The 57,671-nt window shown below is 45.0% G+C and carries 51 protein-coding genes and 3 pseudogenes (1 of these 54 running past the window's edge); 22 read left to right on the forward strand and 32 right to left on the reverse strand.

Annotated features, from left to right (window positions below):
• Window positions 1-435, reverse strand: the 5' portion of a protein-coding gene (locus tag ACE1CD_RS26225) for a Uma2 family endonuclease (RefSeq protein ID WP_374793009.1). 126 nt of this gene lie to the left of the window's left edge; 435 of the gene's 561 nt are visible here — the first part of the coding sequence; its start codon is at window positions 433-435; the stop codon falls past the left edge of the window.
• Window positions 436-661: 226 nt separating this feature from the next.
• On the opposite strand from ACE1CD_RS26225, the gene ACE1CD_RS26230 reads away from it, so the two are divergent.
• Window positions 662-1,228: a zinc ribbon domain-containing protein gene (locus ACE1CD_RS26230; RefSeq protein ID WP_374826729.1), complete on the forward strand. Its 567-nt coding sequence runs from the start codon at window positions 662-664 to the stop codon at window positions 1,226-1,228.
• On the opposite strand, the gene ACE1CD_RS26235 is transcribed toward ACE1CD_RS26230, so the two are convergent.
• The 5 genes from ACE1CD_RS26235 to ACE1CD_RS26255 all read right to left on the reverse strand — a co-directional run bounded on the left by ACE1CD_RS26235 (window position 1,215) and on the right by ACE1CD_RS26255 (window position 3,961).
• A complete protein-coding gene (locus ACE1CD_RS26235) occupies window positions 1,215-1,883 on the reverse strand; it encodes an SOS response-associated peptidase (protein ID WP_374826730.1) in 669 nt (222 codons plus the stop codon). The two genes, ACE1CD_RS26230 and ACE1CD_RS26235, sit on opposite strands and share 14 nt — an antisense overlap.
• A gap of 41 nt (window positions 1,884-1,924) precedes the next feature.
• Entirely contained in the window at window positions 1,925-2,470 is a 546-nt protein-coding gene (locus ACE1CD_RS26240; protein ID WP_374826731.1) for a pentapeptide repeat-containing protein, read from the reverse strand.
• Window positions 2,471-2,523: 53 nt separating this feature from the next.
• Complete coding sequence (locus ACE1CD_RS26245; RefSeq protein WP_374793016.1) at window positions 2,524-2,751, reverse strand: DUF167 domain-containing protein; 228 nt, start codon at window positions 2,749-2,751, stop codon at window positions 2,524-2,526.
• Window positions 2,735-3,163, reverse strand: a complete 429-nt coding sequence (locus ACE1CD_RS26250; RefSeq protein ID WP_374826732.1) for a DUF2809 domain-containing protein — start codon at window positions 3,161-3,163, stop codon at window positions 2,735-2,737. The genes ACE1CD_RS26245 and ACE1CD_RS26250 overlap by 17 nt, the downstream gene beginning before the upstream one ends.
• Before the next feature lie 279 nt (window positions 3,164-3,442).
• On the reverse strand, window positions 3,443-3,961 hold the full coding sequence (locus ACE1CD_RS26255) for a DUF2231 domain-containing protein (protein WP_374793020.1): 519 nt from the start codon (window positions 3,959-3,961) through the stop codon (window positions 3,443-3,445).
• A 484-nt stretch (window positions 3,962-4,445) separates the two neighbouring features.
• On the opposite strand from ACE1CD_RS26255, the gene ACE1CD_RS26260 reads away from it, so the two are divergent.
• Both ACE1CD_RS26260 and ACE1CD_RS26265 read left to right on the forward strand, forming a co-directional pair.
• Window positions 4,446-5,477 (forward strand): hemerythrin domain-containing protein, encoded by a 1,032-nt coding sequence (locus tag ACE1CD_RS26260; RefSeq protein ID WP_374793022.1) that lies wholly within the window; start codon window positions 4,446-4,448, stop codon window positions 5,475-5,477.
• A gap of 436 nt (window positions 5,478-5,913) precedes the next feature.
• On the forward strand, window positions 5,914-6,372 hold the full coding sequence (locus ACE1CD_RS26265) for a hemerythrin domain-containing protein (RefSeq protein ID WP_374793024.1): 459 nt from the start codon (window positions 5,914-5,916) through the stop codon (window positions 6,370-6,372).
• Here the strand turns inward: ACE1CD_RS26265 and ACE1CD_RS26270 are convergent.
• Entirely contained in the window at window positions 6,352-6,564 is a 213-nt protein-coding gene (locus tag ACE1CD_RS26270) for a hypothetical protein (protein WP_374793026.1), read from the reverse strand. The genes ACE1CD_RS26265 and ACE1CD_RS26270 overlap by 21 nt on opposite strands.
• 550 nt (window positions 6,565-7,114) lie before the next feature.
• On the opposite strand from ACE1CD_RS26270, the gene ACE1CD_RS26275 reads away from it, so the two are divergent.
• The 3 genes from ACE1CD_RS26275 to ACE1CD_RS26285 are packed head-to-tail and all read left to right on the forward strand — an operon-like array spanning window position 7,115 to window position 9,499.
• Window positions 7,115-8,335 carry a hypothetical protein gene (locus tag ACE1CD_RS26275; RefSeq protein WP_374826733.1) on the forward strand — a complete coding sequence of 407 codons (1,221 nt, stop codon included), beginning with the start codon at window positions 7,115-7,117 and terminating at the stop codon, window positions 8,333-8,335.
• A gap of 18 nt (window positions 8,336-8,353) precedes the next feature.
• On the forward strand, window positions 8,354-8,767 hold the full coding sequence (locus tag ACE1CD_RS26280; RefSeq protein WP_374793029.1) for a hypothetical protein: 414 nt from the start codon (window positions 8,354-8,356) through the stop codon (window positions 8,765-8,767).
• A gap of 60 nt (window positions 8,768-8,827) precedes the next feature.
• On the forward strand, window positions 8,828-9,499 hold the full coding sequence (locus ACE1CD_RS26285; protein WP_374793031.1) for a hypothetical protein: 672 nt from the start codon (window positions 8,828-8,830) through the stop codon (window positions 9,497-9,499).
• A gap of 58 nt (window positions 9,500-9,557) precedes the next feature.
• Here the strand turns inward: ACE1CD_RS26285 and ACE1CD_RS26290 are convergent, their stop codons facing one another.
• The gene (locus tag ACE1CD_RS26290) at window positions 9,558-10,157 is read right to left on the reverse strand and encodes a DJ-1/PfpI family protein (protein WP_374793033.1); all 600 of its coding nucleotides are present in this window, start codon (window positions 10,155-10,157) and stop codon (window positions 9,558-9,560) included.
• 375 nt (window positions 10,158-10,532) lie between these two features.
• Here ACE1CD_RS26290 and ACE1CD_RS26295 point away from each other — a divergent pair, with 375 nt between their 5' ends.
• Complete coding sequence (locus tag ACE1CD_RS26295; RefSeq protein ID WP_374826734.1) at window positions 10,533-13,289, forward strand: PAS domain S-box protein; 2,757 nt, start codon at window positions 10,533-10,535, stop codon at window positions 13,287-13,289.
• Window positions 13,290-13,398: 109 nt separating this feature from the next.
• On the opposite strand, the gene ACE1CD_RS26300 is transcribed toward ACE1CD_RS26295, so the two are convergent.
• The 16 genes and pseudogenes from ACE1CD_RS26300 to ACE1CD_RS26375 form a co-directional block, all read right to left on the reverse strand.
• The gene (locus ACE1CD_RS26300) at window positions 13,399-14,472 is read right to left on the reverse strand and encodes an N-acetylmuramoyl-L-alanine amidase (RefSeq protein WP_374826735.1); all 1,074 of its coding nucleotides are present in this window, start codon (window positions 14,470-14,472) and stop codon (window positions 13,399-13,401) included.
• A 187-nt stretch (window positions 14,473-14,659) separates the two neighbouring features.
• Window positions 14,660-14,875, reverse strand: coding sequence for a hypothetical protein (locus ACE1CD_RS26305; RefSeq protein ID WP_374793040.1), 216 nt, complete (start codon window positions 14,873-14,875; stop codon window positions 14,660-14,662).
• A 256-nt stretch (window positions 14,876-15,131) separates the two neighbouring features.
• Complete coding sequence (locus tag ACE1CD_RS26310) at window positions 15,132-16,151, reverse strand: DNA-methyltransferase (protein ID WP_374793042.1); 1,020 nt, start codon at window positions 16,149-16,151, stop codon at window positions 15,132-15,134.
• Between the two features lie 232 nt (window positions 16,152-16,383).
• The gene (locus ACE1CD_RS26315; RefSeq protein ID WP_374826736.1) at window positions 16,384-16,665 is read right to left on the reverse strand and encodes a hypothetical protein; all 282 of its coding nucleotides are present in this window, start codon (window positions 16,663-16,665) and stop codon (window positions 16,384-16,386) included.
• A complete protein-coding gene (locus tag ACE1CD_RS26320; protein ID WP_374793045.1) occupies window positions 16,662-17,570 on the reverse strand; it encodes a TIGR02587 family membrane protein in 909 nt (302 codons plus the stop codon). The genes ACE1CD_RS26315 and ACE1CD_RS26320 overlap by 4 nt, the downstream gene beginning before the upstream one ends.
• Before the next feature lie 263 nt (window positions 17,571-17,833).
• Complete coding sequence (locus tag ACE1CD_RS26325) at window positions 17,834-18,349, reverse strand: phosphate-starvation-inducible PsiE family protein (RefSeq protein ID WP_374793047.1); 516 nt, start codon at window positions 18,347-18,349, stop codon at window positions 17,834-17,836.
• A gap of 13 nt (window positions 18,350-18,362) precedes the next feature.
• The gene (locus ACE1CD_RS26330; protein WP_374826737.1) at window positions 18,363-20,582 is read right to left on the reverse strand and encodes a molybdopterin oxidoreductase family protein; all 2,220 of its coding nucleotides are present in this window, start codon (window positions 20,580-20,582) and stop codon (window positions 18,363-18,365) included.
• Window positions 20,583-20,682: 100 nt separating this feature from the next.
• Window positions 20,683-22,188, reverse strand: a complete 1,506-nt coding sequence (locus ACE1CD_RS26335; RefSeq protein ID WP_374793051.1) for a NarK family nitrate/nitrite MFS transporter — start codon at window positions 22,186-22,188, stop codon at window positions 20,683-20,685.
• A 171-nt stretch (window positions 22,189-22,359) separates the two neighbouring features.
• On the reverse strand, window positions 22,360-22,842 hold the full coding sequence (locus ACE1CD_RS26340) for a 2Fe-2S iron-sulfur cluster-binding protein (RefSeq protein ID WP_374793450.1): 483 nt from the start codon (window positions 22,840-22,842) through the stop codon (window positions 22,360-22,362).
• Window positions 22,816-24,363 (reverse strand): annotated as a pseudogene (locus ACE1CD_RS26345) (ferredoxin--nitrite reductase); the annotation flags it as partial. The gene ACE1CD_RS26340 and the pseudogene ACE1CD_RS26345, both read right to left, overlap by 27 nt.
• Before the next feature lie 222 nt (window positions 24,364-24,585).
• Window positions 24,586-24,756, reverse strand: coding sequence for a hypothetical protein (locus ACE1CD_RS26350; protein WP_374826738.1), 171 nt, complete (start codon window positions 24,754-24,756; stop codon window positions 24,586-24,588).
• A gap of 329 nt (window positions 24,757-25,085) precedes the next feature.
• Window positions 25,086-25,913: an ABC transporter ATP-binding protein gene (locus ACE1CD_RS26355; RefSeq protein WP_374826739.1), complete on the reverse strand. Its 828-nt coding sequence runs from the start codon at window positions 25,911-25,913 to the stop codon at window positions 25,086-25,088.
• 138 nt (window positions 25,914-26,051) lie between these two features.
• Window positions 26,052-28,082 carry a nitrate ABC transporter ATP-binding protein gene (locus tag ACE1CD_RS26360; protein ID WP_374826740.1) on the reverse strand — a complete coding sequence of 677 codons (2,031 nt, stop codon included), beginning with the start codon at window positions 28,080-28,082 and terminating at the stop codon, window positions 26,052-26,054.
• Between the two features lie 198 nt (window positions 28,083-28,280).
• Window positions 28,281-29,060, reverse strand: coding sequence for a nitrate ABC transporter permease (ntrB, locus tag ACE1CD_RS26365; protein ID WP_374826741.1), 780 nt, complete (start codon window positions 29,058-29,060; stop codon window positions 28,281-28,283).
• A gap of 155 nt (window positions 29,061-29,215) precedes the next feature.
• Entirely contained in the window at window positions 29,216-30,565 is a 1,350-nt protein-coding gene (locus tag ACE1CD_RS26370; RefSeq protein WP_374826743.1) for a CmpA/NrtA family ABC transporter substrate-binding protein, read from the reverse strand.
• Window positions 30,566-30,923: 358 nt separating this feature from the next.
• The gene (locus ACE1CD_RS26375) at window positions 30,924-32,477 is read right to left on the reverse strand and encodes a ferredoxin--nitrite reductase (protein ID WP_374826744.1); all 1,554 of its coding nucleotides are present in this window, start codon (window positions 32,475-32,477) and stop codon (window positions 30,924-30,926) included.
• Window positions 32,478-32,857: 380 nt separating this feature from the next.
• On the opposite strand from ACE1CD_RS26375, the gene ACE1CD_RS26380 reads away from it, so the two are divergent.
• The 5 genes from ACE1CD_RS26380 to ACE1CD_RS26400 all read left to right on the forward strand — a co-directional run bounded on the left by ACE1CD_RS26380 (window position 32,858) and on the right by ACE1CD_RS26400 (window position 37,390).
• Complete coding sequence (locus tag ACE1CD_RS26380) at window positions 32,858-33,091, forward strand: hypothetical protein (RefSeq protein WP_374793064.1); 234 nt, start codon at window positions 32,858-32,860, stop codon at window positions 33,089-33,091.
• A gap of 4 nt (window positions 33,092-33,095) precedes the next feature.
• Entirely contained in the window at window positions 33,096-34,394 is a 1,299-nt protein-coding gene (locus tag ACE1CD_RS26385) for a HEAT repeat domain-containing protein (RefSeq protein ID WP_374793066.1), read from the forward strand.
• A gap of 134 nt (window positions 34,395-34,528) precedes the next feature.
• Window positions 34,529-35,494 (forward strand): LysR family transcriptional regulator, encoded by a 966-nt coding sequence (locus ACE1CD_RS26390; protein WP_374793068.1) that lies wholly within the window; start codon window positions 34,529-34,531, stop codon window positions 35,492-35,494.
• Window positions 35,495-35,662: 168 nt separating this feature from the next.
• The gene (locus ACE1CD_RS26395; protein ID WP_374826745.1) at window positions 35,663-36,742 is read left to right on the forward strand and encodes an anthranilate phosphoribosyltransferase family protein; all 1,080 of its coding nucleotides are present in this window, start codon (window positions 35,663-35,665) and stop codon (window positions 36,740-36,742) included.
• Window positions 36,743-36,766: 24 nt separating this feature from the next.
• Window positions 36,767-37,390 carry a molybdenum cofactor guanylyltransferase gene (locus tag ACE1CD_RS26400; protein ID WP_374793072.1) on the forward strand — a complete coding sequence of 208 codons (624 nt, stop codon included), beginning with the start codon at window positions 36,767-36,769 and terminating at the stop codon, window positions 37,388-37,390.
• A gap of 158 nt (window positions 37,391-37,548) precedes the next feature.
• On the opposite strand, the gene panD is transcribed toward ACE1CD_RS26400, so the two are convergent.
• The 4 genes and pseudogenes from panD to ACE1CD_RS26420 form a co-directional block, all read right to left on the reverse strand.
• Window positions 37,549-37,947 carry an aspartate 1-decarboxylase gene (gene panD, locus ACE1CD_RS26405; protein WP_374793074.1) on the reverse strand — a complete coding sequence of 133 codons (399 nt, stop codon included), beginning with the start codon at window positions 37,945-37,947 and terminating at the stop codon, window positions 37,549-37,551.
• 104 nt (window positions 37,948-38,051) lie between these two features.
• A pseudogene (locus ACE1CD_RS26410) lies at window positions 38,052-38,468 on the reverse strand (inorganic diphosphatase); the annotation flags it as partial.
• An 87-nt stretch (window positions 38,469-38,555) separates the two neighbouring features.
• On the reverse strand, window positions 38,556-40,064 hold the full coding sequence (locus ACE1CD_RS26415) for a reverse transcriptase domain-containing protein (protein ID WP_374826746.1): 1,509 nt from the start codon (window positions 40,062-40,064) through the stop codon (window positions 38,556-38,558).
• Window positions 40,065-40,621: 557 nt separating this feature from the next.
• A pseudogene (locus tag ACE1CD_RS26420) lies at window positions 40,622-40,711 on the reverse strand (inorganic pyrophosphatase); the annotation flags it as partial.
• A gap of 427 nt (window positions 40,712-41,138) precedes the next feature.
• Here ACE1CD_RS26420 and ACE1CD_RS26425 point away from each other — a divergent pair.
• Entirely contained in the window at window positions 41,139-41,282 is a 144-nt protein-coding gene (locus ACE1CD_RS26425) for a hypothetical protein (RefSeq protein WP_374826747.1), read from the forward strand.
• Window positions 41,283-41,438: 156 nt separating this feature from the next.
• Here the strand turns inward: ACE1CD_RS26425 and ACE1CD_RS26430 are convergent, their stop codons facing one another.
• The 3 genes from ACE1CD_RS26430 to ACE1CD_RS26440 all read right to left on the reverse strand — a co-directional run bounded on the left by ACE1CD_RS26430 (window position 41,439) and on the right by ACE1CD_RS26440 (window position 43,918).
• Window positions 41,439-42,401: a DUF362 domain-containing protein gene (locus ACE1CD_RS26430; protein WP_374793078.1), complete on the reverse strand. Its 963-nt coding sequence runs from the start codon at window positions 42,399-42,401 to the stop codon at window positions 41,439-41,441.
• 40 nt (window positions 42,402-42,441) lie between these two features.
• A complete protein-coding gene (locus tag ACE1CD_RS26435; RefSeq protein ID WP_374793080.1) occupies window positions 42,442-42,720 on the reverse strand; it encodes a hypothetical protein in 279 nt (92 codons plus the stop codon).
• 151 nt (window positions 42,721-42,871) lie between these two features.
• Window positions 42,872-43,918: an Npun_R2479 family HD domain-containing metalloprotein gene (locus ACE1CD_RS26440; protein WP_374826748.1), complete on the reverse strand. Its 1,047-nt coding sequence runs from the start codon at window positions 43,916-43,918 to the stop codon at window positions 42,872-42,874.
• A gap of 400 nt (window positions 43,919-44,318) precedes the next feature.
• Here ACE1CD_RS26440 and ACE1CD_RS26445 point away from each other — a divergent pair, with 400 nt between their 5' ends.
• From ACE1CD_RS26445 to ACE1CD_RS26475, 7 genes are all read left to right on the forward strand, one after another.
• Window positions 44,319-46,265 (forward strand): AAA-like domain-containing protein, encoded by a 1,947-nt coding sequence (locus tag ACE1CD_RS26445; RefSeq protein WP_374826749.1) that lies wholly within the window; start codon window positions 44,319-44,321, stop codon window positions 46,263-46,265.
• 62 nt (window positions 46,266-46,327) lie between these two features.
• On the forward strand, window positions 46,328-46,996 hold the full coding sequence (locus ACE1CD_RS26450) for a hypothetical protein (protein ID WP_374793083.1): 669 nt from the start codon (window positions 46,328-46,330) through the stop codon (window positions 46,994-46,996).
• Window positions 46,997-47,035: 39 nt separating this feature from the next.
• Window positions 47,036-47,395, forward strand: a complete 360-nt coding sequence (locus tag ACE1CD_RS26455; protein ID WP_374793085.1) for a hypothetical protein — start codon at window positions 47,036-47,038, stop codon at window positions 47,393-47,395.
• Window positions 47,396-47,591: 196 nt separating this feature from the next.
• Window positions 47,592-48,371, forward strand: a complete 780-nt coding sequence (locus ACE1CD_RS26460) for a DUF4058 family protein (RefSeq protein ID WP_374793087.1) — start codon at window positions 47,592-47,594, stop codon at window positions 48,369-48,371.
• Window positions 48,372-48,631: 260 nt separating this feature from the next.
• On the forward strand, window positions 48,632-52,117 hold the full coding sequence (locus ACE1CD_RS26465; RefSeq protein WP_374793089.1) for a GAF domain-containing protein: 3,486 nt from the start codon (window positions 48,632-48,634) through the stop codon (window positions 52,115-52,117).
• Window positions 52,118-52,228: 111 nt separating this feature from the next.
• Entirely contained in the window at window positions 52,229-52,852 is a 624-nt protein-coding gene (locus ACE1CD_RS26470; protein ID WP_374826750.1) for a hypothetical protein, read from the forward strand.
• Window positions 52,853-52,972: 120 nt separating this feature from the next.
• The gene (locus ACE1CD_RS26475; RefSeq protein ID WP_374793093.1) at window positions 52,973-53,266 is read left to right on the forward strand and encodes a hypothetical protein; all 294 of its coding nucleotides are present in this window, start codon (window positions 52,973-52,975) and stop codon (window positions 53,264-53,266) included.
• Between the two features lie 45 nt (window positions 53,267-53,311).
• Here ACE1CD_RS26475 and ACE1CD_RS26480 read toward each other — a convergent pair whose 3' ends face one another.
• A complete protein-coding gene (locus ACE1CD_RS26480; protein ID WP_374793095.1) occupies window positions 53,312-54,727 on the reverse strand; it encodes an aspartate ammonia-lyase in 1,416 nt (471 codons plus the stop codon).
• A gap of 463 nt (window positions 54,728-55,190) precedes the next feature.
• On the opposite strand from ACE1CD_RS26480, the gene ACE1CD_RS26485 reads away from it, so the two are divergent.
• Together ACE1CD_RS26485 and ACE1CD_RS26490 are read left to right on the forward strand one after the other, a co-directional pair.
• Window positions 55,191-56,222, forward strand: a complete 1,032-nt coding sequence (locus ACE1CD_RS26485; RefSeq protein WP_374793097.1) for a tetratricopeptide repeat protein — start codon at window positions 55,191-55,193, stop codon at window positions 56,220-56,222.
• Window positions 56,223-56,635: 413 nt separating this feature from the next.
• Window positions 56,636-57,499 (forward strand): tetratricopeptide repeat protein, encoded by an 864-nt coding sequence (locus tag ACE1CD_RS26490; protein ID WP_374793099.1) that lies wholly within the window; start codon window positions 56,636-56,638, stop codon window positions 57,497-57,499.
• Window positions 57,500-57,671 lie beyond the last annotated feature (172 nt).

The following is a 57,671-nucleotide window of genomic DNA, read 5'->3' on the forward strand; positions in this document are numbered from 1 at the left end:
ACATTCTGCCGGAATATTGACTAGCCAAACTTCGACAATACCGCTAGCTGCGTAAAGGGGTATTTTTACTTCGCGATCGGATTCAACTGTGGTATCTGCCACTTCTATAATTAATAGTATATCCTGCGGATGCGGATGCCCGGATTCGTAAAAATCTGCTCTCGGTTGCAGCAATGTTATGTCAGGCTGAGGTTCGGAGAGGTCGTCTAATTCTACTGGATCTTGGGCACCAACTATAGCCAGTTCACCTAGCGATTGAGAAAAAAGTCTAATTAATCGCTTGACACAAGCAGCATGAAATCTTCCAATCGGTGACATCTGAATAATTTCTCCTTTGATAAGTTCCACGCGATCGTCTTCTTTGAGAATACCAGCATCAACCATTAGATGATATTCTTTGACGGTGAATAGTCGTTTTAGTAATTGCTGTGGCATAACTAAACCTCTGTTTTTATCCTATTATACTGCCTATATATTTTTACTTAGTTAAAATTGATAGTTATGCTTAGGTACGTAGTTGCGCTTTAGCGCTATAGGGCTGAAGCCCAACTACGTACAAATTCAGGGCTGAAGCCCAACTACTTACAATGCCAAAAAATTAATACCAGAGCTAGCAAAAAAGTTATACAATGATAATTAATTAATATTTCTCTTCAAAATCATGGTAGTTTACTTAGCTAACTTGAGTAGCGGTCAACAAGTTTACATCGAAAATCACGGTACGCAAACAGCTATTACCCTCATTAGCAGTAGTCCGGGACAGCAGCAAAGCCAAAGCACTAGCTTTTCAACGGGTACTTGGACGAAGCCGCCAGTTTTATTCCGCAACCCCGCCGGTTTTATTCTGCAAATTGAGGCGACGGAAGGTTCCCGTTTTGTGCGTTTGCAAGTGAATGGTATCAGTACTATCAATGAAATTCCCTCTCTCAAAAATGCGGAGGTTGTACCGCTTCAGGAAGTAGAAAAAAGTCCTCAGTCGTCGATGCCGCCGATGCAACCGATGAAGCCAATGGAACCGATGAAACCTATGGAACCAATGCGAATGGGTGACATGGAAATGCGAATGTCACCCAATATGGAAATGCGAATGGGAAATATGCAGTTGCGGATGGGTTCTATAGGGGAAGAAAAATTCTCAACTCGGCGTTTTTGTTCGCAATGCGGTAATGCGGTGAGTGAAAGCGATCGCTTTTGCACTCACTGCGGTCATCGCCTCACGCCTGCTTGATACAATCGGGACTATCAGTTCTGGCGTTATTCACTTTTGTGCTAACCGGATATACGGTCATATCCTCTGACTGATAAGGTTGCAAAAGCGATTCTAGTGTTTCGCGTTTTTGCACTTCCGGATCTAGCCATGTTTCGTAGTCTTTGGGGTCGAGGATGACAGGCATTCGATCGTGTATCGGACGCATGAGGTCATTTGCCTCTGTCGTCAGGATCGTACAAGATGCGATCGCATCACCTTCCCCTTTTTCCCAGCGTTCCCACAATCCAGCGAACGCAAAAGGTTTGCCATCTTCCAAGCGGAAATAAAAGGGTTGCTTTTTTCCGTCTTGTTCTTGCCATTCGTAAAACCCATCTGCCAAAACCAGACAGCGCCGATGCTTAAAAGCAGAACGAAAAGCTGGCTTCTCGGCCACAGTTTCTGCCCGCGCATTAATCAGCTTAGCACCCATTTTAATATCTTTAGCCCAGGATGGAATTAAACCCCAACGCAACATTTTCAATTCCGTTTCTTTATCCTCAGAATTTACCAGAAGTGTCGGTACTGATTGCGTTGGTGCAATGTTATATCGTGGCGATAAGTTCGGAACAGAGGATAGGTGGAATAGCTGGGCTACTATCTCATCTGGCTGAGTAAAGCTAAATCTTCCGCACATATCTTTAGGGAAAGTTTGTCTATTTATTTTAACAAATTTCTCTACTTATTGCCACATTTATTACCTTTATTACCTATTTTTTCTAAAGGTGCATTTACTCGTTCGATCGGATATTCTCTTTCTTCAATTCCCATCGCGCCTTCCAGACTGGCACCTTTCAGATTAGCCCCTTCCAAGTTAGCACCCGTTAAATTAGCGCCTCTTAAATCCGCGTTTTCCAAGTTGGCATTTTTGAGGTTAGCATTCTCCAAATTCGCACCGCTGAGGTTAGCACCTCTTAAATTTGAGGGTACTAATTCGGGGCCATTTCCACACCTAAACTGAACTAATTCCCCGCTCAAATTAGCATTGCTCAAATCGACGTTACTGAGATTAGCATCTTCCAGGTTTGCACCTGTTAAGCTAGCACCTCTCAGGTTAGCATTTTGTAAATTGCAACTTGGGCAATATTTAGATTGCAACAACTGTGTTACTGTTGCGTTACTATTACTGTAGTTGACTTGGCTCTTAGCTTGTTGTGAATCAATCCCAGTAGATAGAATGGTTAAAGTTATTAAAGATATAAATAATTTAAAAGATTTCATCATAGTGGAGTGGTGTGTAATTATTAATTAACTTGAGATGGTGGGCAGTGCCCACCCTACTGTTCTGTATCTATTTCGACTAGCTTGGTTTTTGAGGATAAACCTGACTTGATGGTGATTTTGGATTTGGGTACATCAAACTTTTCTGCCAGGAGTTTAATCAATTCTTCATTAGCTTTGCCATCTACGGGCGGCGATTTCAAATGTACCGATAAACTTCCATCTGCCGCTTCTTCAATTTTTTGCTGTTTTGAATTAGGTTTTACTTTAATTTGTTTCTTCATTTAGTATCTTTTTTGCTACGTGCAATCTCCAAAGTTGTCGCAACCATAACCAACCGATCGAGCAGCCGATCGCATAATGGGGAAAATCCCACCAGACAAAGGTTGTTCCCAGCAGCCATTTCCCCCAAAGCTGGGCGCGGATGGCTTGTAAAAACGGCGGATGCCAAAGTTGTAGAATTTCGAGTATACAAGTAACTATGAATACCCATATTGGTATTTTAACCACCCCTTGGCGGTTTGGGATGAGTAAAAATACGAATAAACACCAGAAGATTTCATAAAGAACGCCGCCGCCATAGTCATTGAACCACCAATCGCCTGGGCCTTTGTAGTATTTAGATAAAAAGCCCAGCGGCGTGACGATGATGAGTGAGAGGATTGTTAGCTGGCGAAGAGTTGCTTTTTGAAGCATTTAGCTAAAAACGAAAACCTGTCCGATCTCAATTATCGCTCAGACAGGTATAGCTAGGGGCATAGTCAAAAGTCTTTTTTTTGTAGGTTGGGTTGAGTGAAGCGAAACCCAACTAAAGCGTTGGGTTTTCGTACCTCAACCCAACCTACGAATTTTTTTCTCCTCTGCTGCTAGAGCGGTTTCACAGCAAAAGTTGGGTTTCGTACCTCAACCCAACCTACGAATTTTTTTCTCTTCTGCTGTAGATGGGGAGCGGAGATTTTATCGGGAAAACAGTAATTATCTGCGTGCGTCGCCGTAGCCAATTACAGCAACTTTATGGCGATAGACTAATTCCGCACCGTACCAACCGGAAAAACCGAGAAGGGTAGCTACGAATATGGAAATAATCAGTCCTGTAGGTAAAATTGCGCCTGCGTAGTTACCCCAACGCAGAATGAGGTTGACAGTTGTCAGGACAATAGCTGCAACGTTGAGTAGCATATGCGCCCAACCTGCGCTGCGCTTGCGGACTCGCTCAATTTTTAGGAAATCCATTAAGCCTGTGATTGCTGCTAGGATGCCAATACCTAAACCAGCGACGATTAGCCAAAAAGAACCCCGCGCCCAGAAGAGATCCTTTGTCCACCAATATACTAAGTCAGTTGCCGCTACTCCCACTAGAAAAGCTATTGGTAAGGTAACGATAAGTGGGTGTAGGGGATGACCTGCGATCGCTACTGTACTTGTTACCCCGCTATCGCGATAATCCGTCTCATCGCTTTCAATTAACGGGGGGAGATTTGGAGTTTGTGTCATGTCGGTTTCTCTCGTTTTTTAATGTTGCTAATGTAGATAATTTCTCAGGAGATTTTCTTTATCTCGGCTTAATTAACTTGTTCGGACTGGGTAATTTTATTTCGGACGAATTGCATCAACACCACCCCAGTTCAGACTGTTATGGCCTCACTCCTTTATCTCCTTTTTCCCTTTCATTGAGTCAATTTAGTCTATAGGGATCGATAGTGTATCTGTCTGGCGATGGAGAAAATACATGATGTTTATCTATCTATAAGTAGAGACTTAAACTAAAGGTACTCTCTGGCTGAAATATAGCACTTTACGAACTTGCTTAAATAGTGCGATTTGAACTAAATTATCACTAAATGTTTATATGGATTAAGACTTATGGTAGTTGAATGATAATGTCAGTCAAAAGAGAGATGGCTTACATTCAATATTGTGTGATTCTCGTATAAGATTCCGATCGAACAATCACACGATAAAAAGAGGAGAACAAACGATGGTATCGACTCTTGACGACACCAAGCGTACAGCTATTGCAGTTAAATTAGCAGACATAAAAGCGCTGCAAAACTTGCTGATTAGTAACGAGCAATTGCTGCTAAACCAATGTGGGGATCAAGAAATTTGCGATCGCCTGCGAGATATGCTCAATGATGACCAGAAAAACCTCGGCGTTTTGGACACTGTAATTGTTCAGTACGGTGTCAAGGGAGAGCCGAAAGAAACCACCCAGGAAATGATCGACAAGACTCAGAAATTGATGCAAGGTTCTGAGTTAACTTTGTATGAAAAGTTCGCCCATCACGAACTGCTCAAGCACGGTCAAGTGATGAAAGGTTTGCTGGTTCACAAAGCCGCCCAAGTTGTTGGTGCTGATGTGGAAGCTGCTATCACTCCTTTGAACACGATCAACTTTGAGAACCGCGCTCATCAAGAGCAACTCAAAGGTATTCTGGAAATTCTGGGTACTCGCGAACTGACCGGTAAAGATCCGGATCAAGGCATTTGGGCTCGCGTTCAAGATGCGATCGCTGCGTTCACAGGCGTTGCGGGTAGCGTTGTCACTCGCACCAAGAGCGATATGAATATTCAAGAGCTAATCAGAATGGATCACACCAAGGTGAATACTCTGTTCGCTCAAGTTCAATCCACCGACGATCCTCAAAAGCTCCAAGAATATTTCGGCCAAATCTACAAGGATTTGAGCGCTCACTCGGAAGCTGAAGAGCAAATTGTTTACCCAGCAGTACGTTCTTACTACGAAAAGACAGACGATCTGTATAAAGAACAAGCTGAAATGAAGCAGCTGCTGGAACGAATTAAGTCTATCAGCCCCTCTTCATCGAACTTTAAAGACGAAGTTAAACAGCTGATGAATGCTGTGATGCACCACGTCCAGCAAGAAGAGAGCGAAATGTTCCGGAAAATCAACGACAATTTCAGCGAACAGCAACAGGAACAAATGGCTACTGAGTTCAAAACAGCCAAGAGCAAGATTCAAGATAAAATGGCTGCTTCCATGAAGTAGTAGTCTGTTGAAACTCTATTAAATCTAGGAATGCTAAAAAGTCAGCTTCCTGGATTTAATAAACCAAAGATTGTTAGTTTTGGCAATGGTTGTGGTAGTCTGTCTAGGAGGGCTTAAAACGTAACCTCCTAGATTTTTTAATATGATAAAATGGCTCTTCCGTTATTGTGGCGATCGTCAAAACTTATTTAATGGTAGGGTGGGTTAAGCACGGGCGATAATTTCAGTATTTTAACCCAATAATTTAGTTTCCGTGCCGTCACCCACCATCCCACTCAATTCTAACAGTAACGAACATTTTTCCCATCAACGCGAAACAGCCACAAATATTTAGTAGAAACTAGCGTTTACGCTCAGTCGATGGACGGATGAATTGACTAATTTTTATATGCGATGCTCAAAAGAGTTACACTTACTTTTTCAGTAGGCAATCAAAATGGACGCTGTTGAATTAATCAAAGCAGATCATCGCCAAGTCGAAAAACTTTTCTCAAAAATTGAGAAAACGGAAGACCCCGATAAACTCTACGAATACTTCAACGAACTTTACGCAGAGTTAAACGTACACGCCCAAGCGGAAGAGTTAACCTTGTATCCGGCAATGCGCGACCATCAGGAAATTGAAGACTTGGTTGAAGAAGCAGAAGAAGAACACGATGAAGCTAAGATATTGCTGGAGGAAATTAAATCGCTCAGTCCCTCTTCTCCTGAATTCAAGAAAAAGATTAGACAATTAAAACAAGCAGTTCTGCATCATGTAGAGGAAGAAGAAAGCGAAGTATTGCCGCAAGTCAGCGAGTACATGAGCGAAGCAGAATTGAACCAAGTTGCTAAGGAGTTTCAAGATACTAAAAGCAGGTTACAGGATGATATTTCAGAAGCTGCCAGCCGTTGAATTTCCGTAGTTTTGTAGGGTGGGCAATGCCCACCCTACTTTATCCCAACTGTTTAACCGTTGTGGAGTCAGCGCCAAAAACTCCACATCGTCTGCTTTATTAACATTTTTTGGCACCCTTCGCACTTTGTCGGCGCGACAATGGGCTACAGCGATATAATTCCCATCCGGTGCATTATTTAACCTTCTCAACCTATAAAACAGAGTAACAATCGCTCATTTTTAGTTTATCGACCTGTGGGTTGATCAACTAAAAAGTAAATGCTCAACCTCCAGATGTACAACTTTTGAAAAGTTGTTTTTGATGGGAATTACTCATAAACAACTGATTTACTACATCACCCCAGAGGCTGAATTTATAGTGAGGTTGGGAAATTAGCATAAGGGTTATTAACATTTTTTGGGGCTACTGACTTTCTCGATCGCCCGACGCCCTAATTTACTTGTAAATATACGACACCGCAACTTTATATCCGAAAGGAACTAAATCTCTGTTGGAATCGTCCGTTGATTCCGGATTCCCTTAATTTTTTCTATTGACAGTTGCTTTACGAGCTGTCGCAAGAGATACTAAGATAGTTAGCAATAGAGCGAGATAGCTTGGCAGCAATTGGGCATATCGCTCAATAATACACAAAGGATCGGGGTAGCTGACCTTGACATTCTCAAGGCGCTAAACCTTGGGAATATAGGGTGGCATTACCGGGATTGCTGTTGGTGTGAGTTTTGTGAGACTACTTATATGCGTTTATCCACTCTTGCTGTATGTACGTTAGCTGCTCTGGCAGCTGGGGCTTTGAGTGCAGAAGCCAATCCCAGTCAGAGTACGCACGCTCCTCCATCTGGTGCTTATGCCGCACCGGAAACTGTCACAGCGCCATCTCTGGCGCAGCTAGTTGCCCAAATTGAAAACGGGAGCAACTCTCAGATAGAGGTGACAAAGCAACTCGAAGCAGAATTAAGTTCGATCGCACAACCTACAAATAACATCATCGCTCAGTCATCTGCCGCAAGCGCTAAGCAGTCCGAACCAATGGAATTGCTTGTGACAGAAAATCCAGGCGCTCAAGCCCTTCGAGCCAATAACTTCGTTTCCCAGTCATCCATAAATGTGGATGTCAACCAACTGCTGAGCGATCGGCAAAGCCAAAATCAAACCAATTATTGCAGTTCGCAAACAACACAGAACTCTACAGCCGAAAACTCTACAACCCAAGTGGCTCAAGGGTCGAGGAACTGCCCTCGACCGCGACGAATTGCGCCGCTCTCGGTACCGGAAGTAGAAGATGAATTTGAATCTTCCCCAGGCTTGAGTATCTACATTCCCGTTGGCTTTGGTGCGGATCGAAACACCTTCTTTCTCGGCGGCACTTATCAAAACACCACGAGATCCGATAACGATGATAATAACGGCAATGTTGGTGTTGGTATCGGTTTAGGCGATGCCGATCGATTGGTCGGGGTGGAAATATCCTATGCCTTTGAAAATTTCAACGATGAAGATGATTTTGGCGAAGGTGGCTTTAACTTAAAAGTGCATCGTCGGTTGAGTCAAAGTCTATCGGTAGCAGCTGGCTATAACGGCTTGATCAATATCGGTAGCAATGACTTTGAACATTCTCGCTACGGCGTAATTACGAAAATCTTTCGGACGCGAGAATCTGTTCGCGATCCTTTCAGTCGCCTTGCAGTTACGGTGGGAGTAGGCGACGGACAGTTTCGATCGAACGGCGCGATCGATGCTGGCGATAACGACCCCAACTTTTTTGGTAACGTAGCCTTCCGGCTTATCCGACCGATCAGCTTTATCACGGAATGGACAGGAACAGACCTAGCAATGGGCTTTTCGATCGCACCTTTTAAAGGCATACCTTGGGTAATTACTCCCGCCGTGCGCGACCTCGCCGGTAGAGGTGATGACCCGCGATTTGTGGTAGGCTCTGGAATTTCATTTCACTTTTAAGTAGGAGGTGCTTTGATTATGCGGACAATTAAATCTTTTGTTTGGGTCGTCGGTCTGTCTCTGATTGCCGGGTCTCTAACAGCTACTCCTGCTAAGGCAGATCACGTTCCGGACATCACCGGAACGAATTACTGGAACAACACCTCACCCCAATTCGGTCGTCGCGGCGTTCGCTTAGATCCCGATTTAGTCGATCGAGTCAGAAGGTTCAACGATGAAGCCGAACAAGCCTATAACGGTTGTTTGGCAGCAGTAGAAGCCGCACCGCCAAATCCCGGTGGCCCCCGACAGTATTTGCGAACCCCCCAAAATGTTGCAGGCGAATACCCGGCTGCGTGTCAGCGGCTCAATGCGTTGCGAAATGAACGAGATAACTTGCAGGGTCGATTGGAGGGAGTAGGACAGGCGAGTCCATCTCGGAAAATTTGGTAGATCTCTGCTTAAGCTTGCAGCTTCTAGGTTTCAAGGTGAGTGAGGAGGAGTAAGAAAACTATGATGCAAAAAAAGGGTAAAAGCGATCGCGCCGCTGGGGTACAGTTGCTGATGGGAGCGATCGCCGCCGGACTGATCGGCATTTTCTCAATGCCGGTGAAAGCTCAGAGCATCCCATCGCAAGGTGTCCAATTTAACGAAGATACCCTGATCGAATTTGAATTCAGAGAATCCCACGGCTACTACAAGTCTACTTTTGGCGTCATCAATTTAAGAACTCGCCAAATGACAGACCTGATCGCTGAAGTCAAACCTTTTGATGACTTCAGCGATACCTCGGATCTGAACAATCCCTCAAGACGCACAGATGACACCGGCACGCCAAGGGACTTTTTGGGAACGCCCGGTAACTCGGTACCAGATCCCATCAGGCGGTTTACGTTTCAGGCAAATACCCCTTACGCTTTCTACCTGAAGGTTTTTCGACCCAACAACACGCTTGTCACCACATTGTACTCGACCAGATTCGAGCAACTGGGCAGCACAGATGCAGATTCCGCCCAGTCTGAAGGTGGTCTATCCGATGGGAAGGTGGGCGATCGCACAGGTGTCCGCGTCAGCTGGGACGATACCGGACTACCCAAACCGGGAAGAGACAGGGACTACGATGACTTTATTGTCGAAGCTGGCGGTTTTCTCGTACCCCCCGCCCCCTGTCCCAGAGTAGAGTAACAGGCTGACCTCAACCCAGAAACCCGGTTTCTTGAAGAAACCGGGTTTCTTTTCGAGCCTAAACCACTACCATATCTTTATGCTCAATCTTGGTTCCCAAAACTTTGAGGAATTCCGCTAACCAACGGGGATGGGCGGGCCAAGCCGGTGCCGTTACCAAATTGCCGTCAACCATCGCTTCATCAACGGGAATATTAACGTACAGTCCACCAGCAAGAGTAACATCTGGGCCGCAAGCTGGGTAAGCAGTGCAACTCTTGCCTTGCAAAACTCCAGCTGCTGCCAAAAGCTGCAATCCGTGACAGATGGCGGCGATCGGCTTATTCGCTTGGGCAAAGTGGCGAGTTATTTCCAGTACTTTTTCATTTAAGCGGATATATTCCGGCGCACGTCCCCCAGGAACAACCAAAGCATCGTAGTTTTCTGCTGCCACTTCATCGAAGCTGGCATTTAAAGTAAAGTTGTGACCTGGTTTCTCGCTATAAGTTTGGTCGCCCTCAAAATCATGCACGGATGTTCGTACCTTTTGTCCAGCTTTTTTGTCGGGACACACGGCATGAACGGTATGTCCGACCATTTGTAGCGCCTGGAACGGCACCATCACTTCATAATCCTCTACGTAGTCGCCGACAAGCATCAAAATCTTTTTGGCAGCCATATTTTATTGCCTTCTTTATTTCACTTGGCTATTTAAATAATAGCCAAGTCAGTGTTGTTATCTGAATTGACAAAATTTTTAATTTTATCAAGACTTGAGAAGCTGGGTTTCTTGCCAAAAATTGAGGCTTGCGAGCAGAGGTTTTTCAACATAACTTTTTTGGCCGATTTTTCCTGTGAGCGCAGATGCTTTGTTTGCGCCTATAAGTATTGTTTATTAATTATTTAAAATAGCCGTTGCTTTGGAGAGATTACCGCTTATTTATTTTATCTATATGGAAGTAATTCTGTCTATCGGTAGAGCCGAAATATAAAACTTTTCTTTAGATTAGAGGACATCTTTAAACCTATTAATAAAAAATTAGGCAATGACTAGATGAAAAACACAAAACTAGCTACGCGCAAAACATCTCAAAGGTTATTGAGTAGCCAGACAGTCGAGATGACATTGCAGTTATACGAACGGGCGATCGCTGCCACCAGCACAAGCATCGTAATTGCCGATGCGCTTTTACCGGATTTTCCTATTATTTACTGCAATGCAGCTTTTGTGCAACTTACAGGTTATTCGCTGGGCGAAATTTTGGGGCAAAGCTGCCTTTTTTTACAAGGCAGGGACACTGACCTATCTGGGTTGGCGCAAATCCAACAGGCGCTGCAAGCCAAGCGGGAATGCCGGGTAGTATTGAAGAACTATCGCAAAGACGGCGGTGCTTTTTGGAATGAATTGACTATTTCGCCAGTGCGAGATGTGAGCGATCGCATCACTCACTTTATTTGCGTGCAAGTAGATGTAACTGAGCAACAAAAAGATAAAAAGAGAATGCAAGCGCAATCTGCGGCAATGAATGCTTCAGCAGATGGAATGGCTATTTTCGATTCTACAGGGGAATTTATCTACATAAATGAAGCTTACGCTCAAATGAATGGATATGACACTACAGAAGATCTGATCGGGAAAAGTTGGAAAATTCTTTACGATCGAGCAGAACTAAGAATATTTGAGCAGTATATTCTGCCTGCGCTGAAAAAAAGTGGGCGATGGCGAGGTGAAGCGGTTGGTTTGCGACAAGATGGCAGCAAGTATCGGCAAGAATTATCCTTGAGCGAGATCGAAGCAGGTATGGGAATAGTTTGCGTAGTGCGGGACATCAGCGATCGCAAGCAAGCAGAAGTGGCGCTGCAACAAGTAAACGAATCGCTCGAACGCCGAATCGCTGTGGACAGAGCTCAATTGAGACAAGTCATTGACAAACTGCACAGGGAAACTTTAGAACGGCAGCAGGCACAAGCAATTTTACACGAAAGCGAAGCACTGCTGCGGCCTGTTGTGAGAAATTTACCGATAATTTTATTTGCGACCGATAAAGACGGTTCGATCGCTCTTTTAGAAGGAAAAGGATTAGAGCCTTTGAATCTAAAACCTGGGGAATTAATTGGGCGATCGATCCTCAACCTATACCTTCAAGAACCCGATATTCTCAGCAGAATTAACCACGTTATTGCAGGCGGTGAAACTGCCTGGGTTTCTGAAATTGGAAACTTGATATATGAAAGTCGAGCTACACCCCTAAAAAACCAAAGTGGTGAAATCTTAGGCTGCATCGGTATGGCAATGGATATCACCTATCACGTAAAACTTGAAGAAGCTTTGCGGCAGCAAGCGGATCGGGAACTGCTGCTAGGAGCGATCGCTCAGCGCATTCGCAAGTCTTTAAATCTCGAAGAAGTCCTCAATACCACAGTGCAAGAAGTGCGGCAATTTCTGCAAACAGACAGAGTGGTACTTTACCGCTTTGAGTCAGACTGGAGTGGTGTAGTGGTGGTGGAATCTGTGGGCGAAAATTGCGAACCAATTCTGGGAATTCCGATCGAAGATCCGTGCTTTAAAGAAAAGTACGTTCGGCAATACCAACAAGGTCGCATTCGGGCGATCGCAGATATCCATACCAGCGATATTGCCCAGTGTCATATCGATTTGCTAGCTCGGTTTGAGGTGCAAGCTAACCTGGTAGTTCCCATTTTGCAAGGAGAAAACTTGTGGGGATTGCTGATCGCTCATCATTGTAGTGGCCCAAGGGAATGGCAGGAAACAGAAGTTACTTTGCTAGCACAATTGAGCGTGCAAATAGCGATTTCCATTCAGCAATCCGAATTATATCAAAAGCTACAAACAGAACTTGTCGAGCGGCTGCAAGCTGAAGCTGCCTTGCGGCAAAGAGAAGAATTACTTTGCCAAAAAGCCTGCGAACTCGAACAAACCCTCAATGAGTTGCAAAAAACGCAATTCCAACTCATTCAGAGCGAGAAAATGTCTAGTTTGGGGCAATTAGTCGCCGGTGTAGCTCACGAAATTAATAATCCAGTCAACTTTATTTACGGTAATATTGAGCCGGCCAGAAATTACATTCAAGACTTGCTAGATATCATAGATCTCTACGAGCAGCACTGTCGGCAACCAAGCGCTGAAATTGAAGAAAAAGCCGAAGAAATTGACCTAGAATTCATCAAGCAGGATTTACCGAAACTATTGGAGTCAATGCAGGTGGGCTCAGTCCGAATTCGCGAGATAGTACGCAGCCTGCGCTACTTTTCCCGCACGGACGAAGCCGAGGTGAAAGCAGTGAATATTCACGAAGGCATTGACAGTACAATCATGATTTTGCAAAATCGTTTAAAACCGAATGCCAATTATTCCGGCATCTCGATCGTCCAAGAATATGGCAACCTGCCTAATGTGGTATGCTACCCCGGACAAATTAATCAGGTGTTTATGAATATTCTCAGCAATGCGATCGATGCTTTGCAAGAGAGTAGTAGGCATTCGGTTGCAGATAGTCAGGAAAATTCTCACCCAACACCGACAATTCGCATTCGCACTGAAGTTTTAGACAACAACCGCATTGCGATCCGCATTGCTGACAATGGCCCAGGTATGCCAGAAGAGGTTCGTCAGCGCTTGTTCGATCCCTTTTTTACAACCAAACCAGTCGGTAAAGGTACCGGTCTTGGTTTGTCTATAAGTTACCAGATTGTAGTTGAAAGACACGGCGGTGAATTGCACTGTTTTAGCCAGCTTGGTAAAGGTACTGAGTTTGCGATCGAAATCCCTCTCCATCAAACTAGGCGCTAGGCGCTAGGGGGTAGGGGTTAAAAAAAGTCAAAATTTTCCCTCTTCCCTCTCCCTCTGCCTTTCCCTCTTCTTCCCTAGTCCCTAACCCCTCATCCCTAGCCCCTGATCACTAACTCCGCCATTTTTGGGCAAACTGTTCCAAAACCGCTTTAGAAATTTGCCCTTCCAGCCACTCCAAAGCTTCGTTTTGATAGGACAACCCATCATAATATTTGCAAACATTAATCATAGTTAAAGGTTGTGCTGGTTGCGGCGAAGTTCGATCGCGCCATTTTCTGGCAAACTCATCCATGATTGGTTTGGGAATTTGCCCTTGCAGCCATTCCAAAGCACGATCTTGCGCTGGCAAACTTTGATAATACTTGCAAACATCGACCATACTGATAATTTCCGATGATAGCGGTTGTGGTGGCGCTGAAGTAATCAGTGCTTTCCAAGTTTTTGCCTCCACAACTCCATCCGCAGTCAAACCTTTAGATTTTTGAAACCCGATTACAGAAGTTTGCGTGTTAGTACCAAAAACGCCGTCAATAGAGCCAGGATTAAAGCCCCAAGCTTTGAGATATTTCTGCAAATCTTTGACTTTTGAACCCTTCGAGCCTTTCTTTAAAGGGATGCTGGGGGGAGCTAAAGTTTGCCGAACAACTCTTCGCAAACGGGGCAATTGACTGTATAACCAGTCGCCAGGGCAGTCAGTCGCTTTAAAGTCTCGATGTCCTTTAATATTGTCCGGATCGATATTGTAAGCTGAGCAAAGAGCAGCACATAATTCTACCAGACTGTTCCACTGAGCTGTTCCCATCCGGTGAGTCATGAAGTTACCTTCATTTTCAATTCCCGGTGACTCGTTTGCCGCCTTATTTCCAGCGTGAGCAGAACGAACGCAATGTCCTTTGGGAATTGCTGCTAAAGTACCCTGTCTTCCCTCTAGTACAAATCCGCCGATCGTATTCAAAAAGTTGTGTCCGGAATCGTTCCAGCCATTCGTATCCATGTGAGCGCGTTGGATATTTCTGGCTAGCTGTTTGCCTCCCTCCAATGTTCCTTTAGATAAAGCATTAGGAGGATTCGGGCTATCCGTATGGTGAATTATTATGAGTTTAGGTATGGTTTCTGCCGGTAACTCTTTCGGGGGTACGGCTCCCCAGTTAGCAGCGGAAATAACACTTGCAGTGAAAGGCATTTGAATTTCCTCTAAAATTTATACTCCAGTCAGTCACTCTAAAATTTGTTTTAGAGCTGCTTTTATATATTTGATTCAGGTGTCGATTTATTTCCTCCGGATCGCTTTTTAGGTAAATTATCTAAGTTCATGAATTTTGGCGAATGTGTGGAAATACTTACATTAAGAAGGATTGCCTACTTTTAAATTAAAGATAGCCGATGTTATCGTTATATTTTCGGTCTCTTTCGCTCCCGATCATACCAGGAGATTTGGATATAGGATCTGGAAGCTCTGGCGAGCGATCCCTATGAGGCAGAATTTGCAAGCATTGCATTCCCAGATGGCACTTGCCTACCAGGAAACAAAATAAATGAGAATAAAGTCCTGCACTAAAAGCAAAAGCAGCTGATTGAAATTGCATTATTACTGATTATTAATAAAAGCCCCAACTCCAAAAAAGCTATGTTAACATAACAGCATCGTCAGAGTAGGCAATTGTTGCCAACCGAATCTTTCTGTATTTGTTCGTGTAAAATTAGCGAATTTAAATCTCAGTAAAAATACGGTGATGATGTTCGTATTTACAGGCTATCAAATTTTAGAGCAAATTTACGAAAGGAACTATATAAACCGATTACCGCCCATCACGGCTATTTCATCTCTGGGAATCGTTAGAGTTATTCCAAAAAGTGCGCTTGATTAAAATTATCGACAGGTGGTGCGACAAGAAGAGGAGCGTTTGGCTCAAATCTGATTTGGGAAGCCTCAATATAGCTTCGATCAATTTCAAAAGATAACCATCGTCTCTGCATAGTTTCTGCTACCCGACCCGTCATATTTGAACCTGCAAAAGGATCTAACACTAAATCACCCGGTTCTGTACACAAATTGATGATAAATTCCGGTAATGCTTGCGGAAATCTGGCCGGATGTGGTTTCAATCCTTGTTCTTTACATCTTTTTTGATAGTAATCCTTTGATGATGTGTTTGAGGCTGAAATAACGTTCACAGGTTGTACTATAGGCTCTCCTATTTCTGTGGTTTCTTCTGCTTCTCTGGCATCTATAATATTAGGTGGAATTGCCCCACCTCTATCATTACTAAACTTGTTAGAAATGTTATGTCCGGATGGTCTTAGCTTGGCAGTGTAACCATTTTTGAGAAGGTTCTGCATGGATTGGCTATAAGGCTTTAAAACTCTTCTGTTATTCGCTTTTGGGTGAGGGTCTTTAGCTAGCCACCAGATTGTATTGACGGCATCTTTAACTCTTTCTCTTCTGATAGTTACCCATTCGGCAGGTGATGGGAGTTTGGCTGGATTATACCAGTAAAGTTCCTGTGCTAAATGAAAGCCAAGACCGCCTTTTTCGGGAGGTTTGCAAAGTTTAATAACTAACTCGAAATGATATAGAGATCGCACTGGATAACCTTTCACCCAGCTACCGCCAATGTCGATCGCCAGCGACCCTTTCGGCTGAAGCACCCGGTAAAATTGTTTGGCAAATGGCTCAAACCATTCAATATATTCTTCTGCATCCACATTGCCATACTCTTTCTTTCGGACTAAAGCAAAAGGTGGCGATGTGCAAATTAAGTCGATACTTTCATCGGGAACTTGTTGCAGCAACTCTAAGCTGTCTCCCAGATACGCAGCACCAAGTTTAGTTTCGTAATATGGTTGTTGATTCAATCTCATAAATATTACGGTTTTTCATATCCCAATGCGCGTGCTTTTACTTTGGCGGTGCGGGGGTCAGTTTCAAAAGTTACCCAACCTTCCCTCTTAGCCCGACGAGGCAAAAATGCAATTTCAAATTGGGCAGTTTCTTTTTCTTTGCTAGTGCTTTCTAGGGTAACTCAGATCTTGCACCATTCTCAACAAGACCTGAGAAACCGGGTTTCTTCACGAAAAATATAGGTTTTCAAGTTTAGCTATTTGCAAGAAACCCGGTTTCTATGCCAGGTGCAAGATCTAAGGTAACTTCAATTTGAACGCCTTCGGCTGTGCGATCGCCCTGATTTGTAACCGAAACGGGAACGATGAAGTGTTCCATAATTGGCTGCGGTTCTCCAAGCTGAACTTGAATCGCGGGCGGCATTTTACTCAGAGTTGCCGCATCGTAAATCAGGTAGCCCAGCGTACTGACAACCATGAGCAAAGCCATCCCAAAAACAACCCATTCCAGCCAATTTTTTTCTCTTATTTTCATTGCAGTAACAGCCTTCCCGCAGAAGCTCCCAAGGTTGCTGGTAGTGCTAACACAACTGTTTGCGCCACCCAAGTAATCGGTGTAACTCCATCAAAACGCCCAAAAAACCAGAGCAGGGACGCTGAAGCAATTAGTGCAACAGCATAGGTAATAACGGTGCCGGAAACGGTAGTAAATAGACTCTCGCTGCGAGTAAACTCTTTCGCACCGATGAAGTTGCTATAAAAAAGGATAAGCGTACCGAGAAGCATAGAAACTAACGCTAATCCTATCAATCTTTCTGATGAGATTTGCGTGGCGATCGTGATAATTTCTTCTGTCGGCGCTACGTTGGCAGCAAATAAAACCGCCCCGCATAAAGAAATGATTACTTGGCCCCAAAAATCAACTTCGTCTCGACCGGGACTGGGCAAGCCAGATTGCTGTTCGTCGCCTTTCATCCCCGTATCCCTGTTTTCTGGATCTGCCCCACCAAGCTGAGCTGTACCCACGGAAACGCCGATCGCAACCGTCATCGCTTCCACGACGATTTTACCGACAATTTCATCGGCAGTCATATCGAATGTGATGCGCCCCAACAACCAGAGGAAGGCAGCTGCAACCAATATTCCCAGTCCTAATTCTTCTACAGAATCGATTACCACCTCTAAACGACTGGCAGAACGGCGCAATCCAGCGTAGCGATTGTAACCCAGTAACAAGGTGAAAGTGGCCAGGAAGTAAAGAAAAATCCGCAGGGGATGTTCGGTAAAACCAGCCCACCAAACTTCCATCGTATAAATTAGCGGCAAGCTGAACATAATACCGCCGACAACGCCTCGGAAGTATTCTTGCAGGGATTCTGCAAGCGATCGCGCCTTTCCCAAATCGGTAGGGCGACTGTTGTTGCTAGTTTTGGAACTCATAGCCGTTAAAATCCCCAGCCATTGAATGCAGGGTAGCAATGGGTGATTGCATATCTATCGTTTTGTTACATAAGCTACAAAATTTTTTTGCCACCTATGCTCAGTGTACTATCTGGGCGATCGTTGCGGGGGAGTGGGGGAGCGGGAGAATGGAAAAATTAATATTTTCCCCCTTTTTCCTTTTTTCCTCTTCTCTCTGCCTGTTCCTATTAACTTTTGACTTTTGACTTTTGACTTTCCCCTATGGGCCAGAGTGTCAACAGTTATTCGTCATGGCCTATTTTTTTGTCGCTATGTTTAGCCTTTCTATCATTAGGCACTCTATTATTAACAGTGCGAATAATCCAATAACTAATGGATAGAGCAAGAATGGAAATTCCCAAACCAATCAACTCTACTCCGTCAGTTTTTTTAAAATCGAGAATAATGATTTTACGAGCCACCGCTATCAGAGAAGTTACGACAACTAATTCGGCTTGAACAACGTGTTTTCGCAGGTATGCTGTGATATTTTCTAATATTTCCAGAGCAATTAATATGCTTAAAAATACACCAAATATATTAACTAAAAATTCGTTAAACCTACCTATTGAATGATCGAAAAATAATTCTTTACCGAGAATGACCATTAGGTCAAAAACTGCGATCAGGATCACAACAACCATTGCCAAAGAAAGGACTTTGGAGACAAGGGTTTCTATGTGTTCGATAAAGCCAAGAAACTCCTCATCCTTGTCGTGACCGCTGATTCTTTTAGATACGTTCCTCAAAAACCCCATTTTTAGGACTACTTCATACAGAAGGCGATGCTGAAAGCATACTAGATTTTGGGTATTGCAGGAAAGTGTCGGCTGTTTTGATATCGGCTGTAATCGGCACTAATTTTACAGCGCAGGCTTTTAGTTCGGGTTCTAGGGAGTCGGGGCAAGCTTCTGGATGGGTGAGGACGTTTGCTTCTGCATTTTCTGCCCAGAGTGCGCCCCAGTGCATAGGTACAAACACTGTTCCGGGAGCGATCGCCTCTGTCACTTTAGCAGGGAATCGCGCCATACCGCGACGACTGCGGACTTCTACCCAAGTATCCTCCTGAATACCCAACTTCCCAGCATCGCGGGGATGTATTTCGATAAAAGGATTTGGGTGCATTTGGCGAATTTTTTCAATCCTACCCGTGCGGGTTTGAGTGTGCCAGTGACCGTACAGACGCCCAATAGTAAGGACAAAGGGATAGTCCGGATCGGGAGGTTCTGCCAATCCCCGCGAGTGATACGCCCCAAAACGGGCGCGTCCGTCGGGAGTATGGAAGCGAAAATCCGTGTAAAGCCTTTTAGATTGAGATTCAGCAGACGATGAGCGATCGGGACAGGGCCACTGTTGTGGGCCTTCGGTGGCTAACCTTTCGTGACTGACACCGGTCATATCGCAGGGACGCCTTCTCGTCAGCTGCACAAATTCCGCATAAACTTCGGCAGAGTTGGCAAACTTGAACTGTTCTGCAAAACCCAAACGGCGTCCTACTTCCGCAAAAATTTCCCAATCTGCCCTTGCTTCGCCTGGGGCTTCGCGAAATGCCGAACAAAGAGTGATGCGCCGTTCCGAATTAGTCATCACCCCAGTTTTTTCACTCCACTGGGCAGCTGGGAGGAGAACGTGAGCGTAGTTAGCTGTTTCTGTGGGATAATAGGCGTCTTGGTAGACAGTGAAAGGCGATCGCCACAAAGCTTTTTTCGTGCGTTCCAAATCTGGCATACTCACAGCTGGATTGGTAGCCGCCACCCACAAAAATCCGACTTGACCGGCTTCTAAGCCAGTAATCATCTCCCACACGGAAAGACCGGGTGCAGCAGAGATCCTTCCTGTCGGCAAACCCCAAAACTGCTCTACTTCAATGCGGTGTTGGGCATTTTTGACAACTCGGTACCCAGGCAGCAGGTGGGCCAGACCGCCTGCTTCCCGTCCTCCCATCGCATTTGGCTGACCGGTGAGAGAAAATGGCCCCGCACCTGGGTTGCCAATCTGACCTGTCATCAAGTGCAAGTTAATGATGGTGCGGACTTTGGCTGTACCTTCCGAAGATTGATTTACTCCCATCGACCACATGGAAAGAACTCGTTTCGATTCGCCCCAGTATCGCGCCGCCATTTCCAATTCATTGACTTTGATGCCGCACTTTCTCGCCACAAACTCTGGTGGATATTGGCGAATCACATCAGCATAGGCGGGAAAACCGCTAGTGCATTCGTCAATAAATTCGCTGTTAATGTAACCCCAACGCAGCAACAAATGGGCAATGCCATTTAACAAATCGATGTCGGTGCCGGGTTTAATTGCTAGATGCAAGTCTGCTGCTTCGGCAGTAGTAGTTCGACGCGGATCGACAACAATCATTTTGACTTTGCCGTTGTTTTTTTTGTGGTGTTTCCGCAGTCGGTTAAAAATAATTGGGTGACATTCGGCGGTGTTGGTGCCGATTAAAAAAGCACAATCTGTTAAATCCAAATCATCATAGCAACAGGGCGGGCCATCAGCACCAAAACTTTGAATGTAACCTGCCACCGCACTAGACATACACAAACGCGAATTGGCATCAAAGTTATTTGTGCCGAGACATCCTTTTAATAGTTTTTGAGCGATGTAATAATCTTCCGTTTGAAATTGACCTGAGCCATACATACAAATGGCTTCTGGCCCTTGAGTGAAGCGAACGGTTTGGATGCGGTTAACGATCGCGTTGAGAGCTTCTTCCCAGGTGACTCGTTGAAAGGGTCGATCGAGCGATTCGCGCATCATCGGATATAGCAGTCGGTCTTTATTTAAAGATTCCGCAATTGTGGCACCTTTAACGCAAACCATACCTTGACTGGAGGGATGTGCGCGATCGCCCTGTACTTTCCATGTCGGATATCCTTGACTGTCTCTATTTACAGGCTTGCCAGGTTGCGCTGGCGGCGATACTTCCAAACCACAGCCAACACCACAATACGGACAAAGTGTTTTTGTTGAGTCAGTCATAAAATTTACCCCTCAGTCATTAGTCATCAGTCACACGGGGGAGCGGGGGAGCAGAAGAATTAATATTTTCCCTCTTCCCCTAACTCCTAACCCCTAACCCCTAACCCCTGGGAATTGTTGGTGTTAGTTTTTCCACTTTTGCATCTTCTGGTTCACCTTCATAATGTGCAGCAAAGGAACCTTTCGGTTCTTTCAAGAAGAAGGCACACAGGAAAGCGCAGACTAAAGCCGCTACACCCATTGTTGTAAACAGAGTCGGAGCGTCTGTCAAGCTGAAAACTGTCAGAAAAACTACACCGCCAAAGTTGCCATAAGCTCCCACATTCCCAGATATTTGTCCGGTAACTTCTTTTTTAATTAGGGGTACGATCGCGTAGGTAGAACCGCAACCTGCTTGAGCAAAGTAAGCAGAGAACATCGTTATCCCTATTGCCATCGGTATCGACCAGCTAGAGTTGATAAAGTGAGCCATCAAATAGCCAAATCCTACCCCGCCTGCCAGAATTGTCATCGTCCATTTGCGGCTGCCCAATTTATCGGAAATCAAACCGCCGCTGGGACGAGAAACTAAGTTCAAAAATGGATAGGTAGCGGCAATCATTGCTGCTGTTACGTGTTCGAGCGCAAAGGTTTTTTCAAAGAAAGCTGGCAACATAGAAACAGCTGCTAATTCGGAGCCAAACGTGACTATGTAGCAGAGTTCTAGGAGAGCCACTTGACGAAATTCATAACGTTCTGATGGCGAAAATGTTTTCTTGCCTTCAACTACATCTTTGTTTACGTGCCAAGCTTTAATAGTTTGGTAAATAAATAGCCATCCCAAGAGGAACCAAACAATTAACAACCCATCGCTATTGAGAAAGTGAATTTTAGGTTGAGCTAACCGCCAAGCCAATAAACCGAGAGCAAAAATCAACCCAAAATTAGATACCAACATTGCGTAGTAGCTGCGTGGGCTAGTAACTTCCAACGCACCAGCTTTTTTGGGTTTTTTATAGGTAGCGCCTGGGGGAGTATCTTGAACGTTGTTGTAATAAACCCAGCCGTAAAGCGCGGCAATAATGCCTGTAAGTGCGATCGCCAAACGCCAGTTAGTTGCTCCTCCACCTAGAAAAGCGGTAGAAATTGCGATTGTCGGTAGGGCAAATTCAGCACCAAATGCTCCGAAATTACCCCAACCTCCGTAAATACCTTCTGCAAGACCAATTTCTTTAGGCGGGAACCATTCGGACACCATCCGAATGCCAACTACAAATCCCGCACCGACAATACCCATCAGCAAACGGCTGATGACTAATTCCGTAAAATTTTGGGACATTGCTGTAGCTAAACAAGGCACCACTGCAAACATCAACAAAAAGGAATAGGTGATGCGCGGGCCGAATTTATCTAGCAGCATCCCGATGATAATTCGCGCCGGAATTGTCAACGCGAGATTGCAGATTAGCAGGGTCTTGATTTGAGCTTCTTCTAGATGTAAATCCTTACCTATTGTTGTAGCGAAGGGAGCGAAGTTAAACCAACATACAAAGGTCAGAAAAAAGGCGAACCAAGTAAAGTGCAATATTTTGTATCGCCCTTTTAAAGACCACATTTCTAGGAGCATGAAAACCTTCCTTTAACTGCAAAATACCGAAATTCAGACAATAAGGGGTTAGGGGTTAGGGGTTAGGGGTTAGGGGAAGAATTAATATTTTCTTTAGTCCCTAGTCCCTAGTCCCTAGTCCCTAGCCCCTAATCCCTAGTCCCTAGTCTTTCATCCAAAATCCCAAATCTATTAAGCATCGATCGCAACTCGTCCGACTGGGTGAGATATGCAGGTCAAAATGTACCCTCCTTCGCGATCGCTAACATCGAGAGCTTCCGGTTCTCCTTCATATTTCACTTCACCTTCTAGCAGTTTCTGCTTGCAAGTTCCACAGGTTCCCGATCGGCAACTGCTAGGAATATCAACCCCTTCTTGTTCGGCAATATCTAAGATATATTGGTTGCGATCGCAGTTAATTTCCTTACCGGATTTAACGAAAGAAATTACCGCCGTTTGAGAAATAGAAACCCGGTTTCTGGGAGGCGCTGAAATAACCCGATCTGCTATTTGACCTGTTTGCGCTTCAGCAGAAGATGGTTGCGATTTGCCATTGAGAGAAGCTGTATCTAAGCTTGGTAATGGTACAAAAGATAAATCATCTATCTGAATTTTTGCCGAACTATCTGCTTGTTTTTCCTCCTCCGTCTTTGGTCTTGCCCCAAAGTTTTCGATGAGCAAATCCTGCAATATCGGCTTCAAATCTTCACAAGGAATCCCCTTTCTTACACAGCTACCGAGTTGGGCATCCTTACCTACCTTCCCACCCATAAAGAGGTCAACGCCTTCGACAGCTTTGCCATCTTTGCGCGTCTTTGTACCCATCAAACCGATATCGGCGACTTGGGGTTGACCGCAGGAATTGGGGCAACCAGTCCAGTGAATTCTAACTGGTTTGGCCAGAAATAATTCTGCATCCAATTCCTTAATTATTCCTAACGCCCGATTTTTGGTTTCAATTAAGGCGAAACCGCAGAATTCTCCACCTGTGCAAGAAACTAACGCCCGTTGCAAAGGTTTGGGATCGATCGCAAACTTTTGCAGCAGCGGTTCTGCTAAGAAAGCTTGCAGACGAGTATCTGGAATATTGGGAATAATCAGATTTTGCTCGACTGTAAGACGAATTTCGCCACTTCCGTAAACTTCCGCCAATCTCGCCAGTTCAAACATATCGCTGGCGTACATCCGACCGATGGGAACGTGCAAACCGACATAGTTCAAACCGTGTTGTTTTTGACGGTAAACGCCGATATGGTCGCGCTTTTCCCATTCGATTTCATCTTTTTCTGCTTCCGATTGCAGGGGACGACCCAGATATTTTTCGACTTGCGATCGAAAACCCTCCAAACCCAATTCATCAATCAACCACATCAGGCGCGACTTTTGTCGGTTCGATCGCAATCCGCTATCGCGGTAAACTTCTAAAATAGCCCGACTTACAGGCACAACATCTTCCGGTGGAACCCAAGCGTGCAGAGGAATTGCCGCATCGCAGCGTTTAGCAGAAAAGAACCCGCCAACCAAAACGTTAAATCCGATAACGCCATCTTTATAGGCGGGAATGAAGGCAATATCGTTAATTTCAGCGTGAACTGAATTATCGCGACATCCAGCAACTGCAATGTTAAATTTCCGGGGCAAATTGCTAAATTCCGGGTTACCTTCACCGTTGTTGGTGATCGTATCTTGCAGGTTGCGCGTGATGCCTACTGTATCGATCAATTCATCCGCATCGATACCTGCAACTGGCGAACCTGTGATGTTGCGAACATTGTCCATGCCGGACTGAATGCTAGTTAAACCTGCTGACAGCAAACGATTGAAAATATACGGTACGTCCTCTATTTGAATTCCTCGTATTTGGATGTTTTGCCTGGTAGTAATATCGGCGTTGCCTTCTTTTTGAAATCCCGAAGCTTTTGTGTAACGCTGCACGATTTCTGCAAGCACTCGCATTTGACTGGCGGTGATGATGCCATTGGGTATCCGCAACCGCAGCATAAACTTGCCGGGAGTGACGGCGCGATAGAAGAAGCCTACCCACTTGAGGCGATAATCGCGATCGATTTCGTCCATCGCCTGCCAACCGATTTGGGCAAAATGCTCTAATTCTGCTTTGATGGCGAGACCATCTTTTTCTGCTTTGAATTTTTCAAATTTGTTCTGCGTTGCGGTTACTGTAGCGGTGCTTGTCATCGATTAATTCTCCTTAAATGCCTACCCAAACTTGCCGATCGCTTGCGATATCTCAATTTATCGATTCACCATTTAAAATACTTTTGGAAGTTTGGCCGTTACTTGGCAACAATACTCTATTTGCAACTTTTGGCTTTTGTATGTCAAAGGTGCGAACTTTGTATGTCACTAGCGTAATTGCTTAACTTCTGAGCCTGTGATTTGAATTTCTTTTCTGTTAGATTAAACATTCCGATCGATTAATTTCGTAGACTTTGCTACAAAGCTTAAGCTTACTCTCGCATATCTATCTTTAGAGGTATTGCCTATGCCTTGGGAGGAATAAGAAGAAATAAAGGCATGATTCAAAAGTTCTTCCCAGCGAACAAGTTTGACTTGATTGGGTGCAGGCATTTGCATCTGTATTGAGCCAGCTGTGCTGCTTTCTTGATTTGTCTATTAGCTACGCTATGGGAATTACAAGGGCAAATTCGTATACAGAGTTACAAAAATAGGGTAAATATGAGTTCAGTGCATATGAATAATGCTGTTTCTACATCAATTGCACCTTTCGGAATAGGGCATAGGGAATAGGGGCTAGGGCGTCGGGAAGAGGGAAGAGGGATTGGGGAAAGGGAAAAGAGAAAATATTAATTCTTCCGCTCCCCCGCTCCCCCACTCCCCCGCTCCCCCACTCCCCCACTCTCTCTTCCCCCAGCCCCTATCCCCTATTCCCTAGCCCCTTATTCTGCATGGGCAAAGCGCCGGAAGAGGAAGTCCAAGGCGTAATTACGCAGTTCGTAGTATTGGGAATCTTCCATAATGGCGGCCCGATCGCGCGGACGCGAAAAAGGAACTTCCACGATCTCACCAATCTTGGCGTGCGGGCCATTAGTCATCATCACTACCCGATCGGCAAGAAACAGCGCTTCATCTATATCGTGGGTAATCATCAACACAGTAACGCGGTTTTGCCGCCAAATTTGCAGCAGCTCCTCTTGCAGCTCCTCCTTGGTGATGGCGTCCAAAGCACCAAACGGCTCATCTAAAATCAAAATTTCCGGACGCATAGCCAAAGCGCGTGCGATCGCAACTCGCTGTTTCATCCCACCCGACAGCTGGCTGGGGCGCTTGTGGGCAGCTTCTGTCAGTCCCACCAACTCCAGATGTTGCCTGGTAATAGTCATTTTCTCAAGCTTGGATTTGTTTCGATGCGCCGCCTTTACTGCCAGGTAAACGTTATCGAAAGCCGTCTTCCAAGGCAAAAGCGCGTAATTTTGGAACACCATCATCCTGTCTGGGCCAGGTCTGGTAATGCGGGAACCGCGCAACCGCACTTCTCCATCAGTCGGCTTGTTGAAACCTGCCACCATGTTCAATAGCGTAGACTTACCGCACCCGGAGTGACCGATGACGCAGACAAATTCGCCTTCGTAAACGGTGAGGTTCACATCTTCCAGAACTGTATATGGGCCTTTGGGTGTGGCATAAATTTTGGAAACGTTCTCGATCTCTAGGATGGGCGCTTTTGCTGGAGTTGGCTGTTTTTGGAGAGTAGTTGCAGTTTGCATAGGACAGGGAACGAGGGTAAGGTGGGACGAAAGAATTTTCTTTTTTGGAAAAATGTCGCCAATTGGCGACAAAATTTGGTTCTCGGAAAAATGGGACACATGGGTCCCATTTTTTGGGTTGACATCAGAGGGAAAAAGTTAAGCTGCCTCAGTTGCAGTTCGATCGATGATGACTTCTCGGATGCTAAACTCGCGGCAAATAGTCAGGCGTTTGAGATAGCCGAGCGGATCGTCCGGGTCAAACACTACACCGTCAAAGAGTGGGAAAGGTTTGCGATCGGGTTCGATATCGGGCCATCCCAACTGACGCGCCGCTTCACCGAACAAATCTACCCGACGCACTCGTTCCAAAACTTCGATCCAGTTCTTGGGGAAAGGAGTAATATTCCAACGCGCCAGCTGGGTCAAGATCCATAACCCCTCAACCCTACCCGGACAGTTGGCATTGTCGTAGTGAAACAGATTAAATCTGGGCAGGAGTTGAGTCGGTGCGCCAGTACCTCGGTTGTAGTGAGCCAAGAAACCTGGACGAATATATTCAGCCGCCACACCAACATAATTCGGCTGACACAACCATTGCAAAATTTCTTCGCGGTTGCGCCGATCGTCGCAATAGGCGCAAGCTTCTAAGATAGCTTTGAGCAGAGCGATATGAGTTTCAGGAAACCGATCTGCCCAATCTTCCCGCACTCCCAGCACTTTTTCGGGATTTCCCGGCCAAATATCCAGGTCGGTAGCGATCGCAAAACCCAAACCTTCGTAAATGGCGCGACAGTTCCAAGGTTCCCCCACACAGTAACCGTCGATGTTGCCAGCTTTCAGGTGCTTCACCATTTGTTCTGGTGGCACAACTACCAGATTGACATCTCGGTCTGGATCGATACCTCCGGAAGCTAGCCAGTAACGCAGCATCAGATTGTGCATTGAGGACTCGTGAACGATGCCGAGAGTGTAAACTCGATCTTTATTTTTGGCGATCGCTTCTTTAAAATCTTTAAGCGTGCGTACCCCTTGCTCGAATAATCTATTACTTAAGGTAATCGCGTTACCGTTGCGACTGAGGACTGCGCCAGTAATTACGGGGATGGGAGTGTTGCCACCCATACCCAAAGTCATGGCTAAAGGCATACCCGTCACCATTGGGGCGGCATCTAGACGTCCGGTGGCGATACCTTCTGCGATCGCATCCCAGCTTTGTTCGCGGTGGAGGTTGACTTCTTCTAATCCATATTTTTGGAACAATCCTTTCTCTTGGGCAACTACCAGGGGGGCGCAGTCTGTCAGGGGAAGAAAACCAATGTTTAAGTTAAGTTTTTCTCTGGTTTGAGAAACGATCGCACCTTTGGTATTGGTATTGCCTGCTGCTGTTTGCTTGACCTTGCGTTTCTTATCCCGCTTTTGCTGATTGAGGAAATAAATCATTTGGTTACGCAAGTTGTAGTAACTGGGATGATTTACTACCTCCATGCGGTGGCGAGGTCGCGGAATGGAAACTTCCAATATTTGACCGATGTGAGATTCTGGGCCATTGGTAAGCATAACAATGCGATCGGACAGCAGTAGCGCTTCATCGACATCGTGAGTTACCATTACGCAGGTGACATGGCTTTCTTCGCAGATTTGCATCAACTGTTCTTGCAAGCCACCCCGCGTTAAGGCATCCAAAGCACCGAACGGTTCGTCCAATAGCAGCAACTTGGGACGAATGGCTAAAGCGCGAGCGATCGCCACTCGCTGTTTCATCCCGCCGGACAATTCGCAGGGGCGCTTATCGGCTGCGTGTCGCAAGCCTACCAAATCTATATGATGTTCGACAATGCTGCGACGATCGCCTTTAGGTTGACGTCGCATGACTCGATTGACAGCCAAAGCAATATTTTGGCGCACCGTCAGCCAAGGTAGCAGCGAATAATTTTGAAACACCACCATGCGATCGGGCCCAGGCTGGGTAACTTGCCGCCCTTCTAAGATAACGCCGCCTTTTGTAGGGCGATCCAAACCTGCGATCGTATTTAGCAACGTGGATTTACCGCAGCCAGAGTGTCCGATTAAGGAGATAAATTCACCCTGTTTTATCTTCAATTCGATATTTTTGAGGGCGACATAACTCTCACCATTCGGTAAAGAGAATATGCGGTCTACGTGATCGACTTCTACGAATACAGACATAATTAATTGAGAGCGTTGGGGAGTGGGGGAGTGGGGGAGTGGGGGAGTGGGGGAGTGGGGGGGCGGGGGAGCAGGGGAGCAGGGGAGCGAAAGAATTAATTTTTGACTTTTGAATGAGTGACTTTTCCCTCTTGCTCTTCCCTAACCCCTAACCCCTAACCCCGACGCCCTTTTTTGACTGAGTGACTTTTGACTTGCCTATTTATGTTCTGCTGGGACGACTATCGAAGCGATGTAGGCGACTAGGCGATCGAGTAATAATCCCACTAGACCAACATAAATCAGGGCGATGATAATTCGGCTGAGTTGAGAGTTGTTGTAGGCATCCCAAATGAAGAAACCGATGCCAACACCACCTACTAACATTTCTGCTGCCACAATTGCCAGCCAAGATAAACCTATGCCAATTCTCAAACCTGTAAAAATGTACGGAACTGTCGCTGGGAACAAAACATTAAAGAAGTACTCAGGCCCAGACAATTGCAAGACTCTGGCGACGTTTCTGTAGTCTTGCGGCAGTTGCTGTACGCCGACCGTAGTGTTGATAATAATCGGCCATATCGCTGTGATAAAAATTACGAAAATAGCTGATGGATTGCTTTGTTGAAATGCCGCAAGAGAAATGGGCAGCCACGCCAAAGGTGGAATTGTACGCACTACTTGAAATATGGGATCTAGAGCGTCGTACAAGAATTTGTTAGCACCGATCGCGATACCCAAACCTATTCCTATCACCGTCGCTAGCGAAAAGCCGATCGCCACCCGTTGCAAGCTGGCAAATATTTGCAATGCCAAGCCTTTATCTGTACCGCCGTTATCAAAAAAAGGATTGATAATCAAGGGGTTCCAAGTGTCTTGCAGAACTTGTAATGGCCCTGGCAAACCTTGCGAACCCGGAGGACAAAGCACTTGCCATATCACCATAAAAACGAAGAGTGCAATTAACGGGCGAATTACTTTTGCTGAATTCTTCTGCATAAATCCACTTATAGGATTTCGCACTCTGCGTATATGAGACCTTCTTTGCATTTGAGCCGTCATTCTTATCTCCTATTACCGATTAATACTTAAAATCTATTAGTCATATGCCATTTCCTAAGTGCTGAATAATGGCATATGCCTAATGACGAATACTAGACTTTCTTGATAGCTAGACTCTTCAAGTAATCTTCTGGTTTTTCGTAGTCAAACTTAACACCATCGAAAAAAGTTTCCACACCACGAGATGAACTGGTCGGTATTTCCGCATCCGCAACTTTCAAAGCTTTCGCTGCCTCTTTCCACAAATCTTCGCGGTTTACTTTATCAACAAGTTCCTTAATCTTTGTATCAGCCGGAATATACCCCCAGCGAATATCTTCAGTTAAAAACCAAGTGTCGTGACTCTTATAGGGATAAGAAGCAGAATCTGACCAGAACTTCATCAGTAGAGGACTGCTCTGAACTAATGGGCGACCGTCGCCATAATCGATGTTGCCTTTAGAGCGTTCGATAATATCTGTTGCTGGTACGGCGAACCATTTCTGTTGCGAGAGAATTTGGCACATTTCCTCTTTGTTTTCCAGCTTGTCACACCACTGCTGCGCTTCCAATACAGCCATTAATAAAGCTTTTGCTGCCTTGGGATGTTTATCTACCCAATCTGCACGCATCGCAAATGCTTTTTCTGGATGGTCTTTCCACAATTCTCCGGTAACTAAAGCTGTGTAACCTTTGCCTTGGTTTACCAGCTGTGCGTTCCAGGGTTCGCCCACACAAAATGCTTCCATGTTACCAGTTTTCATGTTCGCGACCATCTGAGGTGGTGGAACCGGAATCACAGAAACAATATCCTGTTTCGTTACATCAATACCACCAGCTGCTAACCAATAACGCATCCACAAATCGTGCGTACCGCCAGGATACGTCATCGCAACTTTAAGGTCGTTTTTGCCAGCAGCTTTCTGCTTGGTAAAGGCTTCTTTGAGTACTTTACTATCCAAACCCAGCTTGTATTCTTTATAAGTACTGGCAACAGAAATTGCTTGCCCGTTAGTATTCAACCGGGCTAAAAGGTACATGGGGACTGGTTGCTTGGTCTTTGTTTGTCCCAAGCTCATCAAATAAGGCATGGGGGTGAGGATATGCGCTCCATCAATACCACCGCCTTGAGAACCGAGTTCTAAATTATCGCGAGTTACCGGCCAGGAAGCTTGTTTGAGGACTTCCACATCCTTCATACCGTATTTTTCAAATAAGCCCTTTTCTTTAGCAATAATTAAAGGGGCAGAGTCCGTGAGAGCAATGAATCCCAGCTTGGCCGCAGTAACTTCTGGAGCGTCGCCGTTGCTGACATTTACAGCAGGAACTGCGGAGGGAGATGAAGTCGAATTTGTTGTTGAAGTTGTATTGGCGGAGTTGGAAGTACAACCGTGTGCGAGTAAAGTACCGGCTGCGGTTGCTCCTGCTGTAATAATGAATTGCCTTCTCGTAAATCTGGTCATTTTCATTCACCTGTCGGTAACTAATTCTGCGGTTGTGGTTTGTTGTTGCGCTACAAATATTTTTGCACAACCCTTATAGGGAATTCTGGGACGGCGTTAATTATTGCCTCCGCAGAAATCGGTAGAGTGTAAGTAGGGCAGATTTAATTTGGATAAAGCTAGAAACTTTTCTGCTTAATAAAAAGCTGGCACTTAACCCATACTTTACACTAAAATTTTTCTCCAAAAAGTATCATTTGTAGCAAAATGCAACTAGCTCAAGAAAACTTGCTTACTTTACCGGAGATCGGGTAGATCGGGCGCAAAATATTTTGAGATTTAAATCTGCCCGATCGCTTGCTGTTTGCCTCAGTTTAAATTAAGCACAGGTAACCTGCTGTGACTTTAACCGAGCGCCGAAATGCTCGATTAATAAATCAACTAAAAAAGGCTTCAAATCTTCGCAAGGAATTCCCTTCATTACACAATTACCCAGATGAGCGTCCTTGCCTACTTTGCCGCCCATGTAGATATCAACTCCTTCGAGAGTTTTACCATTTTTTCTGACTTTGGTTCCCATTAAACCAATATCGGCTACTTGGGGTTGACCGCAAGAATTTGGACAACCAGTCCAGTGAATCCGTACTGGTTTACTTACAGATATCTCGGCTGACAATTCCTGAATAATTTCCAGGGCCCGGTTTTTAGTTTCGATGAGGGCAAAGTTGCAAAATTGCGCCCCTGTACAAGAAACTAACGTCCGTTTTAATGGTGCTGGGTTGATGGAAAATTTATCCAATATCGGTTCGGCTAAGAAAGCTTGTAACCGAGTGTCCGGGATATTAGGAATAATGATGTTTTGTTCGACTGTGAGGCGAATTTCTCCACTGCCGTAAACATCTGCCATCCTTGCCAGGTCAAACATATCTTGGGCATACAGTCGCCCGACAGGAATGTGCAAGCCAACGTAGTTCAAACCCAGTTGCTTTTGGCGAAAAACACCGATATGGTCGCGTTTTTCCCAAACGATCTCATCTTTTTCTGCTGCTGTTTGTAGGGATTGTCCTAGCTGTTTTTCTACTTCGGCTCGGAATTTGTTAATTCCCCACTCATCTATGAGCCACATCAAACGCGCTTTTTGCCGATTCGATCGCAAGCCGTTGTCTCGATATACGGCTAGGATGGCAAGAGACAAGCGCAGCACATCGCTGGGTGAAACCCAAGCGTTTAGCGGTACAGCAGCTTCGCAGCGTTTGGCGGAGAAAAAGCCACCGACTAGCACGTTAAATCCTAAAATTCCCTCTTTATAAGCGGGAACAAAAGCAATGTCATTGATTTCGGCATGAACTGAGTTGTCGCGGCATCCAGCGATCGCAATATTAAATTTCCGGGGTAGGTTGGTAAACGCAGGGTTACCTTCGCCGTTATTGGTAATCGCATCTTGGACTTGACGGCAGAGTCCCCGCGTATCGATCAGTTCGTCCCCATCAATACCTGCTACTGGTGAGCCGGTGATGTTGCGGACATTATCCATACCTGACTGGATGCTAGTCAAGCCTACTGCTTTGAGCTTACAGAAAATGTCGGGTAAGTCTTCTATACGAATACCGCGCAACTGAAAGTTTTGTCTGGTGGTGATATCGACATTGCCGTCCGAACCGTACCGCTGTACTATTTCGGCTAGGGTTCGCATTTGATCTGAGCTGATGATGCCGTTGGGTAGCCGCATCCGCATCATGAACTTGCCAGGGGTGACAGGACGGAAGAATATGCCCAACCATTTCAGCCGATGCTCTCGATCGGTTTCATCCATTGCTTCCCAGCCCATCCTGGCAAAGTCTTCTAGCTCGGCTTTGACTGCTAAGCCATCTTTTTCCGCTTTGAATTTTTCAAATTTGTTCAGACTCGCCGTTGCTGTGGCTGCGTTTGTCATGAATTATCCCTCGTGCTAACCTGCCTCTGGAATTACCGCCTGAATGCTTACGCAAAGCTAAAACGTGAATGTGGCTTTTGGTACTGGGTTTGCCGCCCGATATATAAGCCTAAGTTATGTGTTTTGGATTGTTAGTATTAAGTTATCGACACTATTTGTTTCAATTCGTATCGTTGATTACAAATTGTTTCTAAATATGAAAAAAACGTATGAAAAGGATGCTGTTTTTGCATGAAGGCAAGACTTTAAGGTAATGCAAAAATAACATCAAAATTATTTATTATCTGCATAAGAAGGGGAAATATAGTATAAAATTATACAAAAATTTTGAGGAAACAAAATAGCTTTAATATTAATTAGACCTATTCCAAACCTCCAATGTGAGAAAGCGATCGCCTCTAAAAATCAGGGGGCGATTTTTTGTAAAAATTGCGATAAGGCAGGTTAAGTTGAAAATATTGCTTTTGATTTTGTCAAATTTAATAGAGACAGGCATTCGGGATAAAATCTATAAATTTAAGGATAAGGTTGACAATGGAAAAGACAAAATCATTAAAGATAAAATTGCTGAAAATAAGGTCAAATGGTTAAGCGAAAGTCAAGTGGGAAGTTGAGCAGATGATGATGAAGGTTTTAGAACAAGCAACTATTGCAGCCAAACAAGAAAATTGGACATTGCTAAATCAATACCTCAGTCAGATGCTAGAACGTAAAAATTTGCTAGCAACGGACGTTACACGTTTACTGGATTGGGCTTTGGAGATTTTGACAGAAGGAGATTTTCAAGAACGCTGGGATGTAGCGAAGGTGTTTCCCAGCTTGGGAGATAGAGCGATCGCGCCTCTGATTGCGATTTTGAAAGACGAAGAAGCAGAAGAAGAATTGCGCTGGTTTGTGCCACGCATATTAGCAGAATTTGACAGCCCAGAAGCGGTCACCGCTTTAGTGGAAATTCTGAAAACGTCACAAACGGAAGAACTAAGCGCGATGGCGGCAGAAGCGTTGGCTAATTTGGGACAATCGGCGCAGAAACATCATGCTTTTCGTTTTGCGATCGCAGCTTTGACGGATTTACTAGCAGCAGAAGAAACGCGCCTGTTGGCGGTACGCAGTCTTTCCCATATCCGCCGTTCCGAAATCGTTACCCCTCTGTTAGGTGTTGTTAAGGATAAGCAAATATCGGTGCGTGCAGCTGCGATCGAAGCGCTCAGCAGTTTTCACGACTCCCGCATCCCGCCAGTACTGCTAAATGCTCTCAAGGACGTAGCTGCGCCAGTCAGACGGGAAGCGATAATTGGTTTGGGACTGCGGTCTGACTTACAGAAGCAATTAAATTTGGTCAGTCAAATCGTACCTCTGCTTTGGGACTTTAACCCAGAAGTTTGCGCCGCCGCCGCCAGTACGTTGGGACGCCTGGGAACTGACGCCGCTGCTGATGCTTTATTTCAAGTGCTGAGTTCGCCTTTGCTAGCAATGTCGTTACAGCTGCAATGCGTTCGTTCTTTAAGCTGGATCGAAACGCCGAAGGCTTTGGCACATTTACAAGCAGCTCTTACCTTTGCACCGATCGCGATATATCAAGAAATAGTAACTGTTCTGGGACGAGTGGAACAACCGCATTTAGCACCCGACGCCGCGAGCATTTTAATCGATGCTTTGAAATCCCAGCATCCATTACTTCAAGATTCCAGTGTCAAACAAGCTTTGGCAATCAGTTTGGGACAGCTCAAACATCCCCAAGCAATACATCCTCTCATTGAGATGCTGGCAGATCCAGATTTGGGGGTAAGGCTGCACGCAACGGCGGCGCTCAAAAAATTTCCCACCGCACTTGTACAATTACAGCAGCTGGCTGCCAACGAAAATCTCACACAAGAATGGAAACAAGGAATTGCGATCGCCCTTCAAGAATTTTAGATTTTAGATTTTCGGTTGAAAATTCGATCTGATATCCCAGATCCCATCCTGGGCTGTATCAAAATCTACTAAAATACAGTCGCAGATCCGCTAAGGTCAAAGCAACACCTAATTGTCAAGCGAGCTACATCATCATGCGCGTCGAGCAGTTACAGGCATTTCTGGCGATCGCTGAAACAGGTAGCTTTCAGCAAGCAGCGCGAAAATGTGGCGTTACCCAATCCACGATCAGTCGGCAGATTCAGTCCCTGGAAACAGATCTTGGTTTGCAGCTGTTTCACCGGAGTACCCAGGCAAAACTAACCCTGGCAGGGGAACGCTTTTTACCCCGCGCTCGCAAAATCTGCCAGGAGTGGAATAATGCGACGCAGGAATTATCGGAGTTGCTGGCAGGGAAACAACCGGAACTCTGTGTAGCCGCTATTCCTTCTATCTGCGCTTATAATTTGCCGCCGGTATTGCAGAAGTTTTGTCAGGAGTATCCAGCAGTACAACTGCGAGTGACTTCCCTGGGTAGCGATCGCGCTTTGAAAGTCCTCAAAGATGGACTGGTCGATGTCGCCATTGTGATGAATAATCGCTTTTTAACCGCCAGTCCGGAAATGGTAGTCGATGTACTTTATACTGAGCCTATAGAAGTTTTAATGGCGGCAAACCATCCCCTGGCAATGTACGAACGGATACCGTGGTCGGAAATCACCCGTTACCCGCAAGTCGTATTTAAGGTGGGCTATGGAATGCAACGTTTAGTCCAAGATCAATTTCAGCGTTTGGGCGCACCCATGAATGCAGTGTTGGAACTGAACACGCTGGATGCCTTTAGAGGTATGGTGCGACAAGGTGATGCGATCGCCTTACTGCCCAAAACAGCTGTGATTGATGCCCATTACGACCCGACGCTGGTGGTGCGATCGACTGGCGAACCAACTTTGAAGCGTCAAGTAGTATTGGTGACAACGTGCGATCGCATTCAAATTCCACCAATTAAACATTTCCGTCACCTAGTTCACAAGTTAATCGGTCTCCAAACTGAATTGCTCAGCATTTCCTCACCAACGAACAGTATGACTGCTTCTTTGCCGCAGAGTATTGCAATATAAAAAAGGGCGTCGGAAAAGTCAAAAGTCAAAAGTCAAAAGTCAAAAGTAGGAATTTCTTCCCTCTTCCCGACGCTCTTGGGCCTCTGTTTCCCCTAGCCTCTCTTCCCCAAGTTCCGACGCTCTAGCCCCTTTTAACTTTTGACTTTCTAGCCCCCAGCCCCTTTTGTTATGAGCAAAGCTTTTAGAGAACACCTGAGAAAAATTGGTAGCGGTCCCCATACTGGAGAGAATTTAAGTCGAGAAGAAGCAGCAGAAGCAACGCGAATGATGCTGCTGGGAGAAGCAACTCCCGCACAAATCGGCGCTTTTATGATTGCCCACCGCATCAAGCGTCCTACTGGTGAAGAATTAGCTGGAATGCTGGATGCGTATGCCGAATTGGGGCCAAAACTGCAACCCATCAGTATGGCAGGCAAGATGCCTACCCCACAGGTGGTAGTTTTGGGAATACCTTACGATGGGCGCGATCGCACGGCACCGATTAATCCGTTAACGGCTTTAATCTTGACCGCAGCTGGAGTGCCGGTAATTATGCACGGGGGAGATCGAATGCCCACCAAAGAAGGTGTTCCCCTGATTGAGATCTGGCAGGGATTAGGTGTTGATTGGTCTAAACTGGATATCTCCCAAACTCAACAGGTATTTGAAAAAACAGGTTTGGGTTTTGTCTACATTTGTAGACATTTTCCCGAAGCAGCTGGATTAGTACCTTACCGAGAGCAAATTGGCAAGCGTCCTCCGTTTGCGACAATGGAATTAATGTGGAGTCCCTATGCGGGAGATGCACATATTGTGTCTGGTTTTGTTCATCCTCCCACTGAAAATATGTTCCGCGAAGCCTTTGCTTTGCGAGGAACGCAACATTTCACTACGGTAAAGGGATTGGAGGGAAGTTGCGATTTGCCACGCGATCGCACCGCAATTATTGGCCTTGCGAAACCCAATAGCGAGTTTGAACGCCTGCATTTATCGCACAACGACTACAACTTTAGTAACAAAAATCCTGTGTTTAATTCCACTGCGGAATTAGTAGAGGAAATCCAATCTGTATGGCAAGGAAAACCATCCGAAATGATGCAATCTGCAATATGGAATGGTGGATTTTACTTGTGGAATTGTGGCGTTTGTCCAGATATGCACTCAGGTATAGCCGAAACTAAAAACTTGCTTACTAACGGACAAGCGGCGAAAAAACTCCAAGAAATCCGCGATGCTGTGGCGTCTTTTCAGTTAGTCTACCAAGCCTGATATGTTTGGGAGAGTAATTATTCATTGAATCCGGATAATACTATATTTATTACTGCACTTATCCTGGCTGGGGGTAAAAGTTCTCGAATGGGACAGGATAAAGCACTGATGCTTTGGGATGGCACACCCATACTTGAGCGAGTTTGTCAAGTAGCAGCTGAGTGTTGCCAGCAAGTTTACATCCTGACTCCTTGGCCCGATCGCTATCAAGCTATTGTGAATAAAAAGTATAAATTTTTACAAGAATCTCGTCCGGGTCAGGGCCCTTTGGTGGGATTGGCTGAGGGACTGGCAGAAATTACGGCTGACTGGATACTACTACTAGCTTGCGATTTGCCTTTGCTAGAGCCAGAAATTCTCCAAAACTGGGTAAGTCAATTATCTCACATACCCCTTCATATTTTAGCTGTCGTACCGCGACGGGCTGAGCTTTGGGAACCTTTGTGCGCCTTCTACCGCCGCGAAGCTTTACCAGATTTGCATAAATTTATACAAAAAGGCGAACGCTCTTTTCAAACTTGGCTGAAAGAAATACCCGTACAAGCTATCCCAGTCGGAGAGAAAGAGGCGCGTATGCTGTGGAATTGTAACAGTCCGACAGATATGCAACAAGTAGTTGACTCATATCATGTCCGGTGGCATTGGTAGTATATGAGTGATGGGAAAGATTATCTGTGGGAGATCGGGGGTTAAATTTTTACCGCAGATGTAAGCAGATGAACGCAGATAAACGCAGATAAGAAAGGGATATATTTTCGCAGATGCCAGGAAATTATCGATTGATTGCGGTGGAAAAGTCTAAAATATCAGAAAGTTTTAGTGTCAAATCTGCTAGGCAGTTCATCGTAACGACGCACTTCTAAAAGGCGATTTCTTTCATCTACCATGACAACTTTAGGGTTGTAATTTTTTACCTCTTCCGGTGTGAATAGTCCGTAAGTCATGATGATGATGCGATCGCCCTGCATCCCCAACCTTGCAGCAGCGCCATTGAGTTCAATTGCACCTGAATAGACAGGTGCAGCGATCGCATAAGTGATAAACCTTTCTCCATTGGCAATATTGACAACTTGCACCTGTTCGTAGGGTAATATCCCAGCGGCATCCAACAGGGCTTTATCTATACTGATACTTCCCATATAGTTGAGGTTGGACGCCGTGATGGTGCAACTGTGTATTTTGGCTAAAAGGAGCGATCGCTGCATAGTTAGGGCGTTGGGGCTAGGGACTGGGGGCTAGAGAGACTATTTCCAACCCCGAAAAGTTCATGTGTTAATTCAGGTGGTTAAGAAGTCTGAATTCCGACTTTTCAGCTACCAGCTTTAATGCACTTTTCGACCAAAGGCATAACGCGATCGACATCTTGCCAACCCAAAATTTCGACAGACTTCTTCTCTAGATTTTTGTAAGTTTTGAAGAATTCCGCAATTTCTTGCAGGCGGTGCGGCGAGACATCTTGAAGAGACTGAACTTTGGCATACCGAGGGTCTTTATCGGGTACGCAGAGAATTTTCTCATCGCGATCGCCTCCATCGATCATCTCTAGCATCCCGATCGGTCGTGCGGCAATCACACATCCCGGAAAGGTTGGCTCATCCATCATCACCATACCATCGAGGGGATCGCCATCATCGGCGAGAGTATTGGGCACAAAACCGTAGTCATAGGGATACTGGACAGAAGAGTATAGTACCCGGTCTAAAGCAAAAGCTTGCAGTTCTTTATCGGGTTGAGTCGAGGGGGAGTATTATCTCCCGCCCCTCTCAGTTAGAACCGTGCGTGCAAGTTTCCCCGCACACGGCTCCCGACATTCTTAGCTTTCGCTTTTGCTCATGTGGATGGAATCGTGGCAGCTTTCGTGAACGGCTAGAAGATTATTTTTCTTCCAATTGTTGTGGTTTCCATCTACATGGTGTAGATGTACTTTTTCGTCATTAAGCATTTTTAAGCCGCAATGTCCACATCTATGGTGTTGCTTTTTGAGAGCTTGAGAGGTTGCTCCATCGTAGAGTTTGCTGTTTCGCTCGCTCCAGTAGGCTATGTCACCGTCGAATGGGGATTTCTCACCTTTTACGTTGACAAACTTGTTTTTGGAGTAAGGAACGCTTGGAAAAGCTTTCTTCACTAACTCGGTAGTGGTATGGCGATTCTGTTTGGATTCCTTGTTGAATACCTTAAACGCTCTGTTACTGGTATGCCACAGCGAGAACCGTGACCCTTCCATTTTGCAGAAGCGGTGGTAATTTCTCCATCCTCTCACTACGGGAGCCAATTTCTCGGCTTTGACCGTAGCACCATAATTCGAGTTGTTGACAATGGTCTTAACTTTCTCACGGAAGGCTTTAAAGTTGTCCGCTGATGGGACGCATCTAAACTTTCCGTTGGATTGCACTCTGAAGTGCCATCCCAAGAAGTCGAATCCGTCTGTCGTGGCGGTTAGCTTGGTCTTTTTCTCGCTCACCTTCATTCCACGTTCGGCAAGAAATTGGCTAATCTTTTCTAGGATTTGTGCCGCGTTGTCTTTGGGTTTGAGTATAATAACCATGTCGTCTGCGTACCGCACCGACTGGTGGATGTCCTCTATTCCGTTCAACGCGATGTTGGCAAGTAGGGGGCTCACCACTCCTCCCTGCGGAGTTCCTTGTTCGGGAAACTCCGGGTTGACTCCAGCTTTTAGGCATCTAAAGATACCTAGCTTTACCCCGGATGGGGCTATGAGCCTTTCCATGATGGACTTGTGGCTTATCCTATCGAAGCACTTTTCAATATCGAGTTCTAGGACTCGCTTTTCTATTCCGTTGGCTTTGGAGTTGAGGTTCAGGAACAGGAATTTCTGGGCATCGTGTGCCGAGCGTCCTGGTCTAAAGCCATAGCTCCGAGCGTGGAAGGTTGCTTCGTGGGCTGGTTCCATTGCATATTTCACTAGGCATTGCCAAGCTCTATCTGCGATGGTGGGGACTTTTAGGATGCGGGTCTTCCCGTCCTTTTTGGGGATTGGGATTTCTCGTAGAGGTTTGTGCTTCCAAGTGTTTACTTCTTTGAGTTGTTCGTTTAGGGCGAACCGCTCTTCAAAGGTTAGGGAAGCTTTACCATCTACTCCCGCCGTCTTTTTGCCAGCGTTCAATTGCGTTACTTGCCGGATAGCCAGTAATCTTGCTGCTGTGGACTTCAGAATAAGCTTCATTAGGGACTTTGCTTTCCGCTTGTCACCAACTTGAATAGCTTTATACACGCGCTTTTGTAGGCGGAATAGGTTACGGCGGAATTGCTTCCAGGGTAACTTTCTCCAAGATTCACTATGGTTGTCCATGTGTCTAATCATGCTCTGCTCCAGGCAAGTGTATTCTGAATGCCTCAGACCAATTACGGTCTGTCCTACCCGAACTGAGGGGATTCCGTCGCTCGTCTGACCTACAAAGGGGTTCGACCTCCCCTTAGACCCTCAATTCGTTTTTATTCGTTCCCTCGGTTAGATTGATTGTTCCGTTAGGTGTAGCCACTTCAACCACTGGATTCCCTGGACTCTTACCACTGTACGAGTACCGCGTGGCGGGAATTGTCTCCAGTAAAGTCGGGGTTTTGTTGTTGCGCCCCGCTCCAAGTTAGGTTGCTTTTTTAGGCTCTGTTTCACCGTAGGAACTCCCTGTTAGCGTCAGTGTCACCCCGCAACGGATGTCTGATTACGCCCTGTTCCCAGCTTCAGCCTCCAAGAATCGAGCTTGGTCACTGTGGGCAGATAAGGAGTCACACCTGAGTCTGGTGGGTAGGACTTTCACCTACATCAGACCGAGAGTTCAACCTTTTCTACGGGGGTAGAATTGGCTGGAAGCCTTATGTACGGGCTGTTTACCGTGATTCAGGCTTCAACGAATCGCACTACTCGTACTTGTTCTTGCTACCGGCGGTTATCTCAATCAAAACGTTAATCAGACCCGGTTTGGGTTGGGCAGGTATGCGGGATAAGTCCACAGTGGAACTCCTAAGTTTACAGCAAATACGGGGTGAAGCGAACTACACACGTAACGAGTCTCGACAACCCCCGTGTAGCATTCTAGGGGAATATCGGTCACCAAGTCTTCCGTGGGTGCAATTAGTATTAGCGATGGGCTGTTTGTCCACCGTACCTTCTGGGTTCGCCAGACCGGTACAGACGGCAAATTCACCGTCTGTAAAGTTTTGTGGTGCAGCTTTTGCGTGAGAAAAGTTTAATTCTAGATGCCGTAAAATTAACTGGGCATCTAGGTTTTTACAGTCAAAGCTGTCCCCGAAACGTAGTATCCTTTTCAATCATTCCCTCTGGTTTGGTAGCGGATAGGTTATCTGTTGCAAAACTTCAACCTGGTTTGAAGAGTAATGAGCTATCACAAAGAGGGGCAACGTCAGGGTTAGCAAAGCTATGACTGTTCCCAAAATATCTGCCAGCCTTGGCGACGGTCGGTCAGGAGAGTTGGCAGCCTGGTCACTTGAGTTCATAAAAGAAGATGCTTTAACTGAATTGTTAACCAATTCAGTTGGAATTACAAACAAGACGTGGGGCTAATTTAGTCCCACACTTACAATTTTAACAATAGCTTTTAGGGATACTGTTTCCTAGAAAACAATCTCAATGTAAATCTCTCTAAAGATAGAGATCCACGCAGTCAAATCTGCCTGGATCTCTGGTATAGTAAGTATTTTTACACAAACAAAGGCTGAACTAGCGGCCTGCGTAGGCACTCATCGGTTCTTTGATGAAGCGAATGTAAAGATGCCGGAAGGTGGACTGGATCACCCGTGGCAAACCGAAGTCGATCGCTACCAGGGCTTCCGGTAGTTTCCAGTCATTAACCTGGATATCCGCCGGACGTAAGTGGGGAAAGTCGATCGCTGCCAATTCGGGACAAAGCCCCAAGCGCATGGCAGCGGCAGCTGTTGGCACTAAGCTGGGGTCAACGTTGAGGATTTCCAAGATAGCGCGATCGAGTGCAAACACATCCCGCGACGCCGCCAAAAGACCCAAATACCGAGGTTCCCCACCGCTGGGGCCGTTGCCTTCGTGACCGATAATACCATCTAAGATAGTTAAGTCGGGATCGATCGCCCGCGCTGTTTCCACCAACATTTCCCCAAAGCGGTTGGCATCTTTACCAGCTTCCATGTGCCACCACGCCTTCATTTTGCCGGGGACGCAACCAAACAGGTTTTTGACGCCCATCGTCATAGTTAGTTGGACGTGAGATTTCAGTTTGGGCAGGTTAATTACCACATCAGCATCCATTGCCTCTTTGGATAGCAGCAGATGGTTGAATTGCGTACTGACAGTTTCGTACCTCTGTCCGTGGAATTCAACGATCGGCAAATTCAGTTCGTTAATTAGAGGTAAATAACCGTTAGCCTTTGCCACTCCCATCGCACTGCCGAAAGCGGGGCCATCCCCCAAAAAAGGCTTGCCACCGACTGCTTGTACCATTTGTGCAACGCAGTAAACCAGTTCGGGACGAGTGACGCACTCTTTGGTAGGCCGCGAACCTGTGAGTAAATTAGGTTTGAGCAAAACGCGATCGCCCGGTTTGACAAATGAGGTTATTCCCCCCAGCGGTTCCAGCAGAGTTTCTAGAGACGATCGCAAGGAACGCAGCTCGTAAGAACTAGCCTGAATTAAACTAACAGCTGGTGGCATTTTCTCCATCTCTCCAAAGTTAGATTTTATACAAGCACGCTTACCGTCCGCTGCGAGTCAATGCGGTGACGCGCTCGGAATTCGGAAAAACACCTTCACCTTCAAGTTGAGACAGGGGAGGCTTAATCTCTACTTTGATCACTTCGGCGGTACGGATAACAACGGTTTGATCTCGCAGATGCAGAGTAAATAAAGGTTTTTCTAACAGACTCTGCATTTGCTGCTGAAATTCTTCTGGCGACACAGGGATATTAAATGCTTCTGTCTGACCGTGGATGAAGTGAAAAGTCAGCTGAGTATAGCCGGGGGGAATGGACATGATAAAAATCTCCTGATTGATTGTCACTGACAGACTGCTTGAATTGCAGTAGCTGTCAGGGGTTATAGCGCCGCTTTACTCATATTGACAGAACCCATCCCAATGAGCAAGATTTCTAGACCGTGTTTCCCGTTAATTCATCGGCTCTCGATTAATAATTGGAGAAATAACATCTTCTCTTCTTACGTTCCAGAAAATTTAGCAGTTGGCTGTTAAACTCAAAAATTTGCTTATTAATTATATCCACCCTCAAGTTTTTATTTTCCTGACAACCCACGCGATCGCACATTAACTGCTCAGCCGCTACGCTTACATACGACCGTTCATTTTCAAATTCTTCATTTTTTACGATCTGATTTTCTTCTTCAATTTCTTGTTCCACGATTAAGACATTTTTATAGAGATTACCAACAATCTGTTGACCTTCTTTGGTAACTTCTAAATGATGCAGTGCTGCTTGGATGAGAGGATACACAACTTTCCAGAAAAACTTTGGATAGCCAGCACGCAATTCTCCAAAATGACGATATCCCAAACTTTTATTAGCTCCTGTTTCTTCAAACTCGTAAAACAGTGCCGGCATTTTTTCCAAGTAATGCGGATCGCTCAATTGGCCGATTAAATCGGCAGCGCGAACTAAACCGGGATAGTTAACTGTATCTTGATGATATTCATCATTAGGCACCGGGAAACGGGTCATTTCAATATTTTGTTTGATTAGTTCGATATCAATCAGATAATGCTCGGAAAAACGATCTTCAAAGAAAGTTTTTCCTCTGTCTATATGGTAGGGAGTGAGGCTGGCATCAGTGGAACCCGCTGGCAAAAAAATCATCTCACCATTTATTCCCTTGTCATAGAATCTTTCCTTTGGTCTGTCTTGCAGACAGACTCCCTTGACATAGCCAATGTCATGAAATAACAACGAAATGATGACGTGCAACCAGTCTTCACAAGACACGCTACCATAGCGAATATGCTTGCCCCGCAAAATTTCCTGTCCCGTAAAGGTCGCCAGAATGGTGTGTTCGATGTTGTGATAAAGAGCGTTACTATTAGCAATATTTTCCAAAGCCATGCTAGCAAACCAACCAATCAGGTCAGCATATTCTGGTTTGAGGTTGCCGTAAGTGTGGCGGTAACCTGCTTGCAGCCGTTCAACGCAGGTATTGATTATGCTTTCTGTGAGACTGAACATCGCTATTTCTCTGATACAATCTAAGTTCAGCAAATGTATTCAACTAAGGGAGTCAAATTTTACAGGCTCTGGTTTTATGCGAAGACTCTTTTTATCGTAAATAACCAGGTGAAACAGGCTTTTATTCTGGATTTATTAAAATCGCTTGTCGCCTCATTGTTTATTTACCATGTCCAAAGTGATAACAACTATCATCAGTTTGCCACTATTTTCCGGATAGCGTAACCAAAAAAACTCATAAATTTAGCTTGATTTGGCAACTCGGCATGGCTTTCTAAAAGAAATTGTTCGCATGAAAATTTTATTAACTCATGAAACCTCATGAAACCTCATAAAACCCAGGCTTCTTTGATAGAGTTATGCTTTGTATACAATCATAAAAATTGGTGAAAAAATAAATATGGATGTTAAGAGAGCGTTAGAGTTTGTTGATGACTTAATTTATACCAAAACTGGCAAACACCTAAACGATCTGGAAAGGCAAGTTTTTATGGGGTCTTGGCAAGGACAGACCTACGAGGAGATATACCCTTTTAATCCGGAATATGTAGAGAAATATGTTGGTTACAAGTTATGGCAGAAACTTTCTAGTGTTTTGGGAGAAAAAGTTAGCAAAAAAAAGTTTAGAGGTGCCTTAGAAAGAGCGATCGAGCGCGTCAGCGCCAGCGAGAACACTGACCCACCACATAAAGACAAGAAAAGAACAAGGGAGGAGGAAAGCAAGGAAGTTAAAATTAAGAGAGTTTTTATCAGTTACCGCAGCCAGTCGCCAGACTTTAATCTAGCAGGACAACTTTATGAAGCTATTTCTGCGGCTGGACATAAAGCGTTTATGGCTAATATGGCAGGATTTTATCCCCAGGATCGAAATCCCGACACAGACTGGCTTTCTCAAATCGATTTAGAATTGCAGCAGTGCGATTACTTTTTGCTGCTGTTATCTCCACAAGCTGCGGTTAGCGAAATGGTAATTGAGGAGTTGCGACGTGTTAAAGAGTTGCGCGATTCTCGTCGAGAGAGTAAGCCGATCGCATTACAGTTGAGGATCGATTGTCCGCCAAACTTGCAGCTAAATCACGATTTACGCACTTACCTGCACGGAACTCGACAACGGGAATGGGTTTCATCAAATGATACTCCAATTATTATACAAGAAATTCTCAATTTATTGGCAAATAATGAAGACTGGGGAATTGCAAGTACAGAAGAATCGGAAATAGATATTGTAGAGACATTTCTTGAAACATCTGTACAATCCAAAATCCCAAATCCCAAATCCCAAATCCCTTCGCCTTTGCCAGTAGCAGAACCTGAATTACCCAGCGGTCAAGTTCGTTTGGATTCTGCATTTTATGTGGAGCGAATTCCCTATGAAGCTCAATGTTATAAGGCGATTTTACAGCCAGGAGCTTTGATTAGAATTAAAGCGCCGAGGCAAATGGGGAAAACATCGCTGATGGCGAGAATTCTTTCTCAAGCAAAGGAACATGGATATCGCACGGTACCGCTGAGCTTTCAGCACGCAGATACAAATGTTTTTAATAATTTGAATGAACTGTTGCGGTGGTTTTGTGTTAAAATTTCTCGCAAGCTGCGGTTGCATCGCCAAATAGATGATTATTGGACTGATACTTATGGGAGCAAGGATAATTGTACTGTTTACTTTGAAGATTGTATTTTACCGGAGATAAATAGTCCTCTATTACTGGGTTTGGATGAAGTCGATCGCGTTTTCCAATATCCCCATATTGCTGACGATTTTTTTGGGTTGCTGCGTGCGTGGTATGAGGAAGCTGGCTATAGCGATAGCGACAGCGCTCTCTGGGAAAAATTGCGATTGGTCGTTGTACATTCAACCGAAGTTTACATCCCGCTGAATGTCAACCAATCGCCGTTTAATGTGGGTTTGCCAATTGAACTATCCGAGTTTAACCAACAGCAAGTAAAAGACTTAGCGATGCGGCACGGATTGAATTGGCAAGCAAATCACATCGAACGATTGATGAGTATTGTGGGGGGACATCCTTATTTAGTCAGATTAGCATTATATCATATTGCACAGCAGCAATTAACGCTAGATGAATTAATAGAAAGTGCGCCTACAGAAGCGGGAATTTACGGCGATCATCTGCGGCGACATTTGTGGAATTTGCAAGAACATCCAGACTTGGCATCTGCATTTAGCAAGGTGGTAACAAGCAGCATATCTGTTGATTTGGAGTCGGTTTTGGCGTTTAAATTGCACAGTTTGGGGTTAGTGCAATTGCATGGAAATGAGGTGAAGCCTCGGTTTGAATTGTATAGGCAATATTTTGGGGAGCGACTCTACCAAATTAAGGCTATATAAGTTATAATCAAAGTAAGTCCTGTTTTTTGCTGTCAGCCGCCCCTAAACTTTCGCCCGAATTTATGGCCACATCATATTATTCCATTGTCATAGCTTTAGCCAGCTTAATTTTATCGATGAGTGTAGCTTATTTTGCTTACTTTAGGCCAGCCAAGCCTAAAATGTTAATAGGTAGTAATTTAATAATTCTTAACAGTTATTTGGATATTGGCTCCAAAAGATTATGGGGTGGGCTTTCATTTTATGTGCCGATTACTTTTTATAATTGGAGTCCCAAGGGGAGTTCAATTCATCAAGTCAGAATCATTATTGGCCGTAAAGATGATCCCACGAAATATTTTGATATGGTTTGGAACACTTTTGTCGAAGTTGTTAAAGGGGAAAATCGTTGGGAGGATGTAGAAATAGCCAGACCTATTGCACTAGCGGCTCACGCAAGTATAAGCAAATTTATTCGTTTTGATTGGAGTCCACTAACAGGAGAAAAGATAGACATTCAAGCGAAAGAATACTCTTTAATAGTTTTGGCTTGGGTAAGAAATACAGAGAAACCAGAGTTGGTGTTTGAAACATCTTTTTTTATTACAGAAGAACAATCAAAGCTTTATAAACAAACAGTTGTTGATAACAATGTAAGTCCCATACTAATTACTTTAGGAGTTAACCAACGGGTAAATAATGTTATGACAAAAGACCAAATAAAATCTTTTTATGGTAAGGGTACGCTCTAAAAAAAAATTAAATTAACACGATGGAGGGAGATTTTTAATATGTCTAATTCGCAAGGTTCGCAAAATATCAGGATAGTCGGTGGTCAATGGAACAACGAAGGTAATTGGGCAATTGGAAATCTGGTAGGGGGGAATGTTTTGGCTAATTTATCTCCCGAAGTTAATGTAGCTGAAACAGCCAAAGAAATTCAGCTACTCTTACAAAAACTTGAGCAAACTTATCCGACCAACACACCAACTGAAAAGATGGTAGTCGTGGAAGAAGCCATTAAAGCCATCGAACACAGTCCTCTAAAAAAACGGTTAATTGATACTATAAAGCTAATAGGAGTTGAAGAATTTAAAAAATTAGCGGATCATCGTTTAGTTAATATCTTAGTAGCAGCTTTGGAAGGTTAGCAATCAGGGGTTAAATAGTAAAAAAAGCTCAGATTAACATACCTTAATTGCTACGACAAAAAGCTCTCAGTCAGTTTGACTGAGAGCTTTTTTATAACTCTCTATTTGAAAACAAGCTGGAGAAGAGGAGATTTGGGGCGATCGCCTACAATAAAGATAAGACAATCTACACATGATTATCCGTTGAGGTGATATAATGCCTTCCCCATTCCCAGGTGTAGACCCATACTTAGAAAATCCTGAATTGTGGCCAGAAGTACATCATCGATTAATTACTGCGATCGCGGATGCCATAGCACCTCCAGTTCGTCCTAAATATCGAGTAGCAATTGAAAAAAGAATTTATTTAAGTGAAGTCGAAGATGACGACTTAGTGGGAATTCCCGATGTAACGGTATTTTCTAAACCTTCAGGTGCAAACCAATCCGCTTCAACAGTAACTCTTCCTTCACGTTACGAACCGATCGCAGTAACAGTACCAATGTCTGAAGAAACTAGGGAAGGCTATTTGGAAATTAGAGAAGTAGGAACGGGTCGGGTAATTACAGTGATAGAAATCCTTTCTCCTAAAAATAAACGTGCGGGAGTTGGACGAGAAGCGTATGAAAGCAAGCGACAGCAAGTGCTAGCAAGTCCCACACATTTGGTAGAAATTGACTTGCTTAGAGGCGGTACTCCTATGCCGATTCGGGGTGGCACTCAGTCAGATTATCGCATTTTGGTCAGCCGAGGGGATAGACGACCCAGATCTCAACTTTATGCCTTTACGGTAAGAGATGAAATTCCACCATTCGCTTTACCTTTGCAATCGGGGGATGTACAAGTTCAGGTAGAATTGCAAACTTTATTAAATGGCGTCTATGACCGGGCGGGATTTGATTTAGCAGTGGATTACACTCAGCCGAGTATACCACCTTTAAAGGGAGAGGATGCTATTTGGGCTGATGGGTTGTTGCGAGAAAAAGGATTGCGGTGATTGGGAACTATTGGGAGTGCGTTAGAGGTGTAGAATTTGGGCGATAATCATTAATTCGATCGCTCTAACGCACCCTACTTAATCTAACTGCGGTATCTTATCTGCGTTCCGAAGCGTGTATCTGTATTCATCTGCGGTTAATTTTTAACATACCGAAGCGAGCGAACATAATATAAGGTAAAAGTCAAAGATGATGCGATCGGCTTCCATAGGTTAGGTTGGAAATGAAAGCGGTGTTTTCTACAAGATCGGAACCCCTAATGATACAAGAGGAAAACTCAGCCTACACCTACAAGGTTGGCGGACATCTCCCCCTGGATGCGCCGACTTATGTGGTGCGACAAGCCGATCGCGACCTTTACGAAGGCTTGAAGGCGGGAGAGTTTTGTTACGTCCTCAATTCCCGCCAGATGGGGAAAACCAGCTTGCGGGTGCGAACAATGCACAAGCTGCAAGCGGAAGGTATCGCCTGTGCTGCGATCGACCTCAACAAAATTGGCAGTCAGGATATCGCGCCGCCACAGTGGTACGCGGGATTGATGAGACGGCTGGTAAACAGTTTTCAACTCCAGATCAATCTGAAGTCTTGGTTGCGCGATCGCGAGTTTCTCCCACCCGTGCAGTGTTTGAGCGAACTGATCGAAGAAGTTTTGCTGGAGTCTGTCAGTGAAAAAATTGTGATTTTTATCGACGAAATCGATAGCATTCTTGCTTTACCTTTCCGGACAGACGATTTTTTTGCTTTTATCCGCGCCTGCAACGAGTACGATCGCCTCACGTTTGCGCTGCTGGGAGTGGCGACTCCTTCTGACTTAATTCAAGACAAAAGTTGCACACCTTTTAATATCGGTCGCGCTATTGAATTGCACGGTTTTAAATTAGAGGAAGCGCAACCGCTTGTCCGGGGTTTGGCAGAAAAAGTACACAATCCCCAAGCTGTCATAGAAGCAATTTTGAACTGGACGGGAGGACAACCATTTCTCACACAGAAACTTTGCAAAATTATCCTCGACAACGCCGAATTAATCCCAAATCCCAAATCCCAAATCCCAAATCCCCAAGCCTGGGTCGAAAAGTTAGTCCAAACTCATATTATTGAAAATTGGGAAGCGCAAGACGAACCAGCACATATAAAAACTATACGCGATCGCCTGCTGAGAAGCGGACAGCGCCTAAAATTGCTGCTCAAACTTTATGAGGAAGTTTTGCGACGCGGTGAGATTTCATCTCATGACAGTTGCGAACAGATGGAACTCCGACTTTCCGGCTTAGTAGTCAAGCGTGCCGGAAAATTAAGCGTTGCTAACCGCATTTATGCCTCTGTATTTAATTGGATTTGGCTTAACAAAACCTTGGCAACTCTGCAACCGGATTTCAAACAAATTGTTGCCGAACAAGAACAAAAACTGCTTTCTATGCTAGAAGCGAAGGAAGGCAGAGATTTTGATGATGTTCTTTATGAAATATTGGGTTCGATTACCCTGAAATTAGGGGAATTGCTGAGTGTCGATCGCGTTACCATCTTCTTCATAGATAAAGAGAAAAACGAACTTTGGTCGATCATCGCCAAAACAGCAGAAGGCAGTCCCACCAAAATTCAGATCCTCGCCAACAATCAAAGCGCAGGTAGAGTTACCATTTATAAGAAAGCCGTCCATCTCCCAGCCGATTTAGCGGAAGATTGGTACTCTTGTGTAGTGGCGGAACAAGACAAAAGAAGCTCCTACCGTATCTATAATGAGTTGACTGTACCTCTGTTTAACATCCAGTCAGACTTATTCGCTTTTGTCCAGTTAGTCAATAAAGTTAAACAACCTCACAATCCCGCCGAAACTTTTGCCGAAAGGATTGATAAAGAAGGTTTTACAAAAGCAGATAAACAACAGTTTGGCGAGTATGCTCCCCAACTGCAACGACTCTTACAGGGATGCCACTATTGTTACAAATTAACCCAAAGATTGCAAGCTTCGGAAGCACTGACAGAAGCCACGCGATCGGTTGCGCTTGGCAGTTTGGATTCCGAAGAAATCATCAAGCGGGTGATGGAAGCAGCCAAGAAATTGATGAATGCCGATCGCAGTACCCTCTGGTTGCTCGACGATCGCAAAAACGAACTTTGGACGACTCTCATTGCTGAAAACGGTGCTAAAATTCCCCTGCGCTTGCGGGTAGGTCAAGGTTTTGCCGGAAAGGTAGCAGCAACGGGAGAACCTGTCAATATATCTTTCGATTTATACGAACACCCGGAATCGGAAACAGCAAAACAAACCGATCGCAAAACCGGTTATCGCACTTGCAGTTTACTATGTATGCCAGTTTTAAGTCCAGATGGCGAATTGCTTGGTGTTACCCAATTAATCAATAAAAGAAAACAAGGTGATTTTCCCGAATACGACCCGAATGATTGGCCGGAAGCACCAGAATGTTTCCAAGATAGTTTCGACGCCAACAGTCAAAAATATATGCAAATATTTAACTCGCAAGTGGGAGTGGCGCTTCAACACGCCAAAGAGTTTGCTGAGATGAAGAAAAAGGCCGAAAGTCAGCCGCACAATGTTGTCAGTCAAACCTTGGGAATGCTCATGCAAGTTATGGACGGTCAAGGTTTTGATGACATTCTCGATAATACTTTGCGATCGATTACTTTGAAAATGGGTAAATCGCTAAATGCCGATCGCACAACTATTTTTCTATTGGATGAAGAGCGCAATGAATTTTGGTCGATCGTTGCGGAATCTGGAGGTAAAGAAACTTTAGAAATTCGCATACCTGCCAACAAAGGTATTGTTGGTGAAGTAGCAGCTACCAAGAAAATCATTAATATTCCTTTTGATTTTTACGACGACCCGCGCTCTATTACCGCTAAAGAACAGGACAAAAAGAACAACTATCGCACCTATACAATGCTAGCATTACCGCTGTTGAACGAACAGGGAGATTTAGTTGCCGTTATTCAATTAATCAATAAGTTAAAACTGTTGTACGACGAGACATTGCCTTTATCGGAAAAAATCGACCCCCAAGGTTTTACGAAAACAGATGAAAAACAGTTTGCCGAAAATGCACCTTTAATTCAAATGATTCTGGAAAGTTTCCGTTCCTATCATAAAACAGCTAGAGGACAAAGAGTAGCAGCAGCGCTAATGGCAGCAACTCGTTCTGTTAACCAAAGTAGCTTAGAAATGGATGAAGTTCTCAAGCGAGTTATGGATGCGGCGAAAGAACTTATGAATGCCGATCGTAGCACGCTTTGGTTGCTCGATCGCGCTGCCAACGAACTGTGGACAAAAATTTCCTTTAAAGACGGTTTGCAGAGGGAATTGCGTTTGCGATTAGGTGAAGGTTATGCTGGCAAAGTTGCACAAATGGGTGTACCTCTCAATATTCCTTTTGACTTATATGAATACCCAGATTCCGAAACTGCCAAAAAAACAGATGAAAGAACTGGTTATCGCACTTGCAGTTTACTTTGTATGCCAGTTTGGAATCCCGATGGCGAATTGATTGGCGTTACTCAATTAGTCAATAAAAAGAAACCCGGTGATTTGGCAGATTTATATCCTGTTAATGGCAGTGAATTACCAGATTGCTTTCAAACCAGTTTCGACCAAAACGATCAAAAATATATGCAGGTATTTAATAATCAAGTAGGTGTGATTCTTCAGAATGCCGAACTTTTGGCAGCAGTAAAACGACAGGAACAAACGCTGCGCGATAACCTGAGTGTACCATCAGAGCGAAAATAAGTAGGAGCGATCCCATCCCGAAGACAATAAATTAATCTATAATTAATTGTAGATTTCAGTCCGCATCAAGTCGGCTTACCTCCTCACAACAGAAGTAAAGGTGAAGGCGCTATGGCTAAAATGAAAATCCTGCAAGAAAATCAGTCGTACACCTTTCGGTCTTACTTCGAGTTACCATACGAAGCCGATGACATTCTAGCTGAATTTAATTATTCACTGATTAAATCCCGCCTATCTCTGCCTCAAACAACTAAGCAGCTAGACAGACTTCCAGAATTGAAGCAAAGAATAGAAGAGGTCTTACCTTTTATCAGTTTGAGTAATGAGACAGCAAGAAGAGAGACACTGGTATCTCCAGTGATGTTGGAGGTAGTTCGTTATTGCCAATGCCAAATGCGGATTGAATATCCTTTAACGGTCAATAACTGGCTCAAAGGCAATCTTGATTATCTCTTGCGATCGACCAACAATTTGCTCGTTATTGAAGCCAAAAATGATGACCTCACTAGAGGATTTACCCAGTTAGCAGTAGAATTAATTGCCCTATCCCATATTGAAGAACAAAATGTGTTTTATGGAGCAGTAACGATGGGTGATGTTTGGCGCTTTGGTAAGCTCGATCGCCACCCTCAAATGATTACTCAAGATCTCAATTTGTTTAAAGTTCCAGATGATTTGGATAGTTTAGTCAGAGTCCTGATGGGAATTTTAGAGGGAGTAGAAGTTTCACAATAAAATTGTGAAGTGCTGTGAATAATGGTAATTGCACGCTGTTTTGTGAGAGTATGTATGTGTACTTAAAGAGCGATGAATTTGATATCGATCGCAGGATATTATTTAAATTGAGGAAGAACAATGGCAAAGATAGAAGATTGGGGCGTAACTGTGGATGAATATTTGGAGGGATTGGCGCAAGGGATAGATATACTTGAGGTCAAAAGACTGGAAGCTAGAGGAATTCCCCATCATTTGGCGCTGGAGGTTATTGAAATTGAGAAAAAGGTTATCGGTGGAACGGCGACTGATGAAGATATTGTGAGAGGTTTGATGATTATAACTCCCTCTCTGAGAAGCCAACTAATAGCGAAAGAACAAATAGAAGCAGATGCAAAAGCAAGTTTGTCAAATGAGGAAGCGGTCAGCGGTTAAGGTTTTAGTAGACAGATCAAGGTGGGCATTGCCCACCTTAAAAAATTAAGTTTCGGTTGGCATTGCGCTCATTTTTTCCAAATCCAACACTTTCGCTAATTCTGCTTCACTCATCAGATTTTTTTCTAAGACAATTTCCCGCAGGGTTTTACCAGTTGCCAGGGATTCTTTCGCAACGGCTGCTGCATTAAGATAGCCAATGTAGGGATTGAGTGCGGTGACGAGAGCTAAGCTACCTTCAGCATAATACGAACAACGATCGCGATTGGCGGTAATTCCCTCTAAACATTGCTTAGTCAAAGCAGATAAAGCATTACCCAGAATTTCAATACTGTGAATGAGGTTATAAGCAATGAGCGGCATCATCACATTCAATTCTAATTGTCCTGCTTGAGCGGCAAGTGCGATCGCGCCATCGTAACCCATCACCTGAAAACACACCATCGAAGTCATCTCCGCCATCACCGGATTGTACTTTCCTGGCATAATCGAAGACCCCGGCTGTACTGGCGGTAATTGAATTTCCTTCAGTCCAGTTTTTGGCCCAGAATCCATCAACCGCAAATCGTGGGAAATTTTGACGCAATCTTGAGCTAGGTTACGCAAAGCGCCGGAAACACACACAAACGGTGCCATACTCTGCATCGCCGCCATCATATGCGGTGCGGGTTGCAGGGGTTTGTCAATCAGCTGTCCGAGAATTTCTGCCACTTTGTCGCGGTATTGAGGATGAGTATTCAACCCAGTTCCCGCCGCAGAACCGCCCAAACCCAGTAAAGTTAGGTCTCCCGAAGCCGTTTCTATTCTGATGAAGTGTTCCGTCAAAATCTGGGCCCAAGCGCGGAAGCTTTCCCCCAGCCGCACCGGTACGGCATCTTGTAGATGGGTTCTGCCGGATTTGACAATATCTTGGAATTCTTCTGCCTTGTTGTCTAATGCGGCGATCGCATCCGATAATGCTGGAAACAAAGTTCTTTCCAAAGCCAGCAATCCCCCAATCCGAATCGCAGTGGGAATCACATCATTGGTAGACTGTCCGTAATTTACGTGATCGTTAGGGCTGACGCGCTTGTAATTTCCTTTTTCATCTCCCAGCAGTTCCAGCGCCCGATTTGCCAGTACTTCATTCACATTCATATGATGCGATGTTCCCGCACCAGCTTGATATACATCGACAACAAACTGATCCCGGAATTTACCGCTAAGGACTTCATCAGCTGCCTGTACGATCGCTTGACTTATGTCTTTAGGTATGCAGTCCAGTTCTCCGTTGGCTAAAGCAGTCGCTTTCTTAATCAGAATACAGGCATCCACGTAGGTGGGCAAAGGCTTGATGCCGCTGATGGGAAAATTTTCGGTTGCCCGCAGGGTTTGAATTCCATAGTAGGCGTCGGCAGGAAGAAGCCGCTCTCCCATTGAATCCTTTTCTATACGGTAAGCAGAGCCTGTTTGTTCGGTCATATTTTTATCCTTCGATGACTTCTAGAGCCTCGATCGAGCGATCGGAGAAGTTGGGTTTCTTGTCATAGTAACAACGAAATTTCCGCTTTTCGCAGCCAGGATACCCGGTTTCTCAGACCAATAGACCAATTATTGACCGATGCTCTAGCACAGGAGATTTTATCTCACACCAAGGATATCTGGGCAATCTTTAGGGCTCTGATACTAAATCCGGGTTAACGACCCCCGTTATAATGAAGCGCTTATGGAGCTTATGGAGCTTATGGAGAGAAGAGGAAAAATATAAAGGGGGTAAATAACCCGGATTTGATATGAGAGCTTATGAAGCTTTACAGATCGCTTTTTCCTCTTCTTTTCCCCCTTTAGCTGGTTAAATCCCGGTTAATTAGAAGTTGCAGTTTGGTTGTTGAATCGTGATATGTTTTTGGGAATCTTAAAAGAAAACATATCATCCTCTAGCCAGATGACAGATTCTATGAGCCATACTCCTAATCTTGAAGCCGAATTCTTTTTCCAGCATGGATTGCGCCTGAGCGAGGTTAAAAAATATGAAGAAGCCGTCGCCAGTTTTGAGACCGCTCTCAAGTTTCAACCAGATTATCATAACGCGCTCTGTCAGAGGGGTTTAGCACTAGGCAATTTAGGTCGCCACGAGGAAGCACTCTCAAGCTTTGATAAAGCGCTGGCAATTAAACAGGACACAGCCTGGGTTTGGCACAATCGAGGCATTGCGCTGGGTAAATTAGGTCGCTACGAAGATGCGGTTAATAGTTTCGACCGAGCGCTGGAGTTCAATCCCGATGCTGCTAATTCTTGGCACAATCGGGGTATTACCTTCAGTGACTGGGGGAATTTTGAAAAAGCAGTTGTCAGTTTCGATCGTACCGTTAAACTGCAACCCGATGCGTACTGGGCATGGTACAACCGAGGCATTGCGCTGGGTAAGTTAGGTCGCTACGAAGAAGCGCTCAACAGCTTCGATCGCTCGATCGAGTTTAAGCCAGAAGCTTTCAATGCTTGGTACAACCGAGGCATTACCCTCAGAGACTGGGGTTACTATGAAAAAGCAGTTGCCAGTTTTAATAAAGTTCTGGAAATCAAACCGGATTACAATCAAGCTTGGTATAACAGAGGCGTTGTCCTGTGGAAACTAGGTCGCTACGAAGAAGCGATCGCATCTTTTGACAAAACCTTTGAGTTCCAACCCAACGACTACTTAGCCTGGTACAACCGAGGTGTAGCCCTGCGCCAGGTGGGTCGCCTAGAAGAAGCGATCGCCAGTTATGATAAAGCCCTAGAATTCAAGCCTGACGAACATAGAGCTTGGTACAACAAAGCTTGCTGTTATTCGCAGCAGGGCCATATTGAGCTAGCAATTCAAAGCTTGGAACAAGCTATTAATTTAAATCCCGAATTATATTCAGAAATGGCCCAAAAAGACTCCGATTTTGCAGGAATTCGGTCTGACGAGCGCTTTCAGGCATTAATAAAGTAATACCACCAAATTCCCCACCGCGTTACGGTACTTCACTTCATTGACGCTCCCCCGATTGGAAATCGGGGGATTCTCGATCTAAAGAGCCTACTTGGATAGAGTTACTGGCGGTACTCAATCCAGAAGTGGTTCTCTCCCCAAGCGTTGACTTCCTCTACGCCCCAGAGTCGTTGGATTGCTGCTAAATTTGTTTGAGTTTTAATGCTAGTTGTCTAGCTGCCGTAAAAATTTACACAGACAAGTGCAAATGAGTAGGGTATTCTATTTAAACCGAACCCGATTATCTTGCGTTATGGCTTTCCTACTCGTCTTGAAAAGATAACATATGCTATTGAACAGCTGAGTCTTCTGCTCCAAACTTAAAGTTGGGCAAATGTTTCGAGTGAAGATGACGCTAAGACAAAGCTGGAAAAATGAATCAGATGCTCATGAGTGGCAAAGACGAAAGCTTAGAATTCAATCCAGACAACTACTGGGACTGGTACTGGCAGGGCAAGCGCCTAGTTGACCAGGAACTTCACGAAGAAGCAATTGCTAGCTTCGATAAAGCGCTGGAAATCGAACCGGATGACTACTGGGCCTGGTACAAACGCAGCAAGGCACTGCACGATGCTGGGCGGTACGAGGAGGCGATCGCCAGTTTTGATAAAACCCTGGAAATCAGACCGCACGACTACTGGGCTTGGTACAACCGGGGATGTTTGGCACTAGAGGATTTGGACGAATTTGAAGAAGCGATCGCCAGCTTCGACAAAGTGCTGGAAATCAGACCAACTGACTATTGGGGTTGGTTCCGGCGCGGGGATGCCCTGCGGCATCTCAAACGCTACTCAGAAGCGATCGCTTGTTATGACAAAGCTTTAGCCATCCGAGAGGATGATAGTTCGGCGTGGTTGCGGCGGGGAGATACTTTGCGTCTTTTGGGACGCTATGAGGAGGCATTGGCTAGCTACGACAAAGCTCTCAACGACCCGGAATTAGGTTTCTGGGTTTGCTACAAGCGTGGCGATGTACTGCGTTACCTCAAGCGCTACTCAGAAGCGATCGCTAGCTACGACAAAGCTTTGGCTATCCAACCCGACGACGAATACAGCTGGTACAACAAAGCTTGCTGCTATGCGTTGCTGGGCTATCAAGATTCCGCAATTGAAAGCCTGCTACGAGCGATCGCCCTCAATCCGGCGGAATACAAATCGCTCGCAAAAACTGACCCCGACTTTGATGGGATACGCCAAAACAAGCTCTTTCAGTCTATTTTGCAGGGTGCGATCGATTGAGGGCAGTGCCGGACTGCAAAAAAGGGAGAGACAAGAGGCAGGAGGGAGCAGTAGAGGCAACAAGTGGGAGAAGAGGCAATAAATTCCTAATTTTGACTTTTGAATGCCTGAATTTTGACTTTTGACTCTCCCGCTCCCCGATTCCAAAAAATTTTTTAAAAGGGGTGTTGAC

Origin of the sequence: Aerosakkonema sp. BLCC-F183 (assembly GCF_041929145.1) — a bacterium.
Lineage (GTDB): Bacteria > Cyanobacteriota > Cyanobacteriia > Cyanobacteriales > Aerosakkonemataceae > Aerosakkonema.

What these genes read in the sequence shown, in the direction of transcription:
- ACE1CD_RS26255 (WP_374793020.1), bottom strand. Translation starts at nt 3,961, where the DNA reads ATGACACAAACTCCAAATCTCCCCCCGTTAATTGAAAGCGATGAGACG.
- ACE1CD_RS26260 (WP_374793022.1), top strand. Translation starts at nt 4,446, where the DNA reads ATGGTATCGACTCTTGACGACACCAAGCGTACAGCTATTGCAGTTAAA.
- ACE1CD_RS26390 (WP_374793068.1), top strand. Translation starts at nt 34,529, where the DNA reads ATGCGCGTCGAGCAGTTACAGGCATTTCTGGCGATCGCTGAAACAGGT.
- panD (WP_374793074.1), bottom strand. Translation starts at nt 37,947, where the DNA reads ATGCAGCGATCGCTCCTTTTAGCCAAAATACACAGTTGCACCATCACG.
- ACE1CD_RS26235 (WP_374826730.1), bottom strand. Translation starts at nt 1,883, where the DNA reads ATGTGCGGAAGATTTAGCTTTACTCAGCCAGATGAGATAGTAGCCCAG.
- ACE1CD_RS26305 (WP_374793040.1), bottom strand. Translation starts at nt 14,875, where the DNA reads ATGCAATTTCAATCAGCTGCTTTTGCTTTTAGTGCAGGACTTTATTCT.
- ACE1CD_RS26290 (WP_374793033.1), bottom strand. Translation starts at nt 10,157, where the DNA reads ATGGCTGCCAAAAAGATTTTGATGCTTGTCGGCGACTACGTAGAGGAT.
- ACE1CD_RS26310 (WP_374793042.1), bottom strand. Translation starts at nt 16,151, where the DNA reads ATGAGATTGAATCAACAACCATATTACGAAACTAAACTTGGTGCTGCG.
- ACE1CD_RS26430 (WP_374793078.1), bottom strand. Translation starts at nt 42,401, where the DNA reads ATGCCACCAGCTGTTAGTTTAATTCAGGCTAGTTCTTACGAGCTGCGT.
- ACE1CD_RS26250 (WP_374826732.1), bottom strand. Translation starts at nt 3,163, where the DNA reads ATGCTTCAAAAAGCAACTCTTCGCCAGCTAACAATCCTCTCACTCATC.
- ACE1CD_RS26470 (WP_374826750.1), top strand. Translation starts at nt 52,229, where the DNA reads ATGGCTAAAATGAAAATCCTGCAAGAAAATCAGTCGTACACCTTTCGG.
- ACE1CD_RS26485 (WP_374793097.1), top strand. Translation starts at nt 55,191, where the DNA reads ATGACAGATTCTATGAGCCATACTCCTAATCTTGAAGCCGAATTCTTT.
- ACE1CD_RS26445 (WP_374826749.1), top strand. Translation starts at nt 44,319, where the DNA reads ATGGATGTTAAGAGAGCGTTAGAGTTTGTTGATGACTTAATTTATACC.
- ACE1CD_RS26245 (WP_374793016.1), bottom strand. Translation starts at nt 2,751, where the DNA reads ATGAAGAAACAAATTAAAGTAAAACCTAATTCAAAACAGCAAAAAATT.
- ACE1CD_RS26425 (WP_374826747.1), top strand. Translation starts at nt 41,139, where the DNA reads ATGACTGTTCCCAAAATATCTGCCAGCCTTGGCGACGGTCGGTCAGGA.
- ACE1CD_RS26265 (WP_374793024.1), top strand. Translation starts at nt 5,914, where the DNA reads ATGGACGCTGTTGAATTAATCAAAGCAGATCATCGCCAAGTCGAAAAA.
- ACE1CD_RS26395 (WP_374826745.1), top strand. Translation starts at nt 35,663, where the DNA reads ATGAGCAAAGCTTTTAGAGAACACCTGAGAAAAATTGGTAGCGGTCCC.
- ACE1CD_RS26230 (WP_374826729.1), top strand. Translation starts at nt 662, where the DNA reads ATGGTAGTTTACTTAGCTAACTTGAGTAGCGGTCAACAAGTTTACATC.
- ACE1CD_RS26355 (WP_374826739.1), bottom strand. Translation starts at nt 25,913, where the DNA reads ATGCAAACTGCAACTACTCTCCAAAAACAGCCAACTCCAGCAAAAGCG.
- ACE1CD_RS26285 (WP_374793031.1), top strand. Translation starts at nt 8,828, where the DNA reads ATGATGCAAAAAAAGGGTAAAAGCGATCGCGCCGCTGGGGTACAGTTG.
- ACE1CD_RS26320 (WP_374793045.1), bottom strand. Translation starts at nt 17,570, where the DNA reads ATGAGTTCCAAAACTAGCAACAACAGTCGCCCTACCGATTTGGGAAAG.
- ACE1CD_RS26335 (WP_374793051.1), bottom strand. Translation starts at nt 22,188, where the DNA reads ATGCTCCTAGAAATGTGGTCTTTAAAAGGGCGATACAAAATATTGCAC.
- ACE1CD_RS26375 (WP_374826744.1), bottom strand. Translation starts at nt 32,477, where the DNA reads ATGACAAACGCAGCCACAGCAACGGCGAGTCTGAACAAATTTGAAAAA.
- ACE1CD_RS26360 (WP_374826740.1), bottom strand. Translation starts at nt 28,082, where the DNA reads ATGTCTGTATTCGTAGAAGTCGATCACGTAGACCGCATATTCTCTTTA.
- ACE1CD_RS26370 (WP_374826743.1), bottom strand. Translation starts at nt 30,565, where the DNA reads ATGACCAGATTTACGAGAAGGCAATTCATTATTACAGCAGGAGCAACC.
- ACE1CD_RS26480 (WP_374793095.1), bottom strand. Translation starts at nt 54,727, where the DNA reads ATGACCGAACAAACAGGCTCTGCTTACCGTATAGAAAAGGATTCAATG.
- ACE1CD_RS26315 (WP_374826736.1), bottom strand. Translation starts at nt 16,665, where the DNA reads ATGAAAATAAGAGAAAAAAATTGGCTGGAATGGGTTGTTTTTGGGATG.
- ACE1CD_RS26330 (WP_374826737.1), bottom strand. Translation starts at nt 20,582, where the DNA reads ATGACTGACTCAACAAAAACACTTTGTCCGTATTGTGGTGTTGGCTGT.
- ACE1CD_RS26490 (WP_374793099.1), top strand. Translation starts at nt 56,636, where the DNA reads ATGAATCAGATGCTCATGAGTGGCAAAGACGAAAGCTTAGAATTCAAT.
- ACE1CD_RS26385 (WP_374793066.1), top strand. Translation starts at nt 33,096, where the DNA reads ATGATGATGAAGGTTTTAGAACAAGCAACTATTGCAGCCAAACAAGAA.
- ACE1CD_RS26455 (WP_374793085.1), top strand. Translation starts at nt 47,036, where the DNA reads ATGTCTAATTCGCAAGGTTCGCAAAATATCAGGATAGTCGGTGGTCAA.
- ACE1CD_RS26325 (WP_374793047.1), bottom strand. Translation starts at nt 18,349, where the DNA reads ATGGGGTTTTTGAGGAACGTATCTAAAAGAATCAGCGGTCACGACAAG.
- ACE1CD_RS26280 (WP_374793029.1), top strand. Translation starts at nt 8,354, where the DNA reads ATGCGGACAATTAAATCTTTTGTTTGGGTCGTCGGTCTGTCTCTGATT.
- ACE1CD_RS26275 (WP_374826733.1), top strand. Translation starts at nt 7,115, where the DNA reads ATGCGTTTATCCACTCTTGCTGTATGTACGTTAGCTGCTCTGGCAGCT.
- ACE1CD_RS26475 (WP_374793093.1), top strand. Translation starts at nt 52,973, where the DNA reads ATGGCAAAGATAGAAGATTGGGGCGTAACTGTGGATGAATATTTGGAG.
- ACE1CD_RS26350 (WP_374826738.1), bottom strand. Translation starts at nt 24,756, where the DNA reads ATGCCTGCACCCAATCAAGTCAAACTTGTTCGCTGGGAAGAACTTTTG.
- ACE1CD_RS26460 (WP_374793087.1), top strand. Translation starts at nt 47,592, where the DNA reads ATGCCTTCCCCATTCCCAGGTGTAGACCCATACTTAGAAAATCCTGAA.
- ntrB (WP_374826741.1), bottom strand. Translation starts at nt 29,060, where the DNA reads ATGCAGAAGAATTCAGCAAAAGTAATTCGCCCGTTAATTGCACTCTTC.
- ACE1CD_RS26300 (WP_374826735.1), bottom strand. Translation starts at nt 14,472, where the DNA reads ATGCCTTTCACTGCAAGTGTTATTTCCGCTGCTAACTGGGGAGCCGTA.
- ACE1CD_RS26435 (WP_374793080.1), bottom strand. Translation starts at nt 42,720, where the DNA reads ATGTCCATTCCCCCCGGCTATACTCAGCTGACTTTTCACTTCATCCAC.
- ACE1CD_RS26415 (WP_374826746.1), bottom strand. Translation starts at nt 40,064, where the DNA reads ATGATTAGACACATGGACAACCATAGTGAATCTTGGAGAAAGTTACCC.
- ACE1CD_RS26240 (WP_374826731.1), bottom strand. Translation starts at nt 2,470, where the DNA reads ATGATGAAATCTTTTAAATTATTTATATCTTTAATAACTTTAACCATT.
- ACE1CD_RS26450 (WP_374793083.1), top strand. Translation starts at nt 46,328, where the DNA reads ATGGCCACATCATATTATTCCATTGTCATAGCTTTAGCCAGCTTAATT.
- ACE1CD_RS26295 (WP_374826734.1), top strand. Translation starts at nt 10,533, where the DNA reads ATGAAAAACACAAAACTAGCTACGCGCAAAACATCTCAAAGGTTATTG.
- ACE1CD_RS26465 (WP_374793089.1), top strand. Translation starts at nt 48,632, where the DNA reads ATGATACAAGAGGAAAACTCAGCCTACACCTACAAGGTTGGCGGACAT.
- ACE1CD_RS26440 (WP_374826748.1), bottom strand. Translation starts at nt 43,918, where the DNA reads ATGTTCAGTCTCACAGAAAGCATAATCAATACCTGCGTTGAACGGCTG.